Raw genomic sequence first — 57,671 nt, forward strand, 5'->3', positions numbered from 1 at the left:
CTCTTTGAACGCGGCCTTGTTGGCTTCGTCATCGAACCAGTCCTTGCGGAACCAATATAGGTTCGCAAACTGCTGGTCAGGCAATTGATACAGCTTGCCATCAGGGCCGGTGGTGAACTGAATGCCCATGAAGTCATCCAGATCCAGCGTTGGCGAGGTTGTCGCCGCCCAATCACCTTCCATCATATCGGTCAGCGGATAGGCCAACTGCAGGCGCGAATGTGTCCCGATCAGGTCGCTGTCGTTGACATAGCCATCATACAGATTCCGTCCGGTTTGTAGCTGAGTCTGTACGGCCTGAACCACTTCGCCTTCGCCGAGAATCTGGTGATTGACCTTGATCCCGGTTATTTCCTCGAACGCCTTGGTCAGAACCTCGGATTCATAGGAATGCGTCGGGATACCCTCGGACAGGACATTGATTTCCATGCCCGAGTACGGTTGTGCAGCTTCGATGAACCACTTCATTTCGGACAACTGTTCATCCTTCGACAAGGTCGATGGCTGGAATTCGTCGTCGATCCAACGTTGTGCTGCGGCTTCGTCGGCCCAAGCAGGACCATGCCCCGCAATGACGGCCGCTGCCGCCACGGCGGAAAGTAGATGTCTCCGCATCTGTCTCCTCCCAAAGATTATGTGATCCGGTGCAGACCGGATGGCAAACAGCATCGATGATATTCGGCGCTGCTGTCAAACTAAAATTTTAGTAATAAGAGATAACAAATTTAAGCGCTTGATAAATAATAATAATACCTGCTTGCGGCGTGTTGGAAGTAGAATATACGCTCAAACAAATGGTGTCCGTAGGTGCTGAAAGCATCGCGAAACACCCAATTCTGAAGTGAGCTTAGCGCTTGCTGTTCCAATGCAAATTGGGTGGAACCCAACGCTGAACCAACCATAGCAGTGCTATACCGGATGCACCGGAAAGGCGTGGAAATGAAACTGCATCTTGGCGATGAGCCGCCCCAGATTGATCAAATACCTGTTCACAGTGTCATCAAAGTGCGTCAGTGGCTGGTGATGATCGTCGATGGCTAACGTTTTCTGAGATTGCAGAAGAAAAAGGCACCTCCAAACGCCGGGTGCGGCATCGTCGACGCCGTCATTGTCAGTCATCACAAACGCCTCGCTTCAAGGCGGGATGGCCAGACCTTCGATCTTGTTCAGAACTACCTCTCGTCGAGGCCAAGTCGGGCAGCATGTCGAGGATCGTTTGCTTGCTGACAACGGGCAGGGGACCGTCCAGCGGGGCCGAAGTTAATTCCGACAGCGGGATGCGGCAAATATTCCTGGTCACTGTACTGTGATCGTGCTGGTAGTCGCGCTTGATCAAATAGACTTAATCGTCAACCTGCGCGTAGCTCAGCTCTTGCTCAGTCATATAAAGGTGGATAACACCTTTCGGTATCTTGGAGTTGAGCTCGAGGAAGCCTTAGCCGTAGTGGAGGCAATTGAAATCTGACGCCTCTGGGTCGCCCTTACAGACGGCCCAAACCTGCCATTGAACACGGCACTCTCGTTACAGTGCGGAATTTCATAAAGCTGACATAGGTCAAGCGTTTGATTGAATCGTCAATGGAAAAGCTCATTGAGCAGTTGGGTAGTTTGACAGCGACAGTTAGGACTTGGTTTGAATTCTGCTCACCTGTAGCGAGGCGAGATCGGATTAGGCGGTAAGCCGCCTCGAAAAAGGCCTGAAAAGCATAATAGTAAATGATTGTGCTGCTGCCTCCGTTGAGCGAGTAAGTATCATCTGGTACTATGCCCCATTGTTTTATTTTTTTTGACCGCAGCTGCGCGGGTGAAGTGAAGCTGATTTTCGAAGGTGCATGTCATTTCATATGCACCGGGCCATCTGTGGATTTTGAGTATCAGAGACTTCTTCAGTCCTGCCGCGGCGGCGAAAGCTGACGGAGGACAATATGACTCATGACCTTGGCCGCGTTGTGCCTGTATCCCAGGCCGTAACGGATGCATCCCCCCTCAATCTTGTGCTTGATCCAAGCCCGATCGGCAGTCCGCGATTTGCAATGCTGCATTTCGACAATGTCTCGCTCTCTGGCGGCGCCCGGCTCGAGGTGAACCTTGGCTATACGACGGATGTGTTCTCGTCCGGCGCGCCCAGCGATTTCTGGACACGCCCTGCCGATGCGGCGACGGCTCCGATCGAAATCAGGATCGTCGGTGGCAGCGGTTCGGCGCGCCTGTTGGAATATGGCAGCGGCGAACCGACCCAAACAGTCAATCCGCCGGGAACCTTCACCGGCAGCCTGTCGAACCCCGATCCGTTTCTGCACACAAATCCCTTCGATGAACCGATCTATGAGACGCGGCTGATGTGCACGTCCGGGTTCGCCTGGCAGAATGCCGATTGCGCACCGCCCGCGGGCATTTCCCCAGCCGTCAAAGCGCAGGTCGAGAACGCCAGCGGCATCATTTTCTTGGTGCACGCTGGGCATGTCAGCAGTTGCTCGGGCACGCTGATCGTCGGCGATCTTTTTCTGACCTCGCGCCATTGCCTGACCGACGCCAGCGGCGAGGACGTTCGTAGCGCATCGGTGACTTTCGATTATGCGCCCAATTGCGACGGCTCGCGCCCAGGCGGCCATGCTCCGCGTTTCTTCAAGGTTATCGAAGAGGTGGCGTCCGGCACCGCACCGGGCCCTTCGACGGTCAACTCCGATTGGGTCGTCGTACGGCTCGACGCTGCACCCGGCAGCTTACCCGCGCCAATCCCCATCAGGACCAGCAACCTGATGGCCGGCGAAACGCTGTTGTCGATGCACCACCCAGGCGGTTCGGTGAAGAAAACACAGTCGGTTGTCTATGATGGCGACACCTCGACCATCAACGGGTTCGATTTCGCCGGCGGCAGTTCGGGCTCGGGTCTGTTCGACGCCGCCGGGCAACTTGTCGGCGGGCCGCTCAGCCAGGGGCCTATACCGGGTCCGTGCAATGTGAGGTTTACACCGGTCGCGGGCATTATCAATACACTCGAGAACCCGTCGCCGCCTCCGAACCCGCTCGATGTCATGCTGGTCTTCGACAAATCCGGCAGCATGAACAGCAACGCGCCGCCAGCAGGCCGCTCGAAACTGGAAGAGGCACAGGATGCGGCCAGCCTCTTTGTGCAATTGGTGCAAAACGGCGATGGTAACCGGCTTGGGCTGGTGACTTTTAACCATAGCCCTAACCTGGAACTCGGCCCCACAGCGACGGCCGCTGCCAAGAACACACTCGTCGGCAACACTCCACCGTTTGACGAGGGGCTGGTCGGAGACATCGCCGCAGGCGGCAACACCTCGATCGGTGGTGGCCTCAGCGAAGCGCTGTCGGCGATGTCCGGCACCAGCAACGATAGGACGATCCTGCTGCTGTCCGACGGTTTGCAGAACACCGATCCAATGGTCGAGGCGGTTGAGGACAGTTTGGGAGACATCCGCCTGTGCATCATCGGGTTCGGCTCCGATGCACAGATTGACGGCTCGCTTCTGGGTCGTTTGGCCGCCGAACATGGCGGACAATTCACCCGGGCTGTCGACGGTCTGGCGCTACGCAAATTCTTCGGCGTCTGCTTCGGCGACATCTTCCAGAGCGGTGCTCTGAACGACCCCGAACACGTGTTGCGTGCCAGTCAGACCGTTTCCGCGCCGCACACTTTCAAAGTCTGCGGCGAAGAGGAAATCACCGTGGCCATCGGCTGGGACGAGGTTTCGACGCCGCTGCGGCTGCACATGAAAACACCAAAAGGCAAGTCCGTCGGTGGCAAAGGCTTCACCGAAGTGCGAGGTCGCACCTGGGCATTCATCCGCATTCCGCTGCCGTTCCGTGGCGAACGCGACGGTACCTGGAGCTTCACCGTAGACCGGGTGCCAACCGGGGGCGAATTCCCGCCGCCACCAACCGACGTCCAGTATTTCTCGCTGGTCGTGTGCGAAGGTGGGCCAAAGATGCGCTACCTTGGAAACCAGCAGCGCATTTATACCGGCGACCGGATCGATCCGCTGGTCGGTTTGCACTACCCGAACGGAACCGTGCCCCACGGGACAACTGTGCACGTGACGGCGACCTCTCCCACCCGCTCGCTTGGGGCCTTGGTCCAAGAGCGCGGCATCTCCAAACCGGTCATCACCGGTGACGCGCTCGGTGGATTCCGCGCAACGTTGCAAACCATCGAACGCGAGGAAGGCGCACTGCCGGTTGTTGCCGACAGCATGACATTCGCACTCCACGACGATGGGGCACATGACGATGGTGCCATGGCCCCGGACGGCGTCTTCAACTTGCCGCTGAAGGACTTTTCGGTTGTCGAAGGCACCTATGATTTCCGCGCGACGGCCCGCTATGGCGACGATTGCCAGTCCACCCGCGAGGTCATGTGGTCGGTCCATGTCGAGATAGGCATCGACCCCGAGAAGACCGATGTAGTGATTGAAGGTTCCGATGGCAAAGGCACGCTGGTCCTGACGCCGCGTGACAAATACGGCAATCCCCTCGGACCCGGACGTCCGGGCAGTTTCGAGGTTCACCCCATTCCGGGTGTCTCGATCGACGGGCGCGTCAAGGACAGGGGCAACGGCAGCTATGGTGTCGACATCTCTTGGGACGCAGACATCGATCGCCCCGGCATCGTGGTGCAGCAACCCGACCGGGCCCCTGGCGTCTATCAGCCGCCCGCAGGTGCGGTGCCTTGCGACGACAATGAAGACAAGGATTGCTTCGACAAGGCCGAGAAACTGCTGGATTGCATCGGCTTGCCCGACTCCGATGTACGCAAGATCCGCATCAAAAGCGTCTGCGTCGAGTTCTTGATCGACAATGACAAAGAGTGCTAGGTCTAGCGCCTAAAGGTCAATCTCCGAAGCAGAGTAACATCCGCATGATCCGGGGTGCTTGGCGAGGCAAGGTGGGCCCATTGCTGCCGTTTGACCCTGGTCACCTTCTCGCGGTGCGGACCGTCAAAGCTGTCGTTCGCTGCAATCGCGAAACTGGAAAGTAGACGATGATCTGGGGAACGGCTCTGAGCGGAGATGTAACTTTAACGGACGATGTTGCAACTTAACCCAACAGACCTGCCATCTATGGATTGTGGTTTCGTCAGGACCCAAGGGCGGGTGCTGATTTGGATGGCCTTTGTGTACTTCGAAGATCTCACGTGCAAACAATCATCCCAGCTCGAACATCTGATCAGTCGGATTTGGCGATCTCTAATGCTTGTTCCCTTAGCCAATTGATCGCTGGATTGAAGCGGCTACGCTCGTGGCGGACAAGAAAATAAGGGAAGCCACAACTCGGCCGAAACGGAGCTGAACAAAGAGAGGTCAATTTCTGGACTTGCTTTGCCAGCCGCTTGGGGACAGCTGCAACTGCATCCGTCTGTCCTACCAAAAAAGGTAATGTGGTGAAGTAAGGCTGCTGGAACACAGCATTCGAACCATCTCCTTTTTCCCTCATGATCGTATCGGTTTTCAGACCCGAAGTGCCCGGAAAACTGAACTCGATTAACCGGTAAGCCGAAACGTCTCGCGGAGTAAGTGCCCGTTTTGATGACGCATGTTCTTCAAGCGGATGGCCTTGTCGGAACAGGATTTCGTAGGTTTCATCAAATAGCTTCTGAACAAGCAAATCGTTCCTCGCATCCAAATCCGCGTATAGCAGCAGATCAATTGCTCCTTTTTCCAAATCGGTAAAGCTTTGCGGCACCAGTGGCGAGACATTGAACCTTAATGCTGGTGCGGTAACGGCAAAGACTTCCATCATGGGTCCCAGGACAGCCGCGACGCCGTAATCTGTCGAGGCAATGCGATAGCAATGGTTAGACTGTGCCGGATCAAAGGCGGACGGCTGGAAGACGTCAGCTATCGCCGACAGGGCAGCATCGACCGGTTCATTCAAGCCCAGAGCATGATCCGTTAATTGGTATCCGGACTGCGTTCGGATCAGCACCGGATCTCCAATAAGGTCGCGTACCCGGGCGAGGATTCGACTGGCGGCGGGCTGGCTGATCCCCAGATGTATTGCCGTGCGTGTCACGCTGCTTGTGCGAAGCAGGAGCTGTAGGAACCGTAGAGTCCTAACATCCAGAGAAGTTAAGATGTCATTCATTTTTTGCATGCTCATCATGCTATTTGCGTCATCCCAATTATGTCCGTCGCGAGTTAACTGACAAGTGAAGCCTAACCGGGCGCCCCCCCAGATCGGGGCGCTCGATCCAAGATCGTTTGGTTGTCGAGACCATCAAACTGTATACGAAAGGGCAGCAGCAGTGATTACACGACGCATGTTCAACTCAATCGCGATTGCAACATCCTTGAGCGGAGCTTTCGCCGCCCGCGCTAGCACAGCGGAGGCATCCGGTGACCCAGATCAATCGGCATTTGGCTATTATGATGTTGAAACAGTGTCCTTTGACAGCTCTGGGGAAACCCTTGTTGGAAAGTTGTTGAGACCTGCTTCGGAAGGACTTCACCCGGCAGTTGTGATCATCGGCCCTGTTGCATTCGTCAAGGAACAGTCACCGGTGCAATATGCAACCCGCCTGGCATCGCGCGGGCTGGCAGTTCTGATATTCGATCCACGCTATCACGGAGAAAGCTCGGGCTCACCCCGACGCTACGAGTCTGGTGAAGCCAAGGTTGAAGACTGCCAAGCCGCCCTCGGTTTTCTCGCAAACCAAGAAGGCATCGACGCAAACCGGCTTCATCTTCTCGGGATCTGTCAGGGTGTCAACTGGGCGATTGAAACAGCGGTGACAGACGGTCGCGTGGCCTCTCTCGGGGTTGTCGCGGGCCACTATCTAACTGAGGAAACCGCCAGAATGTACCTTGGCAGTGATGCCGAGGTTGAAGCACGCATAGATCGCGCGGCCAAAGCAGCCACCGAATTCGAAAAAACGGGGGAAGCAAGCTACATCCCGATCGTCGGCTCTGAGGATGCCCTTCTGACCGCAACTGCCATCGCAGACTGGTACCTACCATGGGATAACAGGGCCCCTTGGCTGACTTTCAAAGGGGGTTGGGAAAACCGCATCACCGCGATGAGCGAAGCTGGCATTTGGGGCTGGCGGATCGACGAAACAGCCCCTCAACTGAACCTGCCTGTATTGATGATCCATGGCGACAGAGCGGCAAGCGGTCAGGTCATTCCCCGCCGCATTTTTGAAGAAATCGCGTCAGAAAAGAAGACGCTGTATTGGATCGACGGCGCCAACCAGCTTCAGTTTTACGAAGACCCGTTGATCATTGATGCCGCCGTCAATGCTCTGGCTCCGCACTTTCTTGCCTCCAATCGAACCCTTTGATGCAAACCGCTCGGTTCATTGACGCCGCCCCGGAACAATCATTGCCGGAAAAACGGGCGGCAACATCAAGGCACAGATACACCGGAGAAATATTTGAGATGAGAGTTCTTTCGCTATTGTTCACTTGCACCACGTCCTTACCTGTTGTCGCCGAACAGGAGCTGCCGCCCTTTACCGAAGCCGTTTTGCCGATGGGAAATGATGTCTATACCGTATCGATTGGACCGGGTGGGCCAGATGAAGAGTTCAGCTCAGACGCCACTAACGGCGGGCTCTACAAGCTCACTCCTGATGGCGCGACCGAAGAAATCAAACTCTCGGATGGGCAAGGTCTGCGCAACCCAACAGGGATGGTGCGTTCCGGCAACCAGATTGTCATTGTGGATGGCAATGAGGTCATTTCTACCGCTTCGGATGGCACGGTAAACTGGCGTCAGGCTCTCGATGACGATGGTGTTTTTCTCTACGATATCGAAGCCCTCGACGACGACACCCTTCTTGTGAGTGATTTTGGGCGCGGCGCATTCCTATCGGTCGCAGCCCAAACCGGACAAATTCAACCTCACCTCGGCGATTTGCGCATCAGTGGTCTCGCCCGCTTTGCAATCGCAGAGACAGGTATTTACGCTGTGTCCTGGGGCAGCGACGACGCCTGGGACAGCGCTTTGTATTGGGTTCCGCATTCAGGCAACGGAGATACTGCTGTAGCTGTTTCAACCGGCTTTGGTAACTTGGAATCCGTTGAAGTCGTGAACGGCACAATTGTTGTCGGGGGTTACCGGGGTCACGAGAAGTACCCGAATGCGAGGCTCTTGCGCGTTGAAACTGATGGGTCCGTAGATCCGCTGAGCGTCGGGTCTCATTCGCGTGGGATTTCCGATATACTCTTCGATGGGTGGTCGATTTGGCTGACCTATTTCTATGACGCATCCTATGCGGAGTTGCCGTCTCAGGCGATACAGAACTTTGACTAAAAGACGCGCGTACTCTCGCTTCTGTGGTGTGGGGCTTCCGCCTGTACCATATGCTCCGAGAGCTATTTTACGGCCCTAGTCCCGGTTCCCAGAAGGCATATTTAGTCGCTGTCTTCAGTGAAATCCTCAGGCTTTAGTACCATGATTTCAAGGTATCTAGCGTTCGAAATTGGATCAATCCGATTGGCCTCTTCGCTAACGAATTCCACCCAAGCAGTTGTGTGATCATTAGTTTCGTGGCCCCTTAACTTCAGCACGTCTTGGACCAATTGGCACAATATCCTCGCATCTTCGAGGTCGCGGGCATGGCCAAGCAGCATGCTGCGTTTCGCTTTCTCAAATTTTTTGTTCCTAACACGGAGCGCTTCAAGCCTTGCCGACTCGGCTTCTTTCGTTCTTCGCTCATGGTCTTGTTTGCGTTCAATTAACCACTCATGCTGGCGCTCGGCATGTTCCCGGTGAATGGTCTCGGCCAATACAACCAATTCGATTGCAAGCTCGGTAAGACGCGTTTCAAGTTTGACGTCCGGCTCATCCGCCCAAGATAACCGGACATCTTGCCCACGAAAGTGGTTTGGAACGATCAGAGTTATTAGTTCTTTAGCTGGCCTGTGGCCACCGGGGTTCCGATAGTAGTTGCTCTGCCTCAAATCCGCCGTCGCGAGAAGCTAAAGTGGTACATGCCGTTGATTAATGGAAATTGAGATTTCGATGGTCTCTTCTCCCTTAATTCTCGGTTTGCCACCGCATTTTGCGACGCCCAGGAAAGCCGCAGCAAGCCCCTATCTCGCCAAAGATCTAACCACGCTGACGGCCCGTTGCAGACATTCGACGCGTATCCGAAGTTTTGCGCTAAGAGCGCTCGGCAGAAATTCGAGTGGGCACGAGTTCTAAACCCGTTTGGCATTCATGCAGACAGATGGAGGTTATTTGAATAATTCTATCATTCCACCGGATCCAAGTAGGGAGCTGCCGCTGGCCGGTTTTTTCAGAGCATGCATGTGATCAAATTGCATCATACAAAAGACCAGTCAGAAATTCGTTAATATATCGTTAATCGGAACATCAAAAAGCCATCTTTTTTTTGCTGCTAACAAATACGCGGAGGTTTTCGCGCAAAAAAGTTGCGGTGGTTTCCAGACCACTCTTAAGGGGTGAACAAGATGTTACGAGTAAGCGGTTTGAACCGCAAAGCGCGCCGTCGTACAGCGGCACTTTCCAAAGCGCAGACGAGCAAATACCATCAAGGAAAATCCGCTGCATATCGCGCTTTCGCTGCTCCAGTTGCTGCCGGTGCGATAGGTTTGGGTGCATCGATTGGAGTGGCAACTCCTTCGATCGCGCAAACGGTTGTTCCTCCATCAAACGGTTCGTGCAGTGTTGCGGGTGACCTCGCCACCTGTACGGGAGATGTTTCAACGGGTGTTCAGGCAAACGGGCCAGCAATCGAAACGCTCAATATCAATAACGTGACTGCTCCGGGAATTGCACCAGGCGGTGGAACAGACGGAGTGGCTTTCAGCACACCAACAGGTAACGTAACCCTTAACATCCAGACGAATGGAACCGACGGCATTGTCACGACGGGGAACGGCGCGGATGGGATTGTTGTGGATGCGGACGGCGACGGGGATGTTTCGATCACTTCGACGGGCGACATTGCAACCGACGGACGTCGGTCCTTTGGCATTCGGTCCGATCTTGAGGGTGACGGTGCCATTTCGGTTAACTCGACCGGCAATATCACGACATCCGGACCCAGCAGAAGCGCCGGTATCGGCGCTACTCAACAAGGTGGTGATGGCGATGTGTCAGTGGTTTCAGCGGGTCGTATAAGCACATCGGGCAGCCGTTCAGACGGAATTTACGCCAATCAGGACGGTGGAGACGGCACGGTATCGGTCAACTCAGCGGGCGATATCAGCACAATTCGAAATCGATCAACAGGCATCACCGCTCTTCAGAGTGGCGGCGAAGGGGATGTCTCGGTGGTGTCGAATGGCAATATCTCAACGGCTGGAAACAACTCTGGCGGTATACTTGGACAGCAAAGCGATGACGATGGCGATGTCGCGATCCTATCAACCGGAAACATCACAACAGAAGGAAACAACGCGAACGCCGTCTTGGCGCGTCAAAATGGCGGCGATGGGGATATCTCCATTGAATCCGAGGGCAGTCTCTCGACTTCTGGAAATAACGCCCGCGGGATCTTTGCACGGCAAGACGACGGTGATGGCGATATCACGATCCGCTCGACCGGAAATATCACAACAGCTGGCAACAACGCTGATGGCATCTTTGCCCGCCAAAGGGGTGGAGACGGAGATATCAACGTCACTTCGTCGGGCAATATTTCGTCCGCAAGGGACGGCATCCGCGCGCTTCTGACCAATGATGGCGACATTACAATTTCGAACCGGGGCGATGTCAGCGGCGCAGCAGCGGGCGACGGTATCAACGCCACGGTGAATGGCGCTGGTGATGTCGTCGTCGACAGCATCGGGGATATTACTGGCAGAGAATACGGGATTTACGGCGTAGCAAATGGAACAGGCAACGTAACGGTCAATTCCAACGGCAACATTTCTGCTGAAGAAGAACATGCGATCTTTGCTGACGCGGAGGACGGGAATGTGGCCGTCAATGTGACGGGCGACGTCCAATCCCTCGATAGCGATGCAATTGATGTGGAAACCGGCAGCCCCGGAGGTGTGATTGACGTCACTGTGGTGGGCAATATCACTGGCGATGCGATCGGCATTGACGCTGATGCCGAGGACTCCGGTGATATCAACATTCAGGTCACAGGTGATATCCGCGCCGGTTCGGATGACGGCATCGAAGCCGAAGTTGATGGTGACGGCGACATCTCGATCACGATGAACGGTGATATCGAAGCAAGCGAACACGGGATCCGCAGCTTTGTTGCTGGCGACGGAAACATCTCGGTTGAAGCGTCGGGTGAAATTGCGGCGGAAAATATTGATGGCATTAACGCTGAAATAGACGGAAACGGCGATGTTACTATTTCGGCATCCGGTACCATCGATGCCGAAGTTGACGGAATCTTCGCCCACGTGACCGAGAACGGCAACATAAGCATTACAAACGCTGCATCCATAACCGCCAGAAACGACGAGGGAATTGACGCCGAAATCTTCGGAGATGGCGATGTCTTCATTAGAAACTCGGGGCGGATAATCTCTCGCGAAGACGATGCGATCGAAGTGGATGTCGAGGGAAGCGGCGATGTCAGCATTGTGAACTATGCCCAGCTCACCGCCGATTCCGACGCGATCGATATCGAACTAAACGGTGACGGCGATGCCCGTGTGACCAACAGCGGGGCGTTGCGTTCGCTGGACAATAACGGGATCGAAGTGGACGTGGACGGAGCCGGTTCAATCACCATTGTGAACACCGGAAATATTGATGCGTTCGAATACGGTATCGAGATCGAAGATCGCGACAACAACGCCGCTGCAATAATCACAAACTCCGCCCGCATCACCGGTCGAGAAGGCTTTTCCATCGTATATGGCGGCGATGGGAACGACACGTTGAATCTCGAGCCCGGCTCGATTCTGAACGGATCGGTCGATTTCGGCAATGGCAACGATGGCATGGGGGGCACGAACCCGAATGACATTGACACGTTGAACTTTGCGCGCGGGATGAATTCGGTTGTAAATTTTGCTGATGCATCGGGTGACGATAATGACCTCGCATCCGCCCCCGAAGTCGTCAATTTTGAAGGGGCCGGCGTTGTGGCCAACAATGGCCTCACTGCGGTTTCGGTGGATACGACGGGATTCGCGGCCCAAGGTACCTTTATCAGCGATCTCACCGACGCGGTGTTCAATACGATTGACACCGCCAGCCCCTATGCGTCCGGCTCGTCCGGTGGCCAGGTTAGCAGAAACCTGGGTCCTTTCGGGTATGTTGAACAGGATAACGGCCCATATGTCTGGGGTTCAGCCTTCGGAGGAGATCGCGATGTTGAAGAAGACGGTTCAAATCTTGGATTCAGCCATCGTATGTACGGTTTCGTAGTTGGTGCCGAGACGAATGAATTCATCGATAACAGCGATTTTGGTGTTCTTGTCGGATATGACGACAGCCATGTCTCGCTGGATCAAGACGCAGGAGATACCGATATCACGTCATATTTTGGGGGCGTCTACCTCGAAAGGGACTACGGACGATACAGCCTCAACGCAGCGCTTCTTGCTGGCGTAACCGACAATGAAGCGACCCGAAACGTTGATGGCGGCGAAGCGAAAGGCGATTTTGACGGCACGTTCGTTTCGCCATCGCTCTCGATCTCGGCACCCATCAACGCCTTGCCAATTCCTGCCTTCTTCAGTGCACGCGCAAGCTATGTCTTTCTGAAACTTGATGAATATTCCGAAACAGGAACCGCGTATCCGCTGACTGTCGAAGATCGGAACGTTTCGTTGTTCAACACGCGGGCTCAATTGAACTTGCCCCGCCTCTACGAGGCCGCAAATGGATCGAGTACCTACCTGAACTGGGCCGTTGGAGTAGATGCAACTTTTGATGCAGGATCCGACGATGTGGACGCAATCGTAGCAGCGACACCCTTTTCTTTCGTAGCTTCAACAGAAGATGCAGCTGCAGGGTTTCTTGGCTTTACGCTTGAACATACCTCTGCAGATGGAAACCGATCGATAGGCTTCAGCGGCGAGTTTCAATCAACCTTTGGTGGTGGATCCAGTGTTGTCGGAGAACTCACGGCTTCCATAAGGTTCTAAACCAACGAATTGCCGTATTGTTTGGTCAAATGTTGGTTCTTAACAGCCTCTTCAAACTGACTGCCTTAACATGGGAGCGTCTGTTTAGTTTCGTCACGCACGTCCAAGCCATCTACGCCTACGAAATCACAGGGGCTTTTTTGTATTTTCGAATCTAGCCGTAGGCGTCGACCGCGAAGGTCGGATTTCGCCTCCGCTACCGGATAGGTTTGCAACCGCAGAGAATGTCAGCTTCCCGCCCATTTTAATGTTAACAACTGGACTTTAGGCTGTTCGCAAGCGGTACTAACGACGGTCAAGACTCGCCCGAGGTGCCCGGGCTCCGCTCTGTTCAGGGCGCGGACTTAGCCTGCGCCCATAGAGTGGAGAATAAAATGTCAAATGCATCCAACCTGGAAATAAAATCACCACCTGCCAAAAGGCCCGGAGCAGCCGACGCGTCAACAAAGTCTACAGATACTGCTGTCCCTTAAGGCCGGTGCAACGATTGTGCAGATTCAAAACGTCTTTGGCTGGCAGCCGCATTCTGCGCTCGCAGCGATTTCGATGATGCGCAAGGCGGGACATACCGTTGAGCGATCAGGGTCTGAAAAAAGTACTGTCTATCGGATTGTGAAGGAGGCGTCAGCATTACGGATGCAAACTTCAAGTTTTGCGACCTTACGCACGTACTCGCTGACATCGAAAATCTGGACCGCTCTAGCTGCCTTGATCAGTGGCAGAAAATGTTCGGTCGGCCGCCGCCGAAGTAACTGTCCTCGCAGTTCATGAAGCCGGTGTTGACCTGGGAGCTACAGATACAAGAACTAGGCGGGTTGTCTGTGAAGACAGAACTCCGACTGCAACAAATCGCGTTGGGAAAAGCGCTGCCACCTAGTCTGAAACCAGGATCACATCTGGTGCGGGAGTGGAACGGACGCACCTATCAGATTGAAGTAATCGCGGGCGGATCTTTCTTGGACGGCAAAACGTGGCGCTCCCTGTCGGCCATCGCAAAGCACACCACCGGACCGCACTGGTCAGGCCCGCGCTTCTTCGGGGTTCAGTGATGCAACTTATCCGCTGCGCCATCTACACTCGAAAAAATTCGGAGGAGGGGCTAGAGCAGGAATTCAATTCGCTGGATACCCAGCGGGAAGCCTGCGAAGCATACATGCGAGCCAGAAGCACGAGGGCTGGGAATTGTTGCCGGATCACTATGATGATGGCGGTATCTCGGGCGGTCATCTTGACGGCCCTGCTCTGCAGCGGTTGATGCAGGCTGTAGATAATAATCACGTAGATCAGATTGTTGTTTGAAAGGTCGACCGGTTGACACGATCGCTGACTCACTTGGCAAAGCTGATCGACCATCTCGACGCAGCCGACGTATCGTTTGTGTCCGTTACCCAGTCCTTTAATTTGTCCACCAGCATGGGGCGCTTTACACTCAACGTGTTGCTCAGTTTCGCTCAGTTGAACGTGAAATGACCGCTGAACTTATCAGGGAAAAAATTGCGGCCTCTAAACACAAGGGCCTATGGATGGGCGGGAATGTTCCGTTTGGATATCAGGCGGACGGCCTGACGCTTAGAATCGACGAAGAGGAATAGGCAACAATTAGGGCGCTCCACGATCTCTATCTGGAGCATCAGACCATTTTTTGTTTCAAAGAGCGGGCGGAGGCACTGGAGCTCCGGATCCGGCGCCCGGAACGCCCGGGTGGGCGCGTGACGGGCGGGACGTTCTTCGATCGCGGGCATATCCATCAACTTCTCAGCAACCCTATCTATGCTGGCCGCATACGACACAAGGGTCAGGTTGATGATGGGCAGCACCCCGCTATCATTGACCCGGCGGTATAGCAGCTGGTGCAGCAGTGGTTGATAGATGGCGCGGCAAGGGAGCGTGGATTAAAGCAGAAGGCCAAGCGATCAGTGCTGGCCGGGAAGCTCTTTGATGAGACCGGAGATCGGCTGACAACTAGCCATAGCCGCAAAAACGGCAAGCGTTTGCGTTACCACATCTCTAGAAGTCTGTTGACCGATCGAATTCAGAAGCATCCGGATGCCTGGCGGCTGTCGGCAGAGCAGCTCGAAAACCTTCTGGTCGAATGGTCAGACAACACTTGAACCGACCGAACGCTGTGACTTCAATGGTGCGGAATATGTCTGCAGCCGAAAGCGCTTCGGCAACAGAGTTTCTCAGAGATTGCCAGTCTGCCAGGAACTGCCTTGGCATGATTGCGCGGGCGGAGCTGTGATAGGGCTCTCTGAGGGTGCAACTGGATATCCAGGCGCGGGCCCAGATGATTGGTTGCAGGGTCGACCTGGTCGATGCCGGGGAACTAGCGATCGAAGCGCCATTCCGGATGCGCCGCAGAGGCTTGGAACTGAAATTGCACTTAGGCGATCAGCCCCCTGAAATCGATCAAACACTTATCCGCAACGTCGTTAAGGCCCGCCGGTGGTTGGCGATGATCAATGATGGCAGAGCTTTCTCAGAAATCGTTCAAGAAGAAGGCACCTCCAAACGCTGGGTGCTGGATGTGGTCGATCTGGCCATGCTGGTGCCTGATGCTCTGGATGCCATCGATTCAGGCGAACAAACTGATGGCCTGACAATGGACTACCTGATCAGGTCGGGTTTCCCGGCGATCTGGTCAGATCAACACAAGGGCTTCTCTGCCCTCTGATCTGCCGCCTCTCCGAAACACACCAAACTCGTACCGTCGGAATCGCGACCTGGGACTGTGGTCGGAAATCGACCACTGTTGCGCACACGCTCGGGTCTCAGTTGAAATTACTGGATCTTAAGTCGCTGAAAACACGCTATAATCGGCGTGCAACTTCTCGGTATGTGATTTCCGGGAAATCATGGCTGTGCACGCAGTCCTGAGCCATCCAGTCTCACGCGGAAATTCCCTGTTAACAGGGAAAATACAGGGAAAAACCGCGAAATACGCCGGATTCTGTGCGTTGCACGTTGAGACTGCCAAAGAAAACAGCGGTTTACGCGCGAATTCCCTACACGCATTAACAGGGAATTTTGGATCCAATATCAGTGAAATAAATTGAGCGAACAGGGATCGAGCTAATGTCCAGTGTCTGGCCAGTTGAAACGCCCGAAGACTCTGAAGCGGACATTCATGCGTGCCGCAGAGAAGGTCCGCTCTGAGCCCGAAGCGGACCCCGGTCAGGTCTCAGCGGACGTCAGCTTTTTGACTCGTTTCTCGAAACTCATCACAAGACAGAAGTTCTGAGAAGATGGTTTCGAGAGGTAGTATTGCGATACCGAACTAGCCAAGTGAACGCGGTGTTGCCGCAAGAAATCGTGTATCTCAGAAACGATCGATTTTGGGGCTCGACACTCAACACCTGCAGTGGGCAGGCCTCGATCAGGAACGATCCTTACATTCGGCCATTGAGGCAGAAGCTGCCTCTCAAAAACGATCGTCATTAAAAATTCGGCACGGATCATCCACTCAATGCCGGAGTGCCCTCGGCTCGAAAATCCGCAAGCTTCCCGGGCCGCCAAATTGAGACCCCAAAGCCATCACTACGGGTGAAGCACAAACTTAACTCCATCAGCGGTAAAGGAACGATCAAAGGCAATCTTCCAATGATCCAAAGGAATGAAATCCGTAATCAACGGTTCAAGACGGAGTTTTCCGCCGTTCAATAGGGCCATGGCGCGCCGCCATGATCGTGGCGTCGATGCAAAGCCAGATGTTATGGACAGTTCCTTGTAGCAGATGAGGTCGGTGGGCAGATCGGAAGTTTTTCCGGAAAGACCCATCTGAACCAGATGCCCAGCCCTGGAAGTGAAGCGCAAAGCATCGGCGTAACCCATCGGGCTTCCAGAGCACTCGATCACAGTGTCGAAGCTGTCTTCCGGAAGCTTGTCGCCGACCGTAGAGGTCTCAAAGCCCAGGGATGTAGCGAGCTTGAGCCGCGCTTGATCTCGTTCTGAACCTCGGAGCGTGACTTCTGCGCCTTGTATGACCGCGACTTGGGCCGCGATGATACCTATCGCCCCGGGGCCTACGACAAGCGTGCGAAGCCCAGGCTCAACGTAGCCATGTGTGCCAAAAAGTGAATTGGTGACGCAGGCCACCGGCTCAGCCAAGCTGGCTTCGGCATCCGACAAATCCTTCGGGGCAGCGTGTAGGTTCCCAACAGGCACTTCGACCAGAGACGTCATCGCCCCGTTGACATGGCTTCCGATCGAACGTCGCTCGACACAAAGATTTGGTCGACCGTTTCGGCAGTGCCGGCAAACGCCGCACGTCGAATAAAAGGTTTCGGCGACAAACCGCTTTCCCATCAAGGATGAGTCCACGCCAGAACCGGTTTCCACGACGGTGCCGCAGACTTCGTGCCCCATGATGACGGGAGGCGTGACCTTGTACTCATTTTTGAAGATGTGAAGATCGGTGCCGCAAACACCCGCAGCGGCGACTTTGAGTATCACGTGGCCGGGCGTAACCGGTGGCTCGGGCCAATCGACAAGCCCTACATCCCCAGACGCTTCGCTACGCTTGGTAAGTCCGCGCATCGGCACCTCCACTCACATGTAAGTATTGATCGATTAGTCCGCGATAAATGCCGGCCATTCGCTCGACCGCTGTCGCATCGTCGATTTGGTGGGCAAACCATGCTTCGGCGGCGTCAGCGAATACCGTCCGCCCGATTGCGAATCCGCGACAGCATTCCGCGAGGGTGGCGCGGGCAAGGGTGGGGCCCAGTGTATCTGGCTCTTCATTGAGACCAAGAACGATGACGCCACGACATTGCGGGTCTTTGACCTCCAGTATCTGGCCCAATCGAGCCCATCCTCGATCGTCTGTCAAAGAAGGAAGCTTCCACCAGTCAGGGAGCAGGCCCGCGTCATAGCATTGCGAAACACCCCTACAGAGAACATCATCGTCGCGCGGCATGTCGAGCGGCGGAACAAGTTCCAACATCCATTCGATCCCGGCTGCCCGGCACGCGCTTTGCAGGAAGTTGAGCCGATCAAGTTGAACCGACCGCAGCTCCTTGGGGTCATCCGGCGAGTACCATATGAGAACCTTTGCCACGTGCCCCGGGCGCCACGAAGCGAGCTCCGCCCCGATATTGTGCCCTGCTTCGAACTCGATCGGCCGTGATCCTGTCGCTTCGATCGGGCGACCGATCCAGTAGTCTTGATCGGCAAGTTCATCGAGGATTTCAGCGCCGTGTCTTGGATCCATCAACATCCCGGGCCGTGCAGATGTCAGGCCTTGTGTCGCAGAGCGCATGCTTTCGAAAACCAACCGTTTGAAATGGCTGGCGTCGCTGGCCGTTCTGCCCGTCGCGGCGACGAAGTCGTCAAACGGCTTTCGGTGATCGCAGGCGAGTGCAAGTACGGGGCCTTGCAACTGAGGGCGCAGGGCGGTGCGATGCAAGTGTTCTATCTTCGGGTCGGACTGAGGATGCCCGGACCGAAAGAGCGCCAGTTCATCGGGAAAAGGCATCTCGTTGGCGCAGCCGTGACGTGTCGCGACCAGAGCACCGGCCGCGTTGGCATTTCGCAAGGCCTCCAATTGATCGCTTCCCAACCGAAGAGCCGCCAGGAAGTTCCCGAGAAAGGCGTCACCCGCACCAACTGGATTGACTACGTCGATCGAATGTCCCGGAACGGAGAAGTCGCCATTCGGACCTTCGATACGCGCGCCTCTTGGCCCCAGTTTTCGGACCAGCGTGGGCCCATCAGCCAGTAAAGGTTCTGACTCTAGTAGGAGCTCCAATTCTATTTCGTTGCCGACAATGAATTGAACGAGAGGAAGTGCATTTCGAACACGATCAACAGATCCGTCAATTGAACCTTCGTAACTCCGCCAGAGATCATTTCTGAGATCGACGTCCAAAACGATCTTGGCTCCTGCGCTTGCCGCAACCTCGAGAATTTTCAGGACTGTCTCGTAAGATTCGGGATCAGCAAGATGGGTCCCGGTCACTGCTAAATAGGCCGCCTCGGCCAGGTATGAGGCGGGGACCTGTTCGGCATTGATGCAGGTGTCGGCGGCATCTGTACGATAGAAATCGAGCTGATCAGCCTCGCTGTGGAGCATGCCCAGAAACGCCAGTGCAGTCCGCCGGGTTGGGTGGACAGACATGGCGGTGGTGTCCACGCCTTCCAGCGCGAGATTCTGCAATAGAAAGCGACCCATCGGATCATCTCCGACGGCGGAAATCAGTCCTACGCGTGCGCCAGCACGTGCCGCGGCAATCGCCATGTTTCCTGAAGATCCGCCGGGGTAGCGGGCGAAACTACGCGTCTCTTCCAATGGGGTCGCGGTTTGCTGGCCGTAAAAATCTACGGCAATCCGCCCAAGAAATATGACTTCAGGTGCTTGTACCATTTTTAAGCTCCGCATCTCGGATCAGGTGCACAAGTCGGAATTTGAGCGCGCACCCGACTCTGCCCTTCAACTTTCTTGGTGAGTTCGCGACAGCACATCATATGTGCCGCATTGGATGGATGCGTTGCCGCTGTTCCATCAATGATGCCGGTGTGTTTCACGGGTGCTTGCAAGTTGCCTGCCTCCTTTAGACCAGTTGCCAGGTTCTTAAATTTTCTTTGATATTTGATCAATTGATTAGAGCTCCAAAATTCCTGCACCACCATCGTTGTCAACTTCTTCTGGTTTTAGGCGGCGCCTAAGATGTTTACTCGGGCTCGCTGTCGATCCCCGGTTTTGAACGACTTAGCGAACTTGTTCGGGCCCCCGCCTGGGAGGAGACGGGGACCTTACCTGCTTCTAGTGAAGAAACAGGGTCGTGATTTGCGGAACCAGGAGGATGAGCATCAGCACCATGATCTGAATGCCTATGAAGGGCAGAAAGCTCTTGAAAATATCCGGCAGCGTGATGTGCGGAGGAGCAACGGACTTAAGATAGAAGGCCGCGCCGCCGAACGGTGGTGACAGAAAGCTGACCTGCATGTTCACGCAAAACAGCACGCCAAACCAGACTTGAACCGCCAACTGCGAGTCAAGCCCTCCGGTCAACCCCAGTTCCTCCCAAGGAAGCTTGAGGACGATCGGAAGGAAAACGGGCATGACCAGCAGCACGATTCCGGTCCAGTCCATAAAGGCGCCCATAAACAGGAACACCAGCATCATGATCAGTAGCACGCCAAGCGTCGGCAACTCCAGCCCAACGATCAGGTTGGCTACATAGGTCGGGCCGCCGGCAATCGTATAGGCACCGGCGAGCGCAGTCGCCCCGATTGTCACCCATATGATTGTCCCGGTGGATTTGAACGTTCGCATCGACGCTTCGCGTAGCAGAACCCAAGAGAATTCACCGCGGAAAATGATCAGCAACAGCACTGCAACCGAACCGATTCCGGCGGCCTCGGTGATCCCGGTTATTCCGCCATAGATGGAGCCTAGGACCACGAAAACGATCAGGAGAGGCGCAACCATGCCCTTGCCGTATTCCCAAGCTGTCTTGGCTCTTTCAAGACCAACAACTAACATGAGGTAGGCAAAAAGCGCGGCCGAAAGAATGGCGGACTTGATCATGAAGCCAAGGGATACATAGCTCGTGTCAATCTCAATCGTCCCGAGCGTGTTGAAGAAGATCGCACGCAGGGACAAGATCAAGGACCCTGTGCCGACGATCATGGCAATCAGGGCGAGGCCGTACAAACGCTTTTCTTCACCTGACAAGTCATTCTCGGAAGGCTCTGGTAAAGGCGCCAGATTAGGTTGGATTCGGGTTCGGATCAAAATGTACGCAATGTAGCTGAACGCGAGTATGAATCCCGGGACAAAGGCTGCCTGGAACAGCGCATGGATGGACGTGTCGGTAACCAGGCCGTAGAAAATCAGAACGATTGACGGCGGAATCATTGTCCCCAGAGAGCCGGAGGCACAGATGGTTCCGATGGCAAGGTTCTGATTGTAGCCAAGCCGTAACATTTGTGGCAGCGCGATCAGTCCCAGAAGCACCACCTCGCCACCGATGATGCCGGACATTGCCGCCATGACAACCGCCATGAGCGCGGTGACGACGGCAACTCCACCGCGGGTGCGATTAAGCCAAACGTCGAGGGTCGAGTACATGTCCCGCGCGATGCCTGAACGTTCGAGCAAGTTCGCCATGAATATGAACAGCGGCACTGAGACCAGGACATAACTTGTCGTAATCCCGTAAATTCGCTGCATCAGAATATTCAGCGGACCGGTGCCAAATTGACCGAAGAGGAGGTCGGGGCCAAACTTCATGACCATGACGACAACGGCCAGAAAACCTGAGGCAAATCCCAGCGGCATACCAATCGCAAGTAGGAGGAGCATTCCTACCAGCAAGACGAGCGAAATCGTTCCAATGTCCATTACTGTGCCCTTCCCTGCCCCAGTTTGATTTTACTCGTGCTCACCGCTGGAAGGACGGGAATCGTCCTTTCCTTGCACGCTGTTCTTTGATTGGTTCTCGGCCCAGTCTTCGTGATCCGTCGCCTCACCTGTCGGGCGTGCGTCGAGATGATCTTTGGCGAGATCTTCAAGAAGGTCTTCGAGATCGTCTTCACCGTAGTGTTTCTCTCCCTGGACCGTGTTCCAGTCGTAAATCAGATTGGAAATCGCCTGGAGCGCCAAAAGAGCCATCGTGATTAGGATGAGCGGCTTTATGGTAGCCGGTATCGGTGGATTGAATTTCGTTCCGAACCGCTCCCAAGTGAGGAGTTTCTCGACGGCTTCACTGTATCCTCCCCAAATTACCGCACCTGCGAAGATGCACACGCAAAGGGTTGAGAGGATGTCGAAGATCCGTCGCATCCAGAGCGGCGCAAGATCATAGAGAATGAAAATTCGAATATGGCTGCGTTGCTGCATCGAGTACAGACCGGCCGTCAGATACACGGCACCCGCAACCCAGAGCGAGGTTTCATTGACCCAAAGAGTTGGTCGCAGGAATAAATATCGCAGCACGACCTCCAGAAAAATGATCGAGACAATGAATGCAGGAAGCCACAATGCGATCCGGCTGATGCCCCAAGTGATTGGATCCAGTGGGCCAGTTTTTTCATGTTCAACCACTATCAAGGCCTCCCAGCTTTGTGCGCGACGACCGACTCTCTCGACGGGCGTTTCTTGGATGCCACCGGCGGCGACCGCCGGTGGCAACCATATGCAGAATCCTTGTTTGGAGGCTTAGTCCAGCAGACCGATGCGCTGAAGGAAATCCACGTGGCTCTGAACCAGTTTCGCGGCTTCGGGAGATTTGGCACCCCACTCCTGCCATGCCGCCAACGCAGCATTGCGGAATGTAGCACGATCTTCGGCCGACCAGTTGTAGGTAGTTACGCCCATCTCAGGCAGCTTCTTTTGCGCCTCACCATTCTGGATCAGCGTCGACATCATCACTTCCAGCGCGAGCGACCTTCCAGCCACTTCGATGATCCTCTTGTGCTGGTCGGAAAGCGAATTCCAGACATCTGTGCGGCACGCCAGGTGATCCTGCGACATTGAGTGGAAGCCCGGATAGGTCGTGTGCTTGGCGACGTCGTAGATGCCGATGCTCAAGTTGGTCGCAAGCGTCGAAGCGTCGGCGCCGTCGATAATACCCGACTCAAGCGCCGTGATGATCTCGGTGAAATCCATGACAACCGGCTTTGCGCCGAGACTGGCGAAGATGTCGGACTCCATGCCCGGAGGCGAACGGAACTTGAAGTTCTCCAGATCGGCGACGCCAGTCAGCGGGCGGGAGGAGTTTAGCGATTCCTGGCCGCCAACATGGCTACTGATAAATGTCAGATTATGGGCGCCGTAAAGCTCGTTGAGCGCCGCCTTGCCACCGCCCTGATAGACCCAGGACAGGAGCTGAATCGGAGTTTCGTAGCCACCCATCGTATCGGCAGCAAATTGGAATGCAGCATTCTTTCCGACTTGGTAGCCCCCGTTGGTCATGTCGCAATCAAGGATCCCGTTCTTGACGGCGTCGAAGGTCTCCGTGGTCGGAACCACCGAGGACGAATAAAACATTTCGATCTGGAGCGTGCCGTCCGACATAGTGGCCACGTCCTCGACGAATTGCTGAATCGCGACGCCGTAAGGTGACGATTGTCCTAAATGGTTCTGGATACGCAGCGTTGTCTGCGCATCCACAGCCGTGGCAACCGACACAGCTACAGCGAAACCGGCCAGAAGGGTTTTGGTTAAATTTTTGATCATGAGTTCCTCTCCTTTGTTTACTATTCCTTTTTTTCGCCGAATAGCTTGGCCGGATGGTTCAGCTACTGCAGCGTTTTCACGACTGAACTGCTTCTGTCGTAGGAACCATTTTGTCTCCTTGTTCGTCGCTCTCGCCGGCAAATCCGAACAGACTGGCGAACTGCGCTGTGAGAAAACCGTCTGCTCAGCGTGACGGGCTGAATGCGCCGATTTCCTGAGGGCTCAGGCGCTCCGGCAGTTGTTCTTACGATGTTCTCCCTGGACGAATTCAGCACATCTTCCTCCTTTGGATCTGCTGGTCGCAATTTGATATAAGTTTTTTGATCTTTGATCAAAAGTCAATGATTAATTTTCAGATGGACATGGGAAAGCCGGGGATCCTATGATGAATCCATGCCTGACCTTTCAAAAATGCAGCCGCTCAAACGCGAAAATCTGCCGGAAATCGTGTTCGATCGACTTTGCGAGCTAATCCTTGAAGGTGGGCTGGAGCCGGGTCAGTCCGTAACTGTCGCAACTCTGAGTGAGGTTCTTGGCGTGAGCCCAATGCCAATTCGCGAAGCGATGGCGCGACTGGCCCATATCGGCGCACTCACACGTCTATCGGGTCGCTCGATGGGTGTTCCAATACTTGAGCGCAAGGAATTGAAAAATCTACGCGATGTTCGAAACGAAATTGAGACAGCGGCATTGTCCTGGGCGATCGACAACCGGACGCCAGAATTCATTCAAACTTTAGAAGACCGTCTTTCGGAGATGGTTCAGGCCGAACAGGAATCGGATAATCACAGTTTCATACATCATAACTTTCAGTTTCACTTTTCAATCTACGAGCAGGCGGATAATCCGGTCTCGCTTGAAATCATTCGAAACCTTTGGCTGCGGATCTCGCCCCATTTTCATCTCCTGAACATCCGCGGTCACCTGCAGATCTCGAATGAGATCCACTTCGAATTGCTTTCGGCAATCAAAGAGGGTGACAAGAAAAGAGCACGTGAATTTCTTTCGAACGATATCAACCGCGCCTACCAAAAGATGGTCACCTGCCTGTTCCCAGACACGTCCCAATTGCGGGCCGCTCGCTCCGAGCAATAAAAGAAAAAAGGTTCCGATTCTAGAATAGCTATCGATACCTTGGTAGCGTCGCCAGATTAGATTGGCGAACCCTCTCACGAGGGTAGACATGACAGGTTCAAAGCAAGCGAACATCGGATCCGGGAACGCCTGGAGTCGCGGCCTATAAGACCGTGGTCGGCGTTACCTATGGTTTTCGGTCGAAGTGCGGACCCCAGATAGACGGTTTGCCTGCTCGATAGAACCAGTCCTCGTGCTAGAGGCCACTGTGAGCATCGGTCAGCGGCACTTGCCGTGACAAATTGGGAGCCCTGACATGCTCTGCAAGCGTCACTTTATCGCCAAAGCAATTGTGAACGGCGGAGCAATACTCGGCCACGGTAGCGGTGCCATTGTGGCGTCGCGGGCGGCGTAAAAGTCGGCCACTTTTGCCCTTTCGGATTTCGGGAGGGCTTGGGGATTTACACCGTAGACTTGTATTTGAAGGTGCGCCGGGCTCATTTCCAGGATGGCCGGAGCGGACGCCAGATTGCCCGGGATTTTGGGATCAGCCGGGACAGTGTTGCGAAGATGCAGGCCTATTCCGAGCCGCCCGGGTACCGGCGGACTGCACCGATCCGGCGGCCAAAGCTTGATCCATTCACAGCTCAGATCGACCAGTGGCTTGCCGAAGATAGGGTCTGGCCACGCAAGTAGCGCCACACCGCAAAGCGTATCTTTGAGCGGCTGCGGGACGAATGTGGATTTGATGGCGGCTAGAGTCGGAAACTTTTGCCTCGAAAGCCGGAGCTTGCGCCGACCGGAAATCAAAAGATTCATACCAATGACGAACGGCGGCTAGGTCCCGCGTAGCGGCCATTCATCCTAACAACAACCAATGTCCGCTTTCGGCCCGGGAGCACTTGATAAGGGCCGTTATGTTAAATTTTGGCTGCGTGTCGCGGGACAAGTAACCAAGCCCCGCAAACACGGCGCGCACAGCTCTCTAGCCGACAAGACTCTCGACCCATGCCGAAACCGCTGTGGCCATGGAGTTGATGTGATCCGCATGAATGATGCCTGAAACGCGTTTGCGTGGCTTTAAATCGTGATCGCCATCTTCAAACCAACCCATCCGGATGGCCGGCGACAGCTGGTACTGGCTGACTTCATCCCTCGAGCCAAACTGGTCGCGCGTTCCCTGGCAGATCAGTGTTGGGGCCTGCAGGCGCTTCAGATGTTCAGTCCGAAGCTTCTCCGGCTTCCCAATAGGGTGGAATGGATAGCCAACGCAGAGCAATCCGTTGATGCGATCTGCGTCAAACAACTCATCCGCGATCATGCTGGCAACGCGTCCACCCATGGACTTGCCGCCTATAATCAGCGGGCCGTCAACTTGTAGCTCTTCGATTGCGGCCAGGTACTCTGAGTTCAGTTTTTCAGCGCGTGGCGGGGGCTTCCTCGTGCCCTCGGTTCTGCGTTTGGCCATGTAAGAGAATTCAAACCGAACTACTCTGAGACCCTTATTGGCCAACGCATCCGCGATCATTGTCATTGCGGGGGAATCCATCGGCGCACCGGCACCATGCGCAAACATGACAGTTGCGCTTGCTACGTCGGGATTTAACTCAAGAAACTTGGTCCGCACTTTGTCGTTTTCTTTTGAGATTTCAGGGGGCGTATCAAAGAAGATGGTACACTGGACATCTGCAGCAACAAAACCCGCTAAGGTTTCTGCTTATATCGCATAGATTGGACGTCCGCCCCTCTTTGGGGGCTGCGCTGCTTGGTGGCTCTTACCCGATGAATTGCGGTTGTCAGACAACGGTGCCAATGGGTTAAGTGCTAGATTCTTTTTTCGAGCTCTCTATCACAGGGCATAAGCTGTATAAAATCAATTAAAAGCAACATGATAAAAGATATTTTTGGGTGAGGTCATAGTGTGCTAATCAGCAAATATAATGTAATATATCAGAAATGTTATCAGCATATGTTGCTTAATGCCCCTTTGTTACATACATATGATTATTGTAGTGCGACAGAGCGGAAAATCGGATGACAAAGCGCGATAAGAGGGCGAAGTTCGTGGAGCTCGCGGAGAACAGAGTTAATCGGGCGATCAAGGATCTCCGGCTGATCGGTAATTTGTCGAACCGATCGGCCTACGAGTTCGCTGACGAAGACATCCGCAAAATTTTTCGGGCTCTGCAGAAAGAGCTCGACTCTGCGAAGGGACGCTTTTCACGCGGTGACAAAGGTGGCGACGATGGTTTCCGGATTGATTGATGTCTTGAGCCAGAAAGCTGCGGGCTCCCGCGGTTACTGCAAAAAGGCGAGAAATCTAAAGGATTTGGCCGAAGATCGAAAGTTTATTTCGAAAATAGACCACACGTCAGGAACGAACGTGATTGTGTGTGACAGAGTTGAGGCGTTGTATGATGAATGAAACTGGACTGATGTTCCTCGAAAACCAGGCGGGTGAAGTCGAAGGTCTGGGTCACGCCGGCATTGAGACCTTCCGGGATACCCCGTTCGTGAGCTGCAGCAAAGAGGCCGGACAAAACACATTGGACGCGGCGAATGGACGCCCTGTTCGTATGGTTCTGCGTGAGCATCAGGTGCCGGCCAGCGATATCCCTGGCATCGAAAAGCTCAGAGAAACGATTTCCGTTTGCCTAAAGACCGCCCGTGCTTCCGGAAGCGACAAGGATCGCGACTTTTTCGAAAACGCAAATGACGTGGTGTCCAACCTGTTCATACCTGTTCTTGAGATTGCCGACTACAACACAACCGGTTTGGAGGGACCGCCGAACGACGCCTCGTCCAAGTTTCACGCGCTGGTCAAGAGTTCTGGCAAAAGCAACAAGGCGACCGAAACATCCGGCGGATCGTTCGGGATTGGCAAAAATGCGACCTTCGCGGTGTCTGATCTCAGGACGGTATTTTATTCCACTTTGTACGACACGCAGGATGGTGAAAAGTTCGCGCTTCAGGGAAAAGTTCAGCTCGTTTCACATAAAGATGCCGATGACACCGAGCGTACGGCGAAAGGATACTGGGGTCATACGGAGCATTTCAGAGCGGTTGAGGATCCTGAGTTGGTTCCGGCCTGGTTGCAGCGCGACACCAAAGGAACATCCGTGTTTTCAGTAGGGTTCCGTGGCGAGGAGGACTGGATCGACAGAATGACCGTCCCGCTGCTTTCGAATTTCTTTGCTGCAATTGACGACGGTGACATTGAGTTTGAGGTTGGAAATGAACCTCGCATTCTGAGTGTCGAGACGTTGGCTTCATTGCTTGACGACGAAGCAATCGAAGAAGCTGGAGAAATGGCCTCTCACGGGGATGACATCCGGCTTGCGAGGCAGCTCTACAGATGCCGAAGGTCTGAGGAAGCCGTAACAAAACGGTTCCGGGTCGATGGTCTTGGCGAATTTCGGGCAAAGATTCTTGTGGAAGAAGGCATGCCCAAACGCGTGGCGATCATTCGAAACGGTATGCTGATTGCGCAGTCGCTTGAGCATTTTGGTGACAAGTTCGCACGTTTCCAAGGCGCACGGGACTTCGTAATGCTCGTCGAGCCAGTTGATAACGATGCAAGCAAAGTCCTGAAGTCACTGGAGAACCCGCAACACAACGCTTTCTCCGCGGGACGGATTGATGATCCGGCAAAACAGAAAAATGTAACCCGGGCAATGAAACAGCTCATCCACGAAATCAGAGCGCTGATCCGGGAGAACGCAGAAATTACTGGTGGCGATGCTGTCAAGCTTGACGAGCTCGGAGAGTTCTTCGCAGACGCCGGCACCGAAGAGGCGAAAGTACCTTCTGCTGAAGACGACCCGGAAACGATCAGATTCACGCCAGCAAAGCGTGTCCGGCCTAAGCCGAAGAAGCCGGTTGCGCGGCATTCTGAAGGCAGTGAAGGAGGTGCAGGCCGCGATGATGGAGCTGGAAGTGTTGGAACTGACGGCAAAGGCAGTGGATCCGGTGACGGTGAAGGTGGAGACGGCACAAGAGGGCAAAGGCGTGTTGTACGGCTCGCTTCAGTTCGCAACGTCGAGCAGAACCTCAGGACCAGAAAAGTCTTTTTTACTCCGGACGAAGCGGGCGACATCGAGCTCACTTTCCTTGCGACGGGTGTCTACGACGATACAGAACTCAGAATTGCCAATGCCTCCGGCGCAAAAAATTGTTCGGCCAGCCGCGGGCGTGTTGAAATGAGCGTTGTTCAGGGCGCGCGCGTTGAGATCGAAGTGACCTTTGACGACGACTATACGGGGCCTGTTGAGGTCACTGCGGTTTTGAGGGATGGCCAATGAAAATTGATCTGAACAGCCATTTTCCGCACCCGGTTCTGAGTGACAGCAACGATGACTTTCTGAGCGGCAACTTTGATCTTCAGATCACCGAAGTGCGTGAATCCACTGATGGGAATGTCGAAGTCGATTTTGATTTGTCGCTGTCCTCGTCTGACGTACAGTCAATAGTTGACAAAGGGGCAGCGCGGGCTGGTGCCTTCATTCGTTGTCAGGATACGTTTTTTTCTGAGCTGCGCGCAGCGGACAAAACGTCAGGAACGTGGAAATTTGACCGCGGAGCGCTCTATGGCGTCGTCGAAGTCAAGCCGGCCATCTGGCTGACAGAACCTCTCGAAGACTGGTCGGCCAAGAGCCTCAACCCGGAATTCGGAGAAACCGTTTCTATTCGCGGATCGGAGATTATCGGTCTTGCAAATGACACCCGATTTACCATCGGGCAGGATAAACTTCGTAAGTTTGAAAGTATTTTCGAGCTCGTTCCGTCAGACGACATACCCAAAGGTCGTCTCAAACTCGATCTGCTGGCTGACACGATCAGGATTCTTGCCCCTGTCGATTTGTTCAAGTCAATTGAGCAACTACGAGGCACGAAGGGCGGCAAACCGTTGCTGCTGAGCGCCGTCTATATGCCCGTTGTGATGGAGGTTCTCGAAAGCATTCGTGGACACGGAGCGTCCGGTTTTGAAGACAGACCCTGGTGCCGGGTTTTCTCAGCGAAATGCGAGCACCTCAACATCGACATTGATGGAGCGCCTCTTCTGGAGAGCGCACAGCGGCTTCTGGGGTCTCCCGTTGAGAAGCTCGGCGGAGCATTTACGGAGTTGATGGACAATGTCTAAACTCAAATATATTTCTGAGAGTATTCTCGCCGACCTTAAAGCCAACGTTCCGTCAAACCTTGAACGGTATCGCAGTTCTGGCTTCGACGATCAGGCCGATTTGAACGGATGGTCAATGGAGCTTTCTTCTGTCGAAGTCGACAATGACAGGCTGAGAAAACTGGATCCATCTGGAGGTAGCGATGCGGAAGTCAGCAACTCACTGATCGTATTCGGGGCTTTCAACGGGATGACGCCAGCGCTGGCGACAGAAGAGCGCGTCTGGTCGCGCATGACGCATTTTGACTGTCTTGATTATGCTCGACAAAGGTGGCCAATCCGAGACGAACCGAAAGAAACTGGCGGGCTGCTTGGAGGTTTGACAGGTGCCAGGCAGAAGGCGGCTGAAAAGCGCAAGAAGGTGCATCATCAGAACGTCCGTCAGATTGAGACACACTACTTTGCGCGTGGAAGAACCGGGTATCGCGACGACCACGCGGTTGCGCGGTTATGGTGGAACGCGTTCATAGCCTGGCGGGTCGATCCTCAGGATCAGGCAGGTGTTCTGAGGGAACTTCTGCGGACTGCAGACATCCGCTCAAACCTGGTTGAACGCCCAATGCTCAGCAACCGGGCGAGCTTGTTGAGGGGAATAATCCAGACGATGAGCAGCCATCCGGAAGTGTACGGAACTGAAGCCACGTTCCGTGAGTTTATGAAGGCACTGAATCTGAGGGGAAGCGGGGTTCTGTTCGAGTCACTCTCTGGCGAGGAAACCGCAGAAATACTGCTCAGGTGCCGGGACGACGCTCTTAGGAGCATTCAGAAGGCGCAAAAGGCGGCCTAGAGGTTCCCGTTTCAAGCGGTCGTTGGGCTGCTCAAAGGCGAAGTTTCTTGCCTCGCTTCAAAAAGATTTGCCTTGGCTTCGCCACCTCTCGTGTCTCGACAGTGTACCCGCCTTCGCATCTGACGAGAGCGATCGGAGACAAGTACGATATGTACTGCTCAGGTTTTGTGTGGCTCTTGTAAGTTCTCCGAACGGTGTCTGGCGACAGTCCTTTCTCTTCCGCGATCTCCGCAAAGACGACAGTATCAGGTTTCTTCAAATTCGCGCGTCTTCGCCCACTCGCTGACTCGTCTGTCCGGTCCTCGGTGCGCTTTTCCTCGAAGTCTTCGACCAAAACCAGACGCGCCTCCTGCCTGTCGAGCGCTGCGTCAAGATCATCTTCCAGCCAGCTTTCGAGCAGATCCTGGCAGTCCTCATATCTGCGCCATTGGGCGTCGGAAGGATTTGCATTGTGTCCTTGCGCCGGGAAACGGCCCCGCGTTTCAAAAAGGAAACTGTCCGTAAACCAGACAAAGAACGCGGTCACGAATTCCGGGTAAGCGCGGCTGGTGTGATGGCAGACCTCCATCGCTGCCATGACGTAGTGAGGCAGGGGTTCAAATTCGAACCTCATGCGAAGAAATTCAAGAAATGCAGTTTCAAAGCACTCAGTTGGAAGTGGCTGCTTCGACACCTTTTTGCCTCCTGTTCATTCTGTGCCCGTCAATTCGACAGTACAAATGAGAAAGGCAAAAAAATGGAAATTGAGAAAATAGATCTGGAAACATCGATGGTTGCGAAGGAATTGCGGAGCAAGTTGTTTCGTATGAATCCTGCGGATCTTCACCCTGACTTTCAGCCACTGGGTGAACTGGATCGGGACGACATCGCCGAGATTGAACGTTCGCTCATCGACATTGGTGTGATGACACCGGTTCTGATCACTGGTGACGATACAATTGTTGCTGGTCAGGGTCTCGTGGAAGCGGCCTTACAGATTGGCCTTGACGACATTCCGGCGCTCACACTCGACGATCTTTCGGAAGAGGAGTACCCGCTCTTCTTTCGCCAGATGTATCGCTTCTACAGGCTCGCGAACATCGACTGGGAGATCTTTCAGATCGATGCACAACAAATCCTGTCGTTCACTGCCAGCGGCCGGCTCGCGCTAAAAATCCACGCAATGAAGAGCACTGCCTGACGCACGACGTTCTGGCCCGTGTTGCACGCGCGGCTCTTTAAAACCCCGGTGAGCTCTGCAGATAGGGGCCACCAATTCTGTGCCGGAAAGGTCCGTCGACAACCAAACCTGATGCAGATCGCATTGTCGTTCGCTGCTCGTGTCCGTGACGACAAGCCGGCTGCGCAAACCGTGAAAGGCCCTGACAATGGCTGACATCAAAACACTGCCGGATAAGACCCGGCTCAAGGTCGTCTATCGGAAGACCAACGACCTTATCCCGTACGCGGGCAACGCTCGCACGCACAACGATAAACAAATCGCACAAATAGCGGCGTCGATCCGCGCTTTCGGCTTTGCTAATCCGGTGCTGGTCGATAGCGACGGCGGTATCCTCGCCGGGCACGGTCGCGTGGCGGCTGCGAAACTGCTCGGAATGGAAATGGTTCCAACGATCGGACTGGCGCATCTTTCCGCTGCTGAGCGGCGAGCCTACGTCATCGCTGACAACCGCCTCGCCGAACTGGCAGGATGGGACCGTGAGATCCTGAAAATCGAGCTTGAAGCGCTTGCCGACCTCGACCTCAACTTCGAGCTTGAGATCACTGGTTTTGAGACCGCCGAACTGGATATTCTGCTGGACGACGACATCCGCGAAGGTGCCGACGATCCGGCGGATGCCACGCCGGCACCAGAAGAGGGGCCGGCTGTCACCCGCCCACGGGATATCTGGCACCTCGGCCGTCATGCCCTGATCTGCGGTGATGCCCGTGATCCTTCGATTTACGCGGCGCTCATGGGCGAGGAGCGTGCTCAGGCCGTATTCACCGATCCACCCTACAATGTGAAAATCGACGGTCATGTCTGTGGATCCGGCACGGTGAAACATCGCGAATTCGCCATGGCCGCTGGCGAAATGGATTCTGACACCTTCACGGCCTTTCTGAAGGCTTCGCTGGGCGCCATGGTCGATATCAGCCATGACGGCGCCATTCACTTCGTCTGTATGGACTGGCGGCATATGGCCGAACTGCAGGCCGCGGGTTCCAAAGTCTATTCCGAGCTGAAAAATCTTTGCGTCTGGGCCAAGACCAACGGCGGAATGGGCACCTTTTACCGGTCCCGCCACGAACTGATCTATGTCTGGAAGGTGGGCACAGCGCCACACACGAACACCTTCGGACTCGGCGAAAAGGGACGCTACAGGACGAATGTCTGGGACTATCCCGGCGTCAACGGTTTCGGCGGCAACCAGCAGGATCTGGCGCTGCATCCGACCGTAAAGCCTGTGGCTCTGGTTGCCGACGCAATCCGTGATGTGACCCGGCGCGGCGATACTGTCCTCGACGGCTTTGGCGGCTCCGGCACCACCCTGATCGCGGCAGAGCGCTGCGGTCGTGTCGCGCGGCTCGTTGAGCTGGACCCGGTTTATTGCGACGTCATCTGCCGCCGCTATGCGGCGCTGACGGGCGATGACGCGTTTCTGGCAGGAACAGGCGAAACTTTTGCTGCGGCAGCTGAACGGCGCGCTGACGAGGTTCAGCCCCCGGAAGCGGAGGTTGCAGAATGACAGATCAGATCAAAGCCCCGGTGGGCTATATGAGACCGCCGGAATACAGCCGATTCAACAAGGGCCAGTCCGGCAATCCGAAGGGACGACCGAAGAAGCCTGAAGACGTCCACGTCGTCCTGCAGCGGGTTCTGAGGCGAAAAGTCCGGCCCAAAGGCGCGGACAGGCAGATGCCCATAAGTGAGGCCCTGATCCGCAAGCTGCGCGAACTGGCGATTTCGGGTGATCGACGGGCCCTGGATCTGCAGCGGTCGATCCTCGACGAAGCGCGAGCGACTGAAGCGAAGCGGCATGACCCTGAGAAAAAAAGAAAGGACTTGGTCAAGCGAATCCGGCGCAAGTTGGCCGAGGAGCAGGCTGAGGGAGCGGCTGATGACCGAGACGTATGATGTGGGCTACGGCAAACCGCCCAAACCCCACCAGTGGAAGAAAGGGCAGTCTGGTAATCCAAAGGGGCGCCCTAAGACCCGGTCTGATCTCATCAGAGAAGCCGCCGATATCCTGTCTGAGCCGGTAATGGCGCGCACTCCCGAAGGACGCACCGTGTCGCTTGAAGGGTATGTGGCGGCCTATCTGGCGCTCTGCAAAAAGGGTCTGAAGGGGCATGTTCCGTCGCTCATCAAAGCGATCCGGATCATGCTGGAGGTACAGCCTGCGCTGGATGCCAAAGCCGAAGATGCGCTCCACAAGCGAGAACGGATACTGGGCCTTCTGGAGAAGATGGGCGTTGAGGTTTGTCGGCGGGATGTGGACGGCGACCGTTGACGGGCTCCTTCGCTCAGAAATAGTGGATTTGGGGCGCGATCGGCGTTCTCGTTTTGTCCGGCTGGGTCGCCTGGATGCGGTATGCGTTAACAAATATTTCACCAGATGTGCGCAGATTGTTCTTGTCGAATGGGCAGTGCCCAGCCATAGTGTCAGAAAAATTCCCAGCGCGGAGCAGTTATGACCGATTTCGAAATCCTTCTGCGGAAGGCGGGGTATTCTGTACCCGAAGCCGCAAAACATCTGGATTACTCCGAGGGCCATATCTATCGCTGGGTCCGTGGCGAGGAAAAGCCGCGTGATAGCATTATCCGCCTCCTTAAAATCGAGATCGAACAGCGCCGTCCGGTCGACAGCGGGGCCATGTTTTCGTTTATCGATCTGTTTGCCGGGATCGGCGGATTGCGAAAGGCAATGGAAGGGGCCGGTGGGCGCTGCGTATTCACGTCCGAATGGGATCGTTTTGCGCAACAGACCTATCTGGCCAACTTTGCCGACAACCGATCGATCGCCGGGGATATCCGCGAAGTCGACGCAAGCGCGATACCTGCGCACGATGTGCTTGTCGCCGGCTTCCCTTGCCAGCCGTTTTCGATCGCGGGCGTCTCCAAGAAAAATGCGCTGGGCCGTCTACACGGGTTTGATGACGAGACCCAGGGCACGCTGTTCTTCGATGTCTTGCGCATACTGAAGTATCACCGCCCAGCGGCTTTCCTTCTGGAGAATGTCAAAAACCTGAAGAGCCATGACCGCGGCCGGACCTTTGAGGTCATCAAGCGTAAGCTTGAAGAAGAGCTTGGCTATTCAATCCGCACCCGGATCATCGACGCGGCCCATTTTGTGCCCCAGCACCGGGAGCGGATTGTGATTGTCGGGTTCCGGGAAGAGGTTCCGTTCGACTTCGACGAGATTGATTTGCCTGCGCGTGGGCATCGGGTTATGAAAGATATCCTCCATCCGGAGAACGGCCTCGAAGACCCCGAGGCCCATTACACAATTGGGGACGATGCCGCCGTTAGCGAGAAATACACGCTCTCCGACAAGCTCTGGCGCTATCTGCAGGATTACGCCGCCAAGCACCGGGCTAAGGGCAACGGTTTCGGTTTTGGTCTGGTTGAGGGGAACAGTATCGCTCGCACCCTGTCCGCCAGATACTACAAGGATGGCTCCGAAATCCTCGTCAGCCGGGGTGAGGACCAGAACCCGAGGCGGCTGACTCCGCGCGAATGCGCCAGACTGATGGGTTACGAAGAAGACTTCCGGATCCCGGTGTCAGATACGCAGGCTTACAAGCAGTTCGGAAACTCGGTCGCCGTTCCGGTTTTTGCGGAGGTTGCGCGGATCATGCGACCGCATATTCTGTCGCTGACTGAAAGCGATGCGGAGTCCGTTCTCAGAGTTGGTTGATGTACACGACAAAGCCACCCGCAGCCGAAACATGGCGGCGATACGTGGCAGCGATACAAAACCTGAGATGCTGATCCGCCGCGGGCTCCATGCCCGCGGTTTCCGCTTCCGTCTGCATGATCGCAAACTGCCGGGGCGCCCGGACCTGATCTTTCCCAAGCATCATGCTGTGCTCTTCGTCCATGGTTGTTTCTGGCATGGCCACGGCTGCCATCTCTTCAAGTGGCCAAGAACGCGGGAAGAGTTCTGGCGTGAGAAAATCGGAGCCAATGTTGCACGGGATCAAGCTAACACAGAGGCTCTGCACAATGTCGGTTGGAGAGTAGGCGTCGTCTGGGAATGTGCTCTCAAGGGACGCCAGCGACAACCACTGACCGATGTTCTGAGTGTGATCGCCGATTGGCTTATCTCGCAGAATGTCGATCTTAGTCTGCAGGGTTTGACCGAAGGTGAGCGAATGGTGGTGCCCTCATGAAATTCGGTGTTCTGGCAGATCTCTTTGAGGGCGCTGGTGCCAAAGCCCTGACCGAGGTTGAGATTAACCGTCAGCGCTCAAACCAGCACGAGTTCCAGGGCGTCAGTGGCTTCCGGGCTTTTCTGGGCACTCCGGCCGAAAAGCAGACGTTCCCGGCGATCTTCTACTGGCTTGAAGACGATGAAGACGCGGAACCTATGCAGCTTGAATCTTTTTGCACATGGAGCGACGTCCGTCGCGGCCAGGCACGCCGGAGCCCTGAGTACCACCTCTACTACGCGGCGGAGTCCGAGCCGGTAGTCCATCAGGCTCGGGCCGGCGATCAGGTTGTGATCGCACGGACCAAGGATGGCAGCCTGATGGTACTTCTTACGCCGGAAGGGTCGACCATTGGCCAGCAACTTTTGTGGCTCTTCGGGCTGGATCTATTCGAGGGAAGATCTGCCGCGCGCCGCCTCGATCGCGACGACACTATTGAACTTGGCTTCGCAGCGCGAAGTATTCTGGCGGATCTTGGCATTGAAACAGAAGAGCCCGAACCAGACGCCTTTGACCTGCTTATTGAGAAGTTCGGGCGGGCCTTTCCGGGAACCGTTCCACTGTCTGTCTTCGCCCGTGAAACATTGTCAGAGGTCGATCCGCTGGAAGATCCTGACGGTGCGCTTGTTGCCTGGATGGAGCACGAGGAAGCGCTGTTTCGGCATCTGGAACGCGAGATCGTCTCGGATCGGCTGAAGGCCGGTTTCACGGAGCAGGGTTCAGCGGACGTGGACGGGTTCCTGAGCTTTTCCCTGAGCGTTCAGAACCGTCGTAAATCGCGGGCAGGCTATGCTTTCGGCCACCATGTTGAAGCCATCCTGCAGGCTCATGGGGTGAGCTACACGCGCGAAGCCACGACGGAGAAACGAAACGCTGCAGATTTCCTGTTTCCCGGCGAGGACGAATACGCCGACCGCCGGTATCCGGACCACCAGCTTGCCATGCTGGCCGTAAAAACAAGCTGCAAAGATCGCTGGCGGCAGGTCCTGGCAGAGGCGGACCGGATCAGGACGAAGCATCTGCTTACGTTGGAGCCAGCGATATCGAAGGTTCAGACTGCCGAAATGCAGGGCCACGGACTGCAGCTTGTGCTGCCCGTCTCATTGCACAGTACCTATCAGGCTGACCAGCGTGCATGGCTCATAAGTGTCGGGGACTTCCTCGACTTGATCCGCGACCTTCGTGGCCGGCAACGTCTTTTGATTTGAGGAATTGTGATGAGCGAAGAGTTCTGGCGCGTTGGTCACCAGTATCGTGACAAGGCGGGCGTGAAGTTTGAAGACGACGAACTCCTACGCTGGCTGAATACGTCCGCCGGTTCGATCGCGAACTCAGGAGGTATCAGGTTCAAAGACCCGATATCGGGAGGGCCAGTGGATCCGGAGACAGATCGTGCCGTCCCTGCATTTTTTGTCCTAGTCACAAGGGATATGTCCGCCCAGCATCACAATCCATGGGACGACGTCGTTGATGAGGTGAGCGGAAATATCTACTATTGGGGAGACGCAAAGTTCTCGGCGCGCGAAAAGTTATTCAATCAGTTTCCCGGCAACGCGCGTATCGAAGCGACGAACAACCTGCGCCTCGCTGGGCGTCTAGACGAGATGCCGCCGATCCTTCATTTTTCGAAACAGAGGTCGGGGTGGCTGACGTTCAATGGACTTTGCGCCCTGTCCGACGTCAGACATGCTTGGTTTGAGGACGAAGGGAAGCCGATCAAGAACTTGCGTATCCTTCTTTCCATCCTGGACACTGAGACGGTTCCCGCAGAATGGCTTCGGCAACGTGTCATCGCCTATGATGTTCGCAAGGTCGACAGAAACCTCGCACCTGAGGTCTGGCGAAAGGCTATGAAAGGAAAGATCGAAAGGCGGCAAGTCTGGTCTTCGAAGGTGCGGAGCAAACAGCAGCAGGTACCGGCTTCAGGATCAGATGATGAGAAGATCCTCAATGAGGTTGCAGCGTTGACGCCTGCTGAGTTCGAGGCATTCACGGTAGCTCTGATCGACAAGCTGCCGGACATCGTTCCGGGCCTCGAGCATCGCGTCACGCGAACAAGGAGGACCGGCGACCACGGCATCGACTTCTTCGGTATGTTTAAGATGCCATATCCGATTGACTATGAGATCGAGTTCCTGGGTGAGGCCAAACGCTACAAGACGGCCATTGCGCCGGATCAGGTTTCACGTCTTGTCGCGCGGCTTGGGCGAGGCCAGTTCGGACTGTATTTCACGACGTCATGGTACTCGGAACAGACGCAGAAAGAGATCGAGGCAGACCGCTATCCGGTGCGCCTGTTTTCCGGGCAGGACATTGTAAACATCCTTCGGGCTGGAGACTGCGTCGCGGGCGGACGACTAAGGGCCGACTGGAAGGAACTGGCCCTTGCTGAGGTTGAGGGACATAGCGCGGACGGTCTCAGGCCCACATCTTTGTGGTAGATGCGGTTTCGGGGAGCTTCGTCGCACTCAGCCGCATTCATGCATACTTGGCAATATTGGCCCATAGCGGTCGCCTCTTCCATCTTCACACGTCTACGGCCGCAACCCGCATAGCCGCCATTGGCTGCCGTTGCGACGTTCCCCACCGAACGAATTTGCCTCTGAGTGCTGATCAACCTGCGCGGTTCGATGTTTGATCTATCAGTACGGACGAGCGCATTGGAAGCAAGTCGCTCTGATCGCTAACGACGACCCTGCCGTTCTCACCTATTCCAAGCTTTATTCTCTTGGCTACTCCTGAACCTGAAACTGGTATCTTCCGGCTAATCAAGTCTGCTAAGGCTGGATCTTCAACAGCGCAGATAACTTGCTTACCTTCTGAGACTAGTTTTCCAAGTAACTCTGCGAGGTGAACGCTTCTAAAATCATCAATATGTTGCACCGGATCGTCTAGCAGGATCGATGACCAACGGCTCCACGCCATAGACAGATTAACTGCGATCAGGAATGCTAGTCCGGTTGCCCGTCTTTGCCCGCTCGAAAAGACGAACTGTGGATTTATGTCATCGCCAACACTAAAACTCAAATGACGCCTAAGTTCCCCTCGTATTTTGTATTTGATGTCCTGAAAGTTGGGATGTGGGCGTAAGCGTGCATAAAGTTCTGTAATTAAAGGTAGAATTCTATCCAGTCTCTGATTCAGCGCATCGTTTGATGCCTTCCGAACGGAGTCGAAAAGTTCTTTTGCGTCGGCTTCTTTCTGACGCGCCCGTGACAACGCACGCTCTGCGTCGCGATCCCTGTCAAGTTCTTCGGCATAGGCATTGGATGCCCGTTCCAACGAAGCCGAAAAACGATTCATGTCTAGTTCGGGAAGTGCAGTTTTCAGTTTTTCAATTTGACTGCTCAACTGCTCCAATTCGATCTCAACAACTGTTCGATCAGTGTCGGCAGAAAAACCAAGTTCTTCAATTGCTTTGGTGGCCTCGGCTATGGTCCGATCGTGGTGATTGAGGCGTTCGATTGACTGCTCTTGGCGCTGTTTCTGGTTTGCAAGCCTCAGCTCTAATTCAGCCACTTCATTTCTGAGCGTTGTTGCTCGAGCAATCTCGGCATTAATAGTTTCGGCGCTCTCTCTTAGTGCGGCTATACCTGCACGATATTGGCTTTCATCAATATTGGATTTGCAGAGCGGACATGTGTCGTCCTGGCATCCGATGTCTTCACCCAGTGCAGCCAACTGACTCAACCGTGATGCCAAGACATCCGATGCGGTCGACAAATCGATTGAGGCCAAAGTAGTATTCTTTAGTTCGAGCTCGCTAGCAATGGCTTCAGTGCTTGAAGCAAGGTCCGCTGCAGTCACTTCATCCTGAGCTCTTGCAATTTTTGCTTTATCAACTTCAGAGTATCTTTCTAGGAGCGACCGAATTCGGGACGAGTTCGAATGGAAACGTTCCAGTTCGTGACCAACAAGCCCAAATGCTTCATCTATCGGCAGTCGACGTCCGATCACGCTCTCAGCATCTCGCAATGCCGCTTGAACATGACGATCGTTCTGAGTTCTGGCACGCCAACGATCCAGCTCAATTTGGGACCTTACGGCATCGGCCTTTGCCCTTTCTGATCTTTCCGTTGCAGCCTTCAGTTCCTTCTTTGAAGTGTCATGAATTTCCTTGGCCTTCGCTATCCATTCATCCGCGCCAATTGCTCCGATAGCGGAGCTCAAGATGGAATAGCGTTCGGTTTCTTTGAGGTCCAAACTCAGCGCTGCGATGTGCTCGTCTCGAATAATTGTCGACGAACAGACTTGGTGCAGCGCTGCAGATGGCGCTGCATCTTCGTTAATCAGGCCACTGACCACCATCTCAATGTTCTCGGCTGTCGTGGGCTGGAGACTACTTCGCGTAACAACGGTCTCGCTCCCATTCAGAATGAAGCCAACTTTTACATACCGTTCATCTGGCCCTTCGTCTTCGCCCAGCCACCAAATATAGTCATCGACAGTCTCCTGGTTCGCCTTTGCGTCTTGGTACTTGGCAATTGAACCAGTCAACGCAAACTCGACAGCGTCAAAGATCGTGCTTTTCCCGACGCCATTTCTCCCGTCAATGATCGTAGCATCTGCTCCAAAATCAATCCGGACCGGTTCGCAGTAGCCTCGAAAGCCAGACATTTCGACAAACTTAAGCTTCATCTGAGCGCCCCATTAGTCTTAGCACCTCACTGTTTGGTGCTCTGAGAAGGAAAGCCTCTACCGCTTTGACAGGTAGGCCGTCGGCGCGAGCTCGAATTTCTTCAACCATATCAACCGGGTCTAAGATGGGGGGGTTCTGTATTCTCAGCAATGGCAGCAATCCTTGTCTAATCTCATCGACTGTTGTGCCAACGCCTCTAGCGATCTTCCTGGTGCCAGATAGATCCTCCTCAATTCTCGCTAGAAGGGCAGTATTCTTTGCGTTCGGCCGCTCTAAGGCTATGAAAACTGAATAGGCGTTCCATGCCTTCTCACCGGAGGACTTTATTTGGAACTGGAACTTTGAAAGTGCGTTTTCGCTTTCAATCTTCCAACTGCTTATCAAGCGATCTATCCCCTCGTAGATGTGGATGAAGCCAAAGCTAACGGGGTCTTCAAATGCGAGGCAGTTGTCAGTGTTTGCTTCCACCGTAAACGACGTATATCCAGCCTCTTCTAAAACAGAAGAAACCAAGTCAAGTTGCGCTTTCATAACCCCAGATCCTGTTCTGCCTGTTCTTCAGTTAGAAACTTCGACGATCGGTTTCTGACAACGCTTGAAGGGTTTCCTGAGCGCGCAATGTCGGATTTCAGACCGAAATCCCTCGCACCAGATGCAATAGTGATGTCCGGTGCCGACAGAGGGGAAGTTGATCCGGCGTGAATTCGTTCAAATTCGTTGAGAGCTGTTCCAGAGGCTCGAACTACGCGAATCCTCTGTCCATTAAGATTCCACATATCTGCCTCTAACGTCGCACCAGCGTGCCGAAGTATGACGATCATTCGGCCAACCGCCGCGGCATCAATGGGTTCGCCGTTCTTGCATGGAGCACCAGGAGCCAATCCCTCGATATCGCGCCTTATGGACCAAAGCTGCTTTACGTTTGCGTCTGGTGGCTCGCAGTTTTCTTGGGACGCTCTATGGTCACCGGCCGCTTCAAGCAACTGATTGCCAGAATTTAATGTGCGTCTTACATAGCTAGCTGACCATTTGCGTCGCAACTCATCAAGGAAGTCTGCCCCTGAGCACCGAATGTGGTAGAAGCCACCATTTGCTCTTTCTCCAACGCTGAACAAGGCCGGTGCTTTTCCTGCTAGGTCTTCTGTCGAACTCGGATCCACAACGATCACGTTACTTGGGTTAACGGCATCAAGACATCTTTCTAAGAGCGAGTTCAAATAATCCCAATCGGTAAAATAACCGACAATGACAAGATCGCGGTTAAGCAATTGTTGCTCAATCCATTGAGCGCAGTCAGCGATCCTGCTCTGGTAAGGTTCACAATGCAATTGACTTGGCGCCCAGACCGTTTGTCTGGGATCAGATTTCCAACAGCCGTGGATCTTTAGGAGCGGAGCTTTTGCAGGGTAAAAAGCTGCAGCATCATCTCTTCGAGTAGCCGTGACTATCCCGCCGTATATCTGGTCGCCAGCATACTCAATGAGTGCATCAACGTTTGTACTCACGGCAATTTGAGCCGTCTTGGTCAACAAAAAGTCTGCGACGGCAAAATGGCCAGCATTCGGAGGAGCCGAAAATGTATCGTTGTCGACAAGCCTCGTGAGATAGGTTGTCGACAACCTCCCTTGATCATGGAAAAACTCTGCTTGTTCTTCTATGTCCTCAGACAGTGGTTCCGCGTCTGCACCATAAATGGCATCATACTTTTTTTTCGCCGATGCAGCCACCGACCAAGCGCTAGGAATGTTACTGGGGTAAGCCATTGAAAGGCCCGCCCCACAAATCAGCGCCAGTCTGTCTTCAACGATTGCGTTGAAGGCTAAGTGCACTCCCTCTTCGAAATTCTTGTTTTCCAATTCAGCCTCGTAAGAATACCGCGATCTAAGGATTCAACTACAAGATTAACTTCGCACGTAAACCGTCAAGATTCCAAGTACTTCAACTGCGCACCATAGCGGTAACAACCCTTTGAGAAACGGTAATTTCGACTTTCCCGAAATTTCGCTCTGGCTGGTGCGCGCGTGACGAAATGCCGGTTTCCGCCCACGTTTCCATAATTGACTGGACTTCCGGGCTCGACGGAGAGGTACTGATCACGAAATGTGCCGCTCGGAATGCCCGGGCTCCACTCAGTACAGGGAGAGGGATAGACCTTTGCCCGCAGAGTGGAGAACCATGATGACGACGTTAAATTCAACCGTTGAGAAAACGGCTCGACCGAAACGGTCAGCTGCGAAACCAACCCGCCAAAAGCAGCTGCACAAACTGCTGACGCGGAAATCCGGCGTTACAATCGCGCAACTTCAAAAGACCTTCGGCTGGCAACCGCATACGGCACGCGCCGCAATATCCGCGCAGCGCAAAGCAGGGTGCGTGATTGACAGGGCAGAGACCGACAAGGGATCGGTTTACCGAATTGTCGAATTGCAGGGCGCCCAATGAATGCCGAGCAAAACGAGAAGGTATCGATTCTGATATCAGAAATCGAAGCCTTTGATCGCGCCGCCTGTCTCGAGTGTTGGCGAGAGACCTTCGGGCGCTCACCACAGAAGTATCTTTCGCCACAGTTCATGAAGCGGGTGCTGATCTGGGAGACGCAGAACAGGGCGCTGGGCGGTGTGTCCGTTAAGACCACCCGGCAACTGAAACAGATTGCCGCCGGGAAAGCGTTGCCCACGGCTGCCAAGCCCGGTTCGCATCTGGTCCGCGAGTGGAACGGACGGACCTACCAGATAGAGGTGGTCGATGGTGGATACGTCATGGACGGCAAAACCTGGCGGTCCCTGTCAGCCATCGCAAAACACATCACCGGTGCGCACTGGTCCGGTCCGCGCTTCTTCGGGGTTCAGTGATGCGCCGGATCCGCTGCGCCATCTATACCCGCAAGAGTTCCGAAGAGGGGCTGGAACAGGACTTTAACTCTCTGGATGCGCAACGAGAGGCGTGTGAAGCTTATGTCGCCAGCCAGAAGCATGAAGGATGGGAATTACTATCCGATCGGTATGACGACGGCGGCATCTCCGGCGGACATCTCGACCGTCCCGCCTTGCACCAATTGATGCAAGCTGTGGATGACAAACGCGTAGATCAGATCGTGGTCTATAAGATCGACCGGTTGACCCGCTCACTGGCGGACTTTGCCAAGCTGGTGGAACGGTTGGATGAGGCTGAAGCGTCATTTGTGTCGGTCACACAGAGCTTCAACACGGCTACCAGCATGGGGCGGCTCACGCTCAATGTGCTGCTCAGCTTCGCGCAGTTTGAACGGGAAGTCACCGCAGAACGTATTCGCGACAAGATCGCGGCGTCCAAGCGCAAAGGGCTTTGGATGGGTGGCAATGTCCCTCTGGGCTATCAGGCAGATGGCCGGACGCTGAAGATTGATCCGGAGGAAGCGGCGACTGTTAAAGCACTCTATGACCTCTATCTTGAGCATCGCTTCATACGCGTTGTGAAAGAGTACGCAAATCGGATGGATCTCAGATCGCGACGGCGCGTTCGTGGGGAAGGGTCGGTGTCTGGCGGCATTCGTTTTGATCGCGGGCATATTCACCACATTCTGAGCAACCCGATTTATGCAGGACGGATCCGTCACAAGGGACAGGTCTATGACGGACAGCATCCTGCCATCATCGCGCCTGACGTATGGGACTGGGTTCAGCAGATGCTGCAAGATGGGGCAGCAAAATCCCGAGGCGCCAAACGCAAAACCCAGCGATCCCTATTGGTCGGCAAACTCTTCGATGAAACTGGCGACCGACTAACACCCAGTCACAGCAGGAAGAACGGCAAACGTTTACGGTACTACATCTCGCACAGGCTGGTGAAAGAGCGCAGCCGGAAGCATCCGGATGCCTGGCGGTTGCCTGCGGACGAGCTTGAGGTGTTGATCGCTGATGTCATGCGAAGGAACCTGAGCCGTCCTGATTTTGTTGTAACACTTATACCGGACGTATCTGCCGCAGAGATCCCGGGCATCTCCACGAAACTGAAATCCGTCCAAAGCGCGAAACAGTGCCTTGCTCTCGTCGCGCGAGCGGATCTCAAGCCGGGCCAGATCATCGTTAATTTGAATAATGACGAAATCGCCGAGCTTGTTGGGTGTGATCGTAATCGGATCGACCCAACATCATTGCTTTTTGAAGCTCCGTTCCGGATGCGCCGGCGCGGTGTTGAGTTGAAGCTGCACTTGGAAGACGCACCCTCGGAGGTGGACCGCACTCTGGTTCAGAACGTCCTCAAAGCGCAGCGATGGATGGCTATGACCCTGAGTGGAAAAACCTTTACGGAAATCTCTGAGGCGGAAGGCACATCCAAGCGCCGTGTCCAGGATGTGGTTGATCTGGCGATGCTTGCGCCCGATATCCTCGACGCCATTGCATCGGGTGAACAACCAGAAGGCCTGACGTCTGATTATCTCATCAAGTCGGGCGTCCCGGCTTCGTGGTCCAAGCAACGCGAACAGTTCGCGAAGCTCTGAGCAAAGCGACCTTAAAGTCCACCAAACTCGTACCGCCGAAATGGCAAACAGAGACTGAGGGCCGAAATCGGGCCTGTTTGCTTTCTATACCATTTCTCTATCTGAAATTAGCCGTGCCAAGCCGCGGAAATCACGCGAAAATACCGCCGCAATCTCTCGTTGACTTAAAACTGGGGTGTGATTGGCTGGGGTGGTAGGATTCGAACCTACGATACACGGTACCAAAAACCGCTGCCTTACCACTTGGCTACACCCCAACGGTGAGCGGCTATCTACGACTGTTGCTTTCAGGGTTCAAGGGCTTTTTTGGACAATTTTGATGTGGATATGCAATTTAGTTTGATGGCGGTTGGATCGTCGGGATGGTCGAGTAGGGGGCAGGCGATTGTTTGAGGCGAAGCTAGATCTCTAAAACGAAAATCCAACTGGCAATCCTTGGTTTTGCGGTCTCGAGATACAATTCGCAATGCGCCACAACGCTCGTTCCTGCGACTGCGTTTCAATAGCGCAAGAATTGGATTAAATTATTGATTAATAGCGATAAAAATTACCTTTATCAGTTGAATGTCTTTGGCTTCGGACCTAGCTAGATAAAGTCCGCTAACCAGCACGAAAAAGGAGCGAGCAATGAAATTGAACCCGCAAGTTGCAGAAGCATTGAATAAGCAGATCAACAATGAGCTCCACGCTTCGTACACCTACTTGGCGATGTCGGCTTATTTTGAGGCGCAGGATCTGCCAGGATTCGCCAGTTGGTTTCGGGGGCATTCTGCCGAAGAGGAAACCCATGCAATGCGTATATTCGACTTTATCGCCAAGCGGGGTGGGAGGGTAAATCTCGACGGCATCGCAAAACCGCAAACGGACTATGAATCACCCGTTGATGTACTGGAGCAGGCGTTGGCGCAGGAGCAAACCGTGACGGGCCAGATCAACGCGTTGTTTGAGCTGGCGCATGAGGTCAAAGAATACAGCACACAGAATATGCTGAACTGGTTCCTGGCCGAACAGATAGAGGAAGAAGACCTGTTCACATCGATCCTGGACAAGGCCAAGGCGGCCAGCGGGGACCGATGGAACCTGCTGTTGTTGGATCAGGAACTGGCCAAACGCGGCAGCGCTGCAGGCGCGGAGTAGCTCAGTCGGCGCTGTTGCGCACGTACGTCATTCCCGAATCTCGGCGGGGTCGACCCCCCAAAGATTGCTTTTCAGGGTCCAGCCCCGATAGCCGCCTGCCGAGATGCGGCACCAATCGGGTGAGCACTTTTCAAGCCGGGCGACGACGCCGGTTTCAAATTGCGCGTTCACCTGCGATTTGGGATCAGGCATCGCGTAAACCGGCAGCAAGTCGGCTTCGATAAGGACTGTCCGCACACCTGAAAGCAGCGCGTAATGCACCCAACCCCCGGCACCGTCTCGATCCTGAACCTTGCGCCAGTTTCCATATTCGGCCGTGATCTGCAGCGGCATGCCACGCCGTTTGAACACCCAATCGATTCGGTGAGTCAGCGAAGGGCCGCGACGGACATTACCCTCGGCGGCTTTCATCGAGACATATCGCGGAAGCGGTAGATTCGTCACTGGACCGCGTTTTTCCTGCGCGGACACGGCCACTGCGCCGAGCACGAGCAGGAAAACCGATATCAACACCACAAAATGGCGGTTCACTGAAAAACTAGCACTCACTGCCTGTCTGCTCTTATGCCTGTGGATCGTATGCAAAAAAGGTTGAGACGATGCCCAAGGGGTTCTTGTGCCCCGTGTAATCCTGCGCCACGATGCCATGGCGCGCGGCAGTTTGCAAAGCGGTAGGAGGGTCAAGGTGCCAAGAGAACGTCTGAGTGTTGTCGTTACGCGACGGTTGCCCGAAGCGGTGGAAACACGGCTAAGCGAGCTTTTCGATGTAAAACTGCGTGACACCGACGATCCCATGACTCGCGAAGAGCTGGTGGCGGCAGTGAACACAGCAGATGTGTTGGTTCCGACGATAACCGATACAATTGATGGCGGTATCCTGGGGCAGGCTGGTGAGAAATTGCGACTGATCGCCAATTATGGTGCCGGTGTCGACAACATTGATGTGGCGACGGCGAGGCAGCGCGGGATCCTTGTCTCGAACACACCAGGAGTACTGACTGACGATACTGCAGATATGACTATGGCTCTGATCCTGGCGGTTACACGACGTATCCCCGAGGGGTTAGGTGTGATGCAAAAGGGCGATTGGGCCGGTTGGGCCCCGACGGCCTTGCTGGGTGGCCGGGTCGGTGGTCGCCGCTTGGGTGTTCTTGGGATGGGCCGGATAGGGCAGGCCGTTGCGCGACGTGCCAGCGCGTTTGGAATGCAGGTCCACTATCACAACCGCCGCCGGTTGCGCCCCGAGATTGAACAGGAACTTGAGGCGACCTATTGGGATAGTCTTGATCAGATGGTGGCGCGGATGGACGTCATCTCGATCAACTGCCCGTCGACCCCTTCGACCTTTCATTTGATGAATGCGCGGCGTTTGAAATTGATGAAACCCACGGCGGTGATCGTGAATACATCACGCGGTGAAGTCGTTGATGAGAACGCCCTGACACGCATGATCCGCGCCGGTGAGATCGCGGGCGCTGGTCTGGATGTTTATGAACAGGGCACGGATGTGAACCCACGCCTCCGGCAATTGCCGAATGTGGTGCTGCTGCCCCATATGGGCTCGGCGACGCTTGAGGGTCGGATCGAGATGGGTGAGAAAGTCATTATCAACATCAAGACCTTCGAAGACGGTCATCGCCCGCCAGATCAGGTTGTACCTGCAATGCTTTAGGCTGTGGCCTGAGAAAAGGGGAACGCAATGGTGCAGGCAACTGCTTTGCCGCGAAACGAGGCCGGGATCGACACGGCGCTGGGAATTTTGAAGCAGAGGTTCGCAGACCGGCTGCAATCTGGTGCTGCGATCTGCGAGCAGCACGGGCACACGACAACGTGGATTGAAAACCAGAGTCCGGACGCAGTCGTCTTCCCGCATTCAACCGAAGAAGTGGCCGATATCGTCAGGACCTGTGCCGAGCACAAGGTGCCAGTCATCCCATTCGGAACAGGCACCTCGCTCGAAGGTCATGTGAACGCTCCTGCTGGTGGCATATCCGTCGATCTGAGTCAGATGAACAAGATATTGGCGGTTAATGTCGGTGATCTAGATTGCGTTGTCCAACCGGGTGTCACCCGAGCCGAATTGAACACCCATCTGCGGGATCAGGGGTTGTTCTTTCCGATTGATCCGGGCGCGAATGCGTCGCTAGGTGGCATGGCCGCGACACGCGCGTCTGGCACCAATGCTGTGCGTTATGGGACAATGAAAGACAATGTGCTTAGCCTTGAGGCCGTGATGCCGGACGGGCAAGTGATCCGCACGGGGCATCGTGCGCGAAAATCTTCGGCGGGTTTTGATCTGACCCGCTTGCTAATCGGTGCCGAAGGCACACTGGGAATAATCACCGAAATCACATTGCGATTGCAGGGTATCCCCGAGGCCATCAGTTCAGCCCGCTGTTCTTTTCCATCGGTGGATGCTGCCTGTCAGGCTGTGATGATGACTATTCAGTATGGTATCCCGGTTGCGCGGATCGAATTGCTGGACCAGATGTCGGTCAAAGCGGCAAACGCATATTCGGGACTGGATTTGCCAGAAACGCCACTGCTGCTGCTGGAATTTCACGGTTCGGACAGCGGTGCAGCGGAACAGGCAGAGACCTTTGGTCAAATCGCGGAAGAATTTGGTGGCAGCGATATTACCACCACCACGACAACCGAAGAGCGCAACAAGCTGTGGCAGGCCCGGCACGATATGTATTGGGCCAGCCTACAACTGCGCCCAGGCGCGCGGGGCATTTCTACGGATGTATGTGTTCCGATCTCGCGTTTGGCCGAATGTGTGACCGCCGCACAGGATAAGGCCGCTGAATTGGGTTTGCTGGCCCCAATCGTGGGTCATGTTGGTGACGGTAACTTCCATACACTTCTGTTAATCGACATGGATGACGCAAAAGAGGTCGCAAGTGCAGAGGAATTCGTCGGTTGGCTAAATGATCTTGCAATTGCGATGGAGGGCACCTGTACCGGAGAACACGGAATCGGGCAGGGTAAACGCCCCTATCTGGTGAAAGAACTTGGTGCGGCGACAAATTATATGGCGGCGATCAAAGCAGCGCTGGATCCCGATAACATCATGAATCCGGGCAAGGTACTCTGACCGCGATTGTTGGGCTCGGCCATAACAGCGCCTCAATTTTAGGTGAATGATCTAGGAAAGAGCAGTATTTGATTCCGAGGTTATTCATGGGCGCGTTGCGTTTCATTGGGTTTTTGCTGATTGCCGTCGTGGTTGTCGTAGGTCTGGATTATTATCAGCAGGATAAGAAAGTCGAAGGCAGGTTGTCCTTCAACGGATATGTCGACACGATTAATCAGCGGTTCAACTTATATCAGGCGGAGCTAGCCGCGGAAGAAGTTGAACGCGAAAGGCAGAAGCGTTGGCGAGAGGGGGCCAAGCCGTACCTGCCGGATTCGGGCGAAGGCTGGGTGCGTCGTTCGATCGTGGATGCAGATTTTACACGCGATGCCCGAGAAGGTGTTTTGCAGGACGGAATAAGTGAAGCTGCTCGTCCAATTGCAAAAAGAGTTGCTGTGCAAGAGACCGAACAACTGGCCAGAAAACTCGATAATTCTAGTTGGGTCTACGAAAGCGGCGAGCATACGGTCTGGCTACAGGCGAAACTCAGGAAAGACGCTAAATCCAATACACTGACTGGCAACATCGTCAGGTCTGTCGAAGGGTTGGGCGCAGGATCGAGTGGCTACACTCCATTCGGCATAATTGGTGGTGCTGCGTATTTCAGGTTTGAAAACAGCCGATACAAACCCGTCACAGTGAAAGATCGAAAGTTTTGGTCAATGATCACGGCGAGCCTGACGGACCTTGAGGTCGAACCTCGGTTTGAAATCTACAAGGCCACAATCGGACTGGGCGAAGAAATTCGTTTGCAAGTCTATTCCGATGCACCAGCGCCTATGCTGCGAGCGTTTCTGGATCGACTGGATTATGACGGATTGAACGCACTGCTTCAAAAGCAAGTGCCTGGCGTCGGCAACGATACCGTTTTTGATGCTGAACGAGAAAGTGAACTGGCGACAAACATGGCCGCCTTGCGCGGCGAGTTTGTCAAGCTGCGCAGCGAGCTGGCGCGTTTGAAGCTAGAAAACATTGATGGATTGTCTCTTGTCGCAAATACTTTGGCCGCGCAATACGGTTTGCCGGCAGACACCTTCGACTTGACCGCGAACAGAATCGAATCTGCGGATGATTTGGTCCAGGTCGGATACCGCAAAGGACTGACAGATTTGCTTGAAGACGAGATGCAGCAGGCAGACAGAGATGACGAGGGTTTCTTTGGAAATTTGTTCGCCAAATTCAAAGATCAGGAAACCTCTGAAGAAGTCGCATCTGTAAACGAAAATGAAGGCTTCCTGTCCGGACTGTTGTCAGCCTTTGGTAGCTCTGATTCCGAAGCAGAAACTGTCGTGCGGGTAAACCGAGGCGGTTCCGGAACGGGCATAGATTGCGCAACCACCGGAACGTTCAAAAGGTGCAAATTGGGGGGCGGATAACACGTCAGATCGACTGTTGGAAAGCGACCTGGTGCAACGCTCAGGTCGCTTTTCTTATATCACTGGTCGGATGAATGTCGCGTCGAGCCCCTCAAATGCGCCATATGGTGTCAACTGAATTCAAGGGGAGACACCCGGCTATGAAAACCCAAGTCAAAGCACTGGTCGTTGGCGGCGGCGCCGTCGGGACCTCGATTGCCTATCACCTTGCCAAAGCGGGCTGGGATGATGTGATGCTGATCGAGCGGGACGAACTGACTTCCGGTTCCACCTGGCACGCAGCGGGCCTGTTGCCGTTGTTTAACATGTCGTATGCCACGACCCACATCCACAAGTACTCAGTCGATTTCTACAAGACACTAGAGGAAGAAACCGGCCTGAATGCAGGCTTCGCCGTAGTCGGAAACCTGCGTATGGCACAGACACAAGAGCGTATGGATGAATACATGCTCTATGCGTCCACAGCGGAGACTTGTGATGTTGCATATGAGTGGCTGACGCCCGAGCAAATCAAGGAACGTTGGCCTCTGATCGAAACTTCGGACTTGAAAGGCGCGATCTACCACACCGAGGATGGCTATATTAACCCCGCCGACGTAACTCAGGCGATGGCCAAGGGTGCTCGTCAGCGCGGTGTCGACATTGTTCGCAAGATGCAGGCTGATGCCTTCCACTGGAATGGCACTCACTGGGAAGTCACCTGCACTAAGATGGTCGAAAAGGGTGGCAACCTCATTCCGTCAGATGAGCAGGTTGTGATCACCGCAGAACATGTCGTGACCGCGTCAGGCAACCACGCACAGCGGACCGCGAAAATGCTGGGTATCAAGATGCCCGCGATCCCGGTCGAGCATACCTTCATTGTCATGGACAAAGACCCTGAGCTGGTCAAATGGCGCGAAGCAGGCAACCCCGAGCATCCGGTTGTGCGTGATGCCGACAACGAGTCATATGCGCGCGAAGAACGTGGCGGCTGGATTCTGGGTATCTACGAACATGGCGCTCCTGCGCAGTTCGAACACGGCGTGCCGGACAGCTTCCGCGCCGACCTGTTCCCGCTGGATCTGGATCGGATTGCCGATCAGTACATGGCGATGGCCGAACGCGTGCCTTCATGCGCTGAATCCGGCCTGAAAGACGATTTCAATGGTCCGATCTGCTACACCCCCGATGGCAACCCGCTGGTTGGTCCGGCGCCGGGCCTGCGCAACATGTGGCTGGCCGAGGGCTTCAGTTTCGGCATCACCGCTGCAGGCGGCACCGGATATTATCTGGCTCAGATGATGGTCGATGGCGAAGCTGAGATCGACATGGCTTCGCTGGACCCCAAGCGGTACTCGTCCAACTGGATGACCACCGAGTTCGCGGCGCGCAAGAACGAAGAGTGCTATGAGCACGTCTACATCCTGCACCACCCGGATGAAGAGCGTGAGGCCTGCCGTCCGCTGCGCACCGTTCCGGCCTACGACCGTCAGAAAGCGCGTGGCGCACAGTTTGGCTGGGTCAACGGCTGGGAGCGTCCGAACTATTTCGGCCCGCTGGATGCGCCTGATAACTTCGACAAAGAAAGCCGCAGCTTCCGCCGCGGTGGTTGGTGGCAGTATGCCGTCGAAGAAGCCAAAGCGATCCGAGAAGGCGTTGGCCTGATCGATGCGTCGGCCTTCACCAAGCATGTCGTCAAAGGCCCCGGTGCGACCCAGTTCCTGGATTGGTTCACCTGCAACAAGCTGCCCAAGGTCGGTCGCATCAACCTGACCTACGCGCTGACCGCGCACGGCACCACCCGCACCGAATACACCATCGTCCGCAATGGCGAGAACAATTACTACATCGTCTCTGCCGGTGCCTGGACCGAGTACGACGCCGACTACCTTCGCAAGGCGGCCGAGGACAAGATGGAGGAGTTCGGCTACATCGAAATCCAGGACGTGACCACCCAGTGGGGCGTCTTCGCGATCGCCGGACCCAAGTCGCGTGATGTTCTGAAAGAGGTCATCAAGGACGCCGATCCGGAAACCGCGCTGTCCAACAAGCGCTTCCCTTGGTTGTCGGCCCGTCAGATCGAACTGGGCATGTGCCCGGTCAACGCGATCCGCGTGGCCTATACGGGTGAGCTGGGCTGGGAACTGCACCACCCGATCGAGATGCAGAACTATCTGTTCGACCTGCTGGAGAAGGCCGGTGAAAAGCACGGCATGAAACTGGTTGGTGCCCGCGCCCAAAACTGGCTGCGCCAGGAGAAATCCTATCGCGCCTTCGGCACCGAACTGGGCCGCGACGCGACCCCGCTGGAAGCTGACCTGCCGCGCTTTATTGATCTGTCGAAAGACTTCTACGGCAAAGCCAAGCTGGAAGAGACCGGCGTGCGCGTGAAGTGCTGCACTCTGCTGATCGACGGACCGGACGATGCCGACCCCTGGGGCCGCGAGGCGCTGTACACGCCGGAAGGTGAGCGCGTGGGTCGTTTGACCTCGGGCGGGTACTCGGTGGCGTTCGAGAAATCCATCGGCATGGGGTATGTGAAGCCTGAGCTGGCGGTCGAAGGCACCAAGCTGCAGGTCAAAATTCAGGACAAGCTGTGGGATGCGGTCGTCACTTGTGACAGCCCGTATGATCCGAAGAACGAGGTCATCCGCAAGGACGGCTGACGCTTTTTAGAAATAAGGCGGTACTCACGTAGCACCGCCTACCAAAAGCCCGCTCTCGGTGGGCTTTTTTCATGCGCTCAATTCATCAAAGCAGTCTAGTGACTTGGCGGCGTACATCATGGACGGCCCACCGCCCATCTGGATGGCCATTGCCAGAACGTCCGAAACCTCATCGCGGGTGGCTCCCGCCTTGGCCAACGCCTCGGAATGCAGGGTAATGCAAGGCTCACACCGTACTGCGATTGACATGCCTAACGCGATGAACTCTTTGGTTTTGTAGTCCAGCGTCCCGCCTTCCTTGACAGATTTTCCCAGCGCCTCGAAGGCACGCGCCGTATCAGGAATGGCTCCGTTAAGGTTACGCAAGCTTTTGCGCGTTTCGTTCAGTGAATCCTGCCAGCTCATTATAACGTCCTTCTTGATACATATGATAATCTGCATATGAATGATGAAGAGCAAAGCAGACTTTGATCCTGATCAGATTCCAGTTTTTTGGGCGACAAATGCCAAGTTGTTCGCAGGCATCTTTACGATTTCGACCAATTCGAGGGCGTTGTCCTTTAACATAGACAATATATGTGTGTCGTCTTTGTACCCGATCTCAGGGTCTTGTTGGACCAGTGCGTCGTGAAATCGCTGGTCGCCATCGCTTGTCAGGTGTCCGTCACGTTTGAAAGGGCCATAAAGCACCAAACGCCCATCCGTTTTCAGAGCGCACGCTGCTTCGGCAATGAGGGTTTCAGCCTCGGGCAAACTGATCAGGTGCAAGAGGTTGACCAGTAAAACCAAATCTTGCTGCGCCATTGTTTTGTGCCAACCCTCCGCAGTTGCATCCAGATGAACGGCTGCGGCGGTATTTGGTAAACCCTTGGTGTACGCATCGATGCTGGCGCGCCGTTCGGAGGTGACTTCGCTGGGTTGCCAATGCAACCCGGGCATCCGCTGGGCAAAGGCCGAAATGTGTTGTCCGGTTCCACTGGCCAGTTCCAGGGCCTGTCCTGATGACGGAGCGACCCGTGCCAGAAGATCGCACAGCACAACCGTGTTTCGGCTGGCGGCTGGGGCGACGAGTTTGCTGCCGTCGCTCTCGGTGGCGACGCTGGCATTTGAGGGCAGTTTGCGTTTTGTCATCGTTACAGCCTTCCGGGTGTCAGCGCTTTCACAATCGCCGCATCAAGGCGCGGCGACGCGCCAGTCACAAGATCCGCCACAAGTTGCGAGGCAGCAGGAGCGGTCTGAAACCCATACCCTCCCTGTGCTGCCGACCAGATAAACGATGGATCGGTTGGATCAGGTCCGAGGACCAGCGTGCCATCGGCAACAAAACTACGTAACCCCGCCCAATTGGTTTCTACCCGAGTTACAGTTTCAGTAACCATCGCTTCGTATCGTGCCAGTCCTTCTGCGAGAATCATGTCATCGGCGTAAGCGTCATGGGGTGTGGTTGGGTCCGCCTCGCAAGGCGAGACCAGTAGCTTGCCCGCATCAGGTTTGGCGTACCAGCTCTCGCCTGCGCCCAGCATCATTGGCCAGTTTCGCAGGTCATGTCCGCCCGGTGCGGGGATGCGCGCAATCGATCGACGGTAAGGTGTGATCCCGATGGGGGAGATTCCTGCCATCTGCGCCACCTCATCGACCCAGGCTCCGGCGGCATTTACCAGATTGCGTGCCTCAAAGGATTCTGAGGTTTCGACGGTCCAATGAACCGATTTGCGGATGCTGCTGACCCTCTGACGGGTCAGGACTGAACCGCCATTCTTGCGGACGGTTCGCGCAAAGTCCTGCAGGACGCGATCTGTATCGATATCATATGCGCTATTACTTATGGCTGCATAACCGACAGTTTCAGCATTCAGGACAGGAATGTGTCCGATGGCATCTTCCGGCGAAATCTCTTGCACACCAAGATCTTGGGCGTCTTTTTGAAACAGCGCCTGTTGATCCCTTCCGCCAATCAGCATCAGGCCGCGTGGTGTGAGGTACGCATTTGTTTCAAAGAACGCAGCACTTGCCTCGTTCAATGCCTTGACCGAGTTTGGACCGTAACCCTTTTCGAACAGGGCAGCTGAACGACCCGAAGTATGATATCCTAATCCGTCCTCGGCCTCTAACACCGTGACTGTGCCGTGCTCTGACAGGCGCGCACCTGCGCTTAGCCCGGCGACACCGCCACCGATTATCAGAAAATCAATCATGCGTTTTGTTCCGTTTCCGGCCGCCAAGTGATCGAGGCGGTGGTAAGTTGACTGGCGACATTGGCGGACCATGGCACGCGTACTGCCAAACGAAAAGACACAAGCCCACCGCAATGGAAACTTGATCGTAGGCGGCCAGCCTGCTTTTAGTGCAAACAACAAAAGATTCGGAGGCGGACGTGAACGCGGCAGATATTCACCCGATGGCAACGGGGCACATTCCGTCATATGTGACACAGGCAGATGGTAGCGACTTCCTCTTCACCTTCATGTTGTTTTTTACCGTCGGGATGGTCGTGCTGATCGGGGTTGCCTACTTCACGTTGCATTCGATCCCGGAAAAAATGGCGCATGAAACCAATCACCCGCAATTCCAATTGGTTGGGATTCTGGCGCTTTTGGCTTTGTTTACGCATAACGGCCTTTTCTGGGTTGCCGCCATCCTTGTGGCTGGGTTCCAGTTCCCTGATTTCGCGGCACCGCTGCGCTCGATTGCCGATGCCATCCGATCTTTGGCGCCTGGGCAGGACAAAGAACACGCTTCACCCCCTCCTGAGCTGGAAATTGAGCCCGAACAATCCAAACCCTCCGAACCGGCAGCACAGGGGCACTGAACAATGATCGAGACGATGCTGTGCGCCCTGATTACCGTGCTTCCTGACTATCTGTTTCGCCGCTTTGTGCAGGGCAAACGGATCGGACACGAGATCACGCTGTTCACCATGTGGTACGAGTTGCGCTGGGGGCTGACGACTTGCGCTATTTTGGCGCTAACCGTTATCACAACGCTGTTCTATTTTCACCCGTCCAGCAAAACAGCGGCTTCCTACTTCCGGACGGTAACGATTCTTCCGCAGCTAGGGGGGCGCGTTTCCGAAGTCTACGTGGGCAACAATGAGCAGGTGACAGCTGGACAGCCGATTTTCCGGATCGAAGACTTCACGCAAACCGCGCAGGTCGAAGCAGCGCATGCCCAGATTGCTCAGGTTCAAGCCTCGTTGAAGGTGGCGGAAACCGATCTGGCCGAGGCTGAGGCCGGGATTGCAGGCGCGCGCGCAGCTCTGGATCAGTCGCTCGAGGATCTGGAACGCAATACCACCCTACGTGACGAGGGATCCAGCGCGGTGCGCTTGGCCGAGATTGATCGGTTGGAAAATCTGGTTGCCGAGCGTGAAGCGCAGGTCAAAGCAGCCGTCTCAAAACGCGCAGCGGTTGTACAACAGATCGAAGAGCTGATCCCGGCCCAACTTGCCAGTGCCAATGCGCAGCTGGATGCGGCATTGACCGAGTTGGACAAGACTGTGGTCAACGCTGGAGTGACGGGCAGGGTTGAACAATTCGGGCTTCAGGTCGGCGACTATGTCAGCCCTTTGCTGCGCCCGGCGGGTATTCTGGTGCCATCCTCCTCCGGACATGACCGATTCCAGGCGGCGTTCAGTCAGCTTTCGGCCCAGGTGGTCAAACCGGGTATGATTGGCGAATTGGGCTGCATGACCAAGCCCTTTACCGTTATCCCGGTGGTTGTCGTCGAGGTGCAGGATGTGATCCCATCAGGGCAGATCAGGCCATCTGATGAGTTGCGGGACGTGCAGAGCAACACCAATCCGGGTTCGATCCTTGTCTACCTTGAACCGCTCTACAAAAGCATGGCCGATGATGTGCCTCCAGGCAGCAACTGTCTGGCGAATATCTATACGGATAATCATGCAAAGCTGGAGGATGAGAGCCTCGGCTTCTGGGAAAAATCGTTCCTGCATGTGGTAGACACGATTGGCGTCGTTCATGCGGCAGGCCTGCGCCTGCGACTGATCCTGATGCCAGTGAACACTCTGGTGCTGGGCGGACACTAATTTCACGCCCTAGAACCTAACCATTGCGGCGATTCAATCGCTTGAAGTCCTGACCCGACGACAGCTGGGTATCAAAACGCTCGTGGCTAATATTGCCCACGGGCCGATGGTGTTGGGTCTCCAATAAGACTGGCCACCAAGTAGACCTTCGCCGTGCGTGCAGCATTTGCTTTCTTTGAATGCAGCTATGCGGACTTAGCGGCTGTTTAGCGATTTGCTCATGCTTTTGAGAACTCGTTGATGGAGATCGGTTGGTGTATCCTCACCTGCAGGTCTTTCGACCCATTCCAAATCCAAGTTCAGTGATCCCGCAGGTACGATTTTTCTTGCGATTTCGGGCGGCGTGGTATCGTCAGTCGTTCCATTCTTCCAGTCGTGAAAGGCTGATGAGTATCGAACGACCGCTCCACTGGTCGACAATTCGAGCAATCCGCCCTCGGCAAAGAACGTCAGCGCATCACCCATTTCCTCACCAATGAGTTTGAGCCTGTTTCCCAATCGATGTTTGAGGATGGCT

Annotated in this window: 52 protein-coding genes, 1 tRNA gene and 1 pseudogene (2 of these 54 cut by a window edge); 35 read left to right on the plus strand and 19 right to left on the minus strand. The window is 54.9% G+C overall.

From position 1 onward, the window contains the following. Positions 1–615, minus strand: partial view of an ABC transporter substrate-binding protein gene (locus ACR0AW_RS12140; protein ID WP_170733041.1) — the 5' end (the start) only. Its footprint begins 1,125 nt before the window's first position; only the first 615 of its 1,740 coding nucleotides appear in the window; it begins with the start codon at positions 613–615; its stop codon lies beyond the left edge, outside the window. 1,310 nt (positions 616–1,925) lie between these two features. Here ACR0AW_RS12140 and ACR0AW_RS12145 point away from each other — a divergent pair. Then, positions 1,926–4,838 carry a VWA domain-containing protein gene (locus tag ACR0AW_RS12145; RefSeq protein WP_170733040.1) on the plus strand — a complete coding sequence of 971 codons (2,913 nt, stop codon included), beginning with the start codon at positions 1,926–1,928 and terminating at the stop codon, positions 4,836–4,838. A 352-nt stretch (positions 4,839–5,190) separates the two neighbouring features. Here ACR0AW_RS12145 and ACR0AW_RS12150 read toward each other — a convergent pair whose 3' ends face one another. Continuing rightward, complete coding sequence (locus ACR0AW_RS12150) at positions 5,191–6,126, minus strand: LysR family transcriptional regulator (RefSeq protein ID WP_480439112.1); 936 nt, start codon at positions 6,124–6,126, stop codon at positions 5,191–5,193. Positions 6,127–6,445: 319 nt separating this feature from the next. Here ACR0AW_RS12150 and ACR0AW_RS12155 point away from each other — a divergent pair, with 319 nt between their 5' ends. Both ACR0AW_RS12155 and ACR0AW_RS12160 read left to right on the plus strand, forming a co-directional pair. Further along, positions 6,446–7,303, plus strand: coding sequence for an alpha/beta hydrolase (locus tag ACR0AW_RS12155; RefSeq protein WP_170733038.1), 858 nt, complete (start codon positions 6,446–6,448; stop codon positions 7,301–7,303). A gap of 98 nt (positions 7,304–7,401) precedes the next feature. Beyond that, complete coding sequence (locus ACR0AW_RS12160; RefSeq protein WP_170733037.1) at positions 7,402–8,277, plus strand: hypothetical protein; 876 nt, start codon at positions 7,402–7,404, stop codon at positions 8,275–8,277. 101 nt (positions 8,278–8,378) lie between these two features. Here ACR0AW_RS12160 and ACR0AW_RS12165 read toward each other — a convergent pair whose 3' ends face one another. Further along, positions 8,379–8,753, minus strand: a complete 375-nt coding sequence (locus ACR0AW_RS12165) for a hypothetical protein (RefSeq protein WP_170733036.1) — start codon at positions 8,751–8,753, stop codon at positions 8,379–8,381. Positions 8,754–9,440: 687 nt separating this feature from the next. On the opposite strand from ACR0AW_RS12165, the gene ACR0AW_RS12170 reads away from it, so the two are divergent. The 8 genes from ACR0AW_RS12170 (at position 9,441) to ACR0AW_RS12205 (ending at position 15,729) form a co-directional block, all read left to right on the plus strand. After that, entirely contained in the window at positions 9,441–13,055 is a 3,615-nt protein-coding gene (locus tag ACR0AW_RS12170; RefSeq protein WP_170733035.1) for an autotransporter domain-containing protein, read from the plus strand. Positions 13,056–13,466: 411 nt separating this feature from the next. Beyond that, positions 13,467–13,826 (plus strand): DUF3489 domain-containing protein, encoded by a 360-nt coding sequence (locus tag ACR0AW_RS12175; RefSeq protein WP_480439211.1) that lies wholly within the window; start codon positions 13,467–13,469, stop codon positions 13,824–13,826. Then, positions 13,823–14,104 carry a DUF2924 domain-containing protein gene (locus tag ACR0AW_RS12180; RefSeq protein ID WP_480439117.1) on the plus strand — a complete coding sequence of 94 codons (282 nt, stop codon included), beginning with the start codon at positions 13,823–13,825 and terminating at the stop codon, positions 14,102–14,104. The genes ACR0AW_RS12175 and ACR0AW_RS12180 overlap by 4 nt, the downstream gene beginning before the upstream one ends. 283 nt (positions 14,105–14,387) lie before the next feature. Next, positions 14,388–14,525, plus strand: coding sequence for a recombinase family protein (locus ACR0AW_RS12185; RefSeq protein WP_480439213.1), 138 nt, complete (start codon positions 14,388–14,390; stop codon positions 14,523–14,525). Then, positions 14,522–14,647 carry a hypothetical protein gene (locus tag ACR0AW_RS12190; RefSeq protein WP_480439119.1) on the plus strand — a complete coding sequence of 42 codons (126 nt, stop codon included), beginning with the start codon at positions 14,522–14,524 and terminating at the stop codon, positions 14,645–14,647. Before ACR0AW_RS12185 ends, ACR0AW_RS12190 begins: the two co-directional genes overlap by 4 nt. Positions 14,648–14,692: 45 nt before the next feature. Continuing rightward, on the plus strand, positions 14,693–14,899 hold the full coding sequence (locus tag ACR0AW_RS12195; protein ID WP_480439215.1) for a recombinase family protein: 207 nt from the start codon (positions 14,693–14,695) through the stop codon (positions 14,897–14,899). Positions 14,900–14,905: 6 nt separating this feature from the next. Further along, complete coding sequence (locus tag ACR0AW_RS12200; RefSeq protein ID WP_480439121.1) at positions 14,906–15,166, plus strand: hypothetical protein; 261 nt, start codon at positions 14,906–14,908, stop codon at positions 15,164–15,166. A gap of 146 nt (positions 15,167–15,312) precedes the next feature. Next, positions 15,313–15,729: a hypothetical protein gene (locus ACR0AW_RS12205; protein ID WP_170733034.1), complete on the plus strand. Its 417-nt coding sequence runs from the start codon at positions 15,313–15,315 to the stop codon at positions 15,727–15,729. 863 nt (positions 15,730–16,592) lie between these two features. On the opposite strand, the gene ACR0AW_RS12210 is transcribed toward ACR0AW_RS12205, so the two are convergent. The 5 genes from ACR0AW_RS12210 to ACR0AW_RS12230 form a co-directional block, all read right to left on the minus strand. Beyond that, a complete protein-coding gene (locus tag ACR0AW_RS12210) occupies positions 16,593–17,591 on the minus strand; it encodes a zinc-dependent alcohol dehydrogenase (protein ID WP_170621406.1) in 999 nt (332 codons plus the stop codon). Then, a complete protein-coding gene (locus tag ACR0AW_RS12215; RefSeq protein ID WP_170621407.1) occupies positions 17,569–19,419 on the minus strand; it encodes a PfkB family carbohydrate kinase in 1,851 nt (616 codons plus the stop codon). Before ACR0AW_RS12215 ends, ACR0AW_RS12210 begins: the two co-directional genes overlap by 23 nt. 399 nt (positions 19,420–19,818) lie before the next feature. Next, complete coding sequence (locus ACR0AW_RS12220; protein WP_170621409.1) at positions 19,819–21,402, minus strand: TRAP transporter large permease; 1,584 nt, start codon at positions 21,400–21,402, stop codon at positions 19,819–19,821. Positions 21,403–21,432: 30 nt separating this feature from the next. Next, positions 21,433–22,191: a TRAP transporter small permease subunit gene (locus ACR0AW_RS12225; RefSeq protein ID WP_170621410.1), complete on the minus strand. Its 759-nt coding sequence runs from the start codon at positions 22,189–22,191 to the stop codon at positions 21,433–21,435. A 27-nt stretch (positions 22,192–22,218) separates the two neighbouring features. Beyond that, entirely contained in the window at positions 22,219–23,238 is a 1,020-nt protein-coding gene (locus ACR0AW_RS12230) for a TRAP transporter substrate-binding protein (RefSeq protein WP_170621412.1), read from the minus strand. 393 nt (positions 23,239–23,631) lie between these two features. Between ACR0AW_RS12230 and ACR0AW_RS12235 the strand changes: the two genes are divergently transcribed. Both ACR0AW_RS12235 and ACR0AW_RS12240 read left to right on the plus strand, forming a co-directional pair. Next, complete coding sequence (locus ACR0AW_RS12235; protein ID WP_170733032.1) at positions 23,632–24,333, plus strand: GntR family transcriptional regulator; 702 nt, start codon at positions 23,632–23,634, stop codon at positions 24,331–24,333. A gap of 438 nt (positions 24,334–24,771) precedes the next feature. Beyond that, positions 24,772–25,068: pseudogene (locus tag ACR0AW_RS12240) on the plus strand (IS21 family transposase); the annotation flags it as partial. A gap of 229 nt (positions 25,069–25,297) precedes the next feature. Here the strand turns inward: ACR0AW_RS12240 and ACR0AW_RS12245 are convergent. After that, the gene (locus ACR0AW_RS12245; protein ID WP_216602319.1) at positions 25,298–25,888 is read right to left on the minus strand and encodes an alpha/beta family hydrolase; all 591 of its coding nucleotides are present in this window, start codon (positions 25,886–25,888) and stop codon (positions 25,298–25,300) included. A 458-nt stretch (positions 25,889–26,346) separates the two neighbouring features. Between ACR0AW_RS12245 and ACR0AW_RS12250 the strand changes: the two genes are divergently transcribed. The 4 genes from ACR0AW_RS12250 to ACR0AW_RS12265 all read left to right on the plus strand — a co-directional run bounded on the left by ACR0AW_RS12250 (position 26,347) and on the right by ACR0AW_RS12265 (position 30,278). Next, positions 26,347–26,577, plus strand: coding sequence for a hypothetical protein (locus ACR0AW_RS12250; RefSeq protein ID WP_170708822.1), 231 nt, complete (start codon positions 26,347–26,349; stop codon positions 26,575–26,577). 149 nt (positions 26,578–26,726) lie between these two features. Continuing rightward, positions 26,727–28,613 carry a hypothetical protein gene (locus tag ACR0AW_RS12255; protein ID WP_480439127.1) on the plus strand — a complete coding sequence of 629 codons (1,887 nt, stop codon included), beginning with the start codon at positions 26,727–26,729 and terminating at the stop codon, positions 28,611–28,613. Continuing rightward, positions 28,610–29,452, plus strand: a complete 843-nt coding sequence (locus ACR0AW_RS12260; protein WP_170708816.1) for a hypothetical protein — start codon at positions 28,610–28,612, stop codon at positions 29,450–29,452. The genes ACR0AW_RS12255 and ACR0AW_RS12260 overlap by 4 nt, the downstream gene beginning before the upstream one ends. After that, entirely contained in the window at positions 29,445–30,278 is an 834-nt protein-coding gene (locus ACR0AW_RS12265; protein WP_170708813.1) for a DUF6339 family protein, read from the plus strand. Before ACR0AW_RS12260 ends, ACR0AW_RS12265 begins: the two co-directional genes overlap by 8 nt. A gap of 31 nt (positions 30,279–30,309) precedes the next feature. On the opposite strand, the gene ACR0AW_RS12270 is transcribed toward ACR0AW_RS12265, so the two are convergent. Continuing rightward, on the minus strand, positions 30,310–30,891 hold the full coding sequence (locus ACR0AW_RS12270; protein WP_170733030.1) for a hypothetical protein: 582 nt from the start codon (positions 30,889–30,891) through the stop codon (positions 30,310–30,312). Positions 30,892–31,014: 123 nt separating this feature from the next. On the opposite strand from ACR0AW_RS12270, the gene ACR0AW_RS12275 reads away from it, so the two are divergent. The 8 genes from ACR0AW_RS12275 to ACR0AW_RS12310 all read left to right on the plus strand — a co-directional run bounded on the left by ACR0AW_RS12275 (position 31,015) and on the right by ACR0AW_RS12310 (position 38,134). Further along, complete coding sequence (locus tag ACR0AW_RS12275) at positions 31,015–31,458, plus strand: ParB N-terminal domain-containing protein (protein WP_170708808.1); 444 nt, start codon at positions 31,015–31,017, stop codon at positions 31,456–31,458. Positions 31,459–31,645: 187 nt separating this feature from the next. Continuing rightward, on the plus strand, positions 31,646–33,007 hold the full coding sequence (locus ACR0AW_RS12280) for a site-specific DNA-methyltransferase (RefSeq protein WP_170733029.1): 1,362 nt from the start codon (positions 31,646–31,648) through the stop codon (positions 33,005–33,007). Further along, positions 33,004–33,396 (plus strand): DUF5681 domain-containing protein, encoded by a 393-nt coding sequence (locus ACR0AW_RS12285; RefSeq protein WP_170708802.1) that lies wholly within the window; start codon positions 33,004–33,006, stop codon positions 33,394–33,396. The genes ACR0AW_RS12280 and ACR0AW_RS12285 overlap by 4 nt, the downstream gene beginning before the upstream one ends. Next, positions 33,380–33,772, plus strand: coding sequence for a DUF5681 domain-containing protein (locus tag ACR0AW_RS12290; protein WP_170732853.1), 393 nt, complete (start codon positions 33,380–33,382; stop codon positions 33,770–33,772). Before ACR0AW_RS12285 ends, ACR0AW_RS12290 begins: the two co-directional genes overlap by 17 nt. 180 nt (positions 33,773–33,952) lie before the next feature. Then, positions 33,953–35,179: a DNA (cytosine-5-)-methyltransferase gene (dcm, locus tag ACR0AW_RS12295; protein WP_170708799.1), complete on the plus strand. Its 1,227-nt coding sequence runs from the start codon at positions 33,953–33,955 to the stop codon at positions 35,177–35,179. After that, the gene (locus ACR0AW_RS12300) at positions 35,151–35,654 is read left to right on the plus strand and encodes a very short patch repair endonuclease (RefSeq protein ID WP_170708796.1); all 504 of its coding nucleotides are present in this window, start codon (positions 35,151–35,153) and stop codon (positions 35,652–35,654) included. Before dcm ends, ACR0AW_RS12300 begins: the two co-directional genes overlap by 29 nt. After that, positions 35,651–36,901, plus strand: coding sequence for a type II restriction endonuclease (locus tag ACR0AW_RS12305; protein ID WP_170733028.1), 1,251 nt, complete (start codon positions 35,651–35,653; stop codon positions 36,899–36,901). Before ACR0AW_RS12300 ends, ACR0AW_RS12305 begins: the two co-directional genes overlap by 4 nt. A gap of 9 nt (positions 36,902–36,910) precedes the next feature. Further along, the gene (locus ACR0AW_RS12310; protein ID WP_170733027.1) at positions 36,911–38,134 is read left to right on the plus strand and encodes a restriction endonuclease; all 1,224 of its coding nucleotides are present in this window, start codon (positions 36,911–36,913) and stop codon (positions 38,132–38,134) included. A gap of 172 nt (positions 38,135–38,306) precedes the next feature. Here ACR0AW_RS12310 and ACR0AW_RS12315 read toward each other — a convergent pair whose 3' ends face one another. The 3 genes from ACR0AW_RS12315 to ACR0AW_RS12325 are packed head-to-tail and all read right to left on the minus strand — an operon-like array spanning position 38,307 to position 42,188. Beyond that, positions 38,307–40,331 carry an AAA family ATPase gene (locus ACR0AW_RS12315; protein WP_170733026.1) on the minus strand — a complete coding sequence of 675 codons (2,025 nt, stop codon included), beginning with the start codon at positions 40,329–40,331 and terminating at the stop codon, positions 38,307–38,309. After that, positions 40,321–40,863 (minus strand): hypothetical protein, encoded by a 543-nt coding sequence (locus ACR0AW_RS12320; protein WP_170733025.1) that lies wholly within the window; start codon positions 40,861–40,863, stop codon positions 40,321–40,323. The genes ACR0AW_RS12315 and ACR0AW_RS12320 overlap by 11 nt, the downstream gene beginning before the upstream one ends. After that, complete coding sequence (locus ACR0AW_RS12325; RefSeq protein ID WP_170733024.1) at positions 40,860–42,188, minus strand: SIR2 family protein; 1,329 nt, start codon at positions 42,186–42,188, stop codon at positions 40,860–40,862. The genes ACR0AW_RS12320 and ACR0AW_RS12325 overlap by 4 nt, the downstream gene beginning before the upstream one ends. Positions 42,189–42,510: 322 nt before the next feature. Between ACR0AW_RS12325 and ACR0AW_RS12330 the strand changes: the two genes are divergently transcribed. The 3 genes from ACR0AW_RS12330 to ACR0AW_RS12340 are packed head-to-tail and all read left to right on the plus strand — an operon-like array spanning position 42,511 to position 44,812. Continuing rightward, positions 42,511–42,774, plus strand: coding sequence for a DUF3489 domain-containing protein (locus tag ACR0AW_RS12330; RefSeq protein WP_253284640.1), 264 nt, complete (start codon positions 42,511–42,513; stop codon positions 42,772–42,774). Next, positions 42,771–43,184, plus strand: coding sequence for a DUF2924 domain-containing protein (locus ACR0AW_RS12335; RefSeq protein ID WP_170620535.1), 414 nt, complete (start codon positions 42,771–42,773; stop codon positions 43,182–43,184). The genes ACR0AW_RS12330 and ACR0AW_RS12335 overlap by 4 nt, the downstream gene beginning before the upstream one ends. Beyond that, positions 43,184–44,812 carry a recombinase family protein gene (locus ACR0AW_RS12340; protein WP_170620533.1) on the plus strand — a complete coding sequence of 543 codons (1,629 nt, stop codon included), beginning with the start codon at positions 43,184–43,186 and terminating at the stop codon, positions 44,810–44,812. The genes ACR0AW_RS12335 and ACR0AW_RS12340 overlap by 1 nt, the downstream gene beginning before the upstream one ends. A gap of 182 nt (positions 44,813–44,994) precedes the next feature. On the opposite strand, the gene ACR0AW_RS12345 is transcribed toward ACR0AW_RS12340, so the two are convergent. After that, positions 44,995–45,069, minus strand: a tRNA-Gln gene (locus tag ACR0AW_RS12345). A gap of 370 nt (positions 45,070–45,439) precedes the next feature. Here ACR0AW_RS12345 and ACR0AW_RS12350 point away from each other — a divergent pair. Further along, the gene (locus ACR0AW_RS12350) at positions 45,440–45,949 is read left to right on the plus strand and encodes a ferritin (protein ID WP_170401952.1); all 510 of its coding nucleotides are present in this window, start codon (positions 45,440–45,442) and stop codon (positions 45,947–45,949) included. A 27-nt stretch (positions 45,950–45,976) separates the two neighbouring features. Here the strand turns inward: ACR0AW_RS12350 and ACR0AW_RS12355 are convergent, their stop codons facing one another. Beyond that, positions 45,977–46,465 (minus strand): SH3 domain-containing protein, encoded by a 489-nt coding sequence (locus tag ACR0AW_RS12355; protein WP_480439217.1) that lies wholly within the window; start codon positions 46,463–46,465, stop codon positions 45,977–45,979. 169 nt (positions 46,466–46,634) lie between these two features. On the opposite strand from ACR0AW_RS12355, the gene ACR0AW_RS12360 reads away from it, so the two are divergent. From ACR0AW_RS12360 to ACR0AW_RS12375, 4 genes are all read left to right on the plus strand, one after another. Continuing rightward, positions 46,635–47,621 carry a 2-hydroxyacid dehydrogenase gene (locus tag ACR0AW_RS12360; protein ID WP_170392503.1) on the plus strand — a complete coding sequence of 329 codons (987 nt, stop codon included), beginning with the start codon at positions 46,635–46,637 and terminating at the stop codon, positions 47,619–47,621. A gap of 27 nt (positions 47,622–47,648) precedes the next feature. Then, positions 47,649–49,046, plus strand: a complete 1,398-nt coding sequence (locus ACR0AW_RS12365) for an FAD-linked oxidase C-terminal domain-containing protein (RefSeq protein WP_170733023.1) — start codon at positions 47,649–47,651, stop codon at positions 49,044–49,046. 86 nt (positions 49,047–49,132) lie between these two features. Next, positions 49,133–50,461, plus strand: a complete 1,329-nt coding sequence (locus ACR0AW_RS12370; RefSeq protein ID WP_170733022.1) for a hypothetical protein — start codon at positions 49,133–49,135, stop codon at positions 50,459–50,461. A 140-nt stretch (positions 50,462–50,601) separates the two neighbouring features. Further along, positions 50,602–53,109 carry a GcvT family protein gene (locus tag ACR0AW_RS12375; RefSeq protein ID WP_170733021.1) on the plus strand — a complete coding sequence of 836 codons (2,508 nt, stop codon included), beginning with the start codon at positions 50,602–50,604 and terminating at the stop codon, positions 53,107–53,109. Between the two features lie 69 nt (positions 53,110–53,178). Here the strand turns inward: ACR0AW_RS12375 and ACR0AW_RS12380 are convergent, their stop codons facing one another. The 3 genes from ACR0AW_RS12380 to ACR0AW_RS12390 all read right to left on the minus strand — a co-directional run bounded on the left by ACR0AW_RS12380 (position 53,179) and on the right by ACR0AW_RS12390 (position 55,304). Beyond that, positions 53,179–53,514 carry a carboxymuconolactone decarboxylase family protein gene (locus tag ACR0AW_RS12380; RefSeq protein WP_170733020.1) on the minus strand — a complete coding sequence of 112 codons (336 nt, stop codon included), beginning with the start codon at positions 53,512–53,514 and terminating at the stop codon, positions 53,179–53,181. Between the two features lie 72 nt (positions 53,515–53,586). Then, positions 53,587–54,240, minus strand: coding sequence for a DUF938 domain-containing protein (locus ACR0AW_RS12385; protein ID WP_170594397.1), 654 nt, complete (start codon positions 54,238–54,240; stop codon positions 53,587–53,589). Between the two features lie 2 nt (positions 54,241–54,242). After that, complete coding sequence (locus ACR0AW_RS12390) at positions 54,243–55,304, minus strand: NAD(P)/FAD-dependent oxidoreductase (RefSeq protein WP_170733019.1); 1,062 nt, start codon at positions 55,302–55,304, stop codon at positions 54,243–54,245. Between the two features lie 203 nt (positions 55,305–55,507). On the opposite strand from ACR0AW_RS12390, the gene ACR0AW_RS12395 reads away from it, so the two are divergent. Continuing rightward, complete coding sequence (locus ACR0AW_RS12395; RefSeq protein ID WP_170595262.1) at positions 55,508–55,918, plus strand: hypothetical protein; 411 nt, start codon at positions 55,508–55,510, stop codon at positions 55,916–55,918. A 3-nt stretch (positions 55,919–55,921) separates the two neighbouring features. Next, entirely contained in the window at positions 55,922–57,154 is a 1,233-nt protein-coding gene (locus ACR0AW_RS12400; protein WP_170733018.1) for an HlyD family secretion protein, read from the plus strand. 195 nt (positions 57,155–57,349) lie between these two features. Here ACR0AW_RS12400 and ACR0AW_RS12405 read toward each other — a convergent pair whose 3' ends face one another. Continuing rightward, positions 57,350–57,671 carry the end of a S41 family peptidase gene (locus ACR0AW_RS12405; RefSeq protein ID WP_170733017.1) on the minus strand. Its footprint extends 869 nt past the window's final position, so the window shows 322 of its 1,191 coding nt (coding positions 870–1,191); the start codon falls outside the window, past its right edge; it ends in the stop codon at positions 57,350–57,352.

It is taken from the genome of Ruegeria sp. C5 (genome assembly GCF_056537605.1).

Bases quoted from the DNA above. Each gene is read 5' to 3' on its own strand.
- ACR0AW_RS12145 (WP_170733040.1), top strand. From the start codon at position 1,926: ATGACTCATGACCTTGGCCGCGTTGTGCCTGTATCCCAGGCCGTAACG.
- ACR0AW_RS12150 (WP_480439112.1), bottom strand. From the start codon at position 6,126: ATGATGAGCATGCAAAAAATGAATGACATCTTAACTTCTCTGGATGTT.
- ACR0AW_RS12160 (WP_170733037.1), top strand. From the start codon at position 7,402: ATGAGAGTTCTTTCGCTATTGTTCACTTGCACCACGTCCTTACCTGTT.
- ACR0AW_RS12170 (WP_170733035.1), top strand. From the start codon at position 9,441: ATGTTACGAGTAAGCGGTTTGAACCGCAAAGCGCGCCGTCGTACAGCG.
- ACR0AW_RS12180 (WP_480439117.1), top strand. From the start codon at position 13,823: ATGAAGCCGGTGTTGACCTGGGAGCTACAGATACAAGAACTAGGCGGG.
- ACR0AW_RS12190 (WP_480439119.1), top strand. From the start codon at position 14,522: ATGACCGCTGAACTTATCAGGGAAAAAATTGCGGCCTCTAAACACAAG.
- ACR0AW_RS12210 (WP_170621406.1), bottom strand. From the start codon at position 17,591: ATGCGCGGACTTACCAAGCGTAGCGAAGCGTCTGGGGATGTAGGGCTT.
- ACR0AW_RS12215 (WP_170621407.1), bottom strand. From the start codon at position 19,419: ATGGTACAAGCACCTGAAGTCATATTTCTTGGGCGGATTGCCGTAGAT.
- ACR0AW_RS12220 (WP_170621409.1), bottom strand. From the start codon at position 21,402: ATGGACATTGGAACGATTTCGCTCGTCTTGCTGGTAGGAATGCTCCTC.
- ACR0AW_RS12230 (WP_170621412.1), bottom strand. From the start codon at position 23,238: ATGATCAAAAATTTAACCAAAACCCTTCTGGCCGGTTTCGCTGTAGCT.
- ACR0AW_RS12235 (WP_170733032.1), top strand. From the start codon at position 23,632: ATGCCTGACCTTTCAAAAATGCAGCCGCTCAAACGCGAAAATCTGCCG.
- ACR0AW_RS12245 (WP_216602319.1), bottom strand. From the start codon at position 25,888: ATGTTTGCGCATGGTGCCGGTGCGCCGATGGATTCCCCCGCAATGACA.
- ACR0AW_RS12250 (WP_170708822.1), top strand. From the start codon at position 26,347: ATGACAAAGCGCGATAAGAGGGCGAAGTTCGTGGAGCTCGCGGAGAAC.
- ACR0AW_RS12255 (WP_480439127.1), top strand. From the start codon at position 26,727: ATGATGAATGAAACTGGACTGATGTTCCTCGAAAACCAGGCGGGTGAA.
- ACR0AW_RS12260 (WP_170708816.1), top strand. From the start codon at position 28,610: ATGAAAATTGATCTGAACAGCCATTTTCCGCACCCGGTTCTGAGTGAC.
- ACR0AW_RS12265 (WP_170708813.1), top strand. From the start codon at position 29,445: ATGTCTAAACTCAAATATATTTCTGAGAGTATTCTCGCCGACCTTAAA.
- ACR0AW_RS12270 (WP_170733030.1), bottom strand. From the start codon at position 30,891: ATGAGGTTCGAATTTGAACCCCTGCCTCACTACGTCATGGCAGCGATG.
- ACR0AW_RS12275 (WP_170708808.1), top strand. From the start codon at position 31,015: ATGGAAATTGAGAAAATAGATCTGGAAACATCGATGGTTGCGAAGGAA.
- ACR0AW_RS12280 (WP_170733029.1), top strand. From the start codon at position 31,646: ATGGCTGACATCAAAACACTGCCGGATAAGACCCGGCTCAAGGTCGTC.
- ACR0AW_RS12285 (WP_170708802.1), top strand. From the start codon at position 33,004: ATGACAGATCAGATCAAAGCCCCGGTGGGCTATATGAGACCGCCGGAA.
- ACR0AW_RS12290 (WP_170732853.1), top strand. From the start codon at position 33,380: ATGACCGAGACGTATGATGTGGGCTACGGCAAACCGCCCAAACCCCAC.
- dcm (WP_170708799.1), top strand. From the start codon at position 33,953: ATGACCGATTTCGAAATCCTTCTGCGGAAGGCGGGGTATTCTGTACCC.
- ACR0AW_RS12300 (WP_170708796.1), top strand. From the start codon at position 35,151: ATGCGGAGTCCGTTCTCAGAGTTGGTTGATGTACACGACAAAGCCACC.
- ACR0AW_RS12305 (WP_170733028.1), top strand. From the start codon at position 35,651: ATGAAATTCGGTGTTCTGGCAGATCTCTTTGAGGGCGCTGGTGCCAAA.
- ACR0AW_RS12310 (WP_170733027.1), top strand. From the start codon at position 36,911: ATGAGCGAAGAGTTCTGGCGCGTTGGTCACCAGTATCGTGACAAGGCG.
- ACR0AW_RS12315 (WP_170733026.1), bottom strand. From the start codon at position 40,331: ATGAAGCTTAAGTTTGTCGAAATGTCTGGCTTTCGAGGCTACTGCGAA.
- ACR0AW_RS12320 (WP_170733025.1), bottom strand. From the start codon at position 40,863: ATGAAAGCGCAACTTGACTTGGTTTCTTCTGTTTTAGAAGAGGCTGGA.
- ACR0AW_RS12330 (WP_253284640.1), top strand. From the start codon at position 42,511: ATGACGACGTTAAATTCAACCGTTGAGAAAACGGCTCGACCGAAACGG.
- ACR0AW_RS12335 (WP_170620535.1), top strand. From the start codon at position 42,771: ATGAATGCCGAGCAAAACGAGAAGGTATCGATTCTGATATCAGAAATC.
- ACR0AW_RS12340 (WP_170620533.1), top strand. From the start codon at position 43,184: ATGCGCCGGATCCGCTGCGCCATCTATACCCGCAAGAGTTCCGAAGAG.
- ACR0AW_RS12350 (WP_170401952.1), top strand. From the start codon at position 45,440: ATGAAATTGAACCCGCAAGTTGCAGAAGCATTGAATAAGCAGATCAAC.
- ACR0AW_RS12365 (WP_170733023.1), top strand. From the start codon at position 47,649: ATGGTGCAGGCAACTGCTTTGCCGCGAAACGAGGCCGGGATCGACACG.
- ACR0AW_RS12370 (WP_170733022.1), top strand. From the start codon at position 49,133: ATGGGCGCGTTGCGTTTCATTGGGTTTTTGCTGATTGCCGTCGTGGTT.
- ACR0AW_RS12375 (WP_170733021.1), top strand. From the start codon at position 50,602: ATGAAAACCCAAGTCAAAGCACTGGTCGTTGGCGGCGGCGCCGTCGGG.
- ACR0AW_RS12380 (WP_170733020.1), bottom strand. From the start codon at position 53,514: ATGAGCTGGCAGGATTCACTGAACGAAACGCGCAAAAGCTTGCGTAAC.
- ACR0AW_RS12385 (WP_170594397.1), bottom strand. From the start codon at position 54,240: ATGACAAAACGCAAACTGCCCTCAAATGCCAGCGTCGCCACCGAGAGC.
- ACR0AW_RS12390 (WP_170733019.1), bottom strand. From the start codon at position 55,304: ATGATTGATTTTCTGATAATCGGTGGCGGTGTCGCCGGGCTAAGCGCA.
- ACR0AW_RS12395 (WP_170595262.1), top strand. From the start codon at position 55,508: ATGGCAACGGGGCACATTCCGTCATATGTGACACAGGCAGATGGTAGC.
- ACR0AW_RS12400 (WP_170733018.1), top strand. From the start codon at position 55,922: ATGATCGAGACGATGCTGTGCGCCCTGATTACCGTGCTTCCTGACTAT.